The following is a 57,671-nucleotide window of genomic DNA, read 5'->3' as shown; positions in this document are numbered from 1 at the left end:
AACTGGATTCCATCAATATCGGGGGAGGCTTTCCTATCAAACACAGCCTGGCCTTTGAATATGACTACCAGTTCATGATCAATGAGATCATCAGCAATATCAAATCGGCCTGTAAAAAGGCGAAAGTACCGGTGCCCAACATTTACACCGAGTTTGGTAGTTTTACGGTAGGAGAAAGCATGGCGCATATTTACAGTGTGATCGGGGAAAAGGTACAGAACGACCGGGAGACCTGGTATATGATCGACTCTTCATTTATTACAACCCTGCCGGATACCTGGGGAATTGGTGAGCGTTTCCTGATGCTGCCTATTAATAAATGGAACAACGAATACCAGCGGGTGGTACTGGGTGGCATTACCTGCGACGGGCACGATTATTACGATTCAGAAGAGCATATCAATGAAGTGTTCCTCCCCAAGATCAAAAATGATAATGGCGTAGGCGGATTGGGAGTACCGGCCATTGAAGCCACACCCAGAAACGCGGAAAGCGATGCGGAACCGCTGTATGTTGGTTTCTTTCATACAGGGGCCTACCAGGATCAGATCAGCGGGTACGGCGGTATTAAACACTGCCTCATCCCATCGCCCAAGCATATCATCCTGGAATATGATAAGAACGGGAAGCTGATCGAATGGGTATATGCAAAAGAACAAAGCTCTCAGAGTATGCTGAAGATATTGGGGTATTTGAGGTAAGGAAACTCCCGTGGCCGGTGCACCTGTACGGATGCTGAATGTTTTCCTCCGGAAAAGCCGGCGGTACGGCCCCGGCGATCCAAAGGGCGGAACATCCTTGTTGCAAAAAATACCCGCTGTACGCTTTTTATGAAAAATATTTTTAAGGTATATGGGTTGTTGTTTTTGGGGACAGTAGCCGCCTGCAGCCGGAATATGGCCCCGTTGGTAAGCTCCATGCATACAGAGGGGCTCCATCATAAATGGAAAATTACGGCGCTGAAGGGCTATGATCAGCCGCTTTCCCAGGCGGGGCTGGATCTGAGGAATGTATCCCATTCATTTGCAATAGCCGGTTGCGACACATTAAATTTTACACCGCGGTTTGGCGACGATAACCGTATAGCACTGGATGACCTGGTTTCTTATCCCGTTGCTGCTGGTTCTCCCTGCCCGAACGATGCGCTGAACGCGGTCTTAAAAGACAATCTTGCAGCGGCCAGCCATTTTGAACTGGATGGCGAACAGCTGGAGCTCCGTAGCAGGGAGGGAGACCGTCTTTTGAAGGCCGTTATCGATCCCGGAGATGAAAAGGGCAGTATCCGGCGCCGGTGGCGGATCACCAAAATGATCAATGTTGCATCCGACAGCTTTGCGATGCAACACCCGTTTATAGATTTTACCAACCTTTCTGCATCCGGGGCCTTTGTGGGCTGTAACCGGCTGGGGTTTGCAACAAAGGTTGTGCCTCCGTTTTCTATTTCCATTTCCCATATATCCGGTACCTATAAATATTGTAGGGATGCCGCCGGTTTTGAGTCGATCCTTACCAAAGCGCTGCCATTGGCGGCAAAATACCAGGTGATCGGTAACCGGTTAAAATTGCTCGATAAGGAAAACCTGCTGTTGCTGGAGGCGGTGGCAGATACCAGCCCGGCAACAGATCTGCAGGGGAGCGGCTGGAACCCGTTGCGCCGGGAATGGATGCTGAAAAAGCTGGATGGGATAGATGGAGAACTGGTGATACAGTCCAGGGCTTCGATCAACCTGGCCGATCATAAGCAAACCGGCGGCATGGCCGGGTGCAACAGGATCATGTTTACCGCTCAAACCGGGGAAGGATCTTCGATCCGCTTTTCCGCGATTGCCGCCACCAAAAAATTCTGTGCCGAATTTATGAAGGTGGAAGCGCGTTACCTGACCCTGTTGCCGCAGATCCGTTCTTATGAGCTCAGCGGGCATTTTATAAAATTTAAAGATGCCGCCGGTAAAGTCCTTGCTGAAGGCGTGGCATCGGATTGGGATTGACCGGTTGGGAAAGCGGGGCGGTAACGCCTTACATGCTGCTGCTTTACAGTGCTGTTGCGTTTGGTCTTTTTGTTTCGTTGTTTATTAGAGGGGCGTTTTGAAAATGGTACCAGGGAAAAGGCCCGGCTCATTTTTACAGAACGAACGCCAGAAATAAACATATTTATGAAAAAACAATTGCGAATAGGGACAATTTCCCTTTTATTATTTATTTCAGCAATGCTGGCATCCTGTAAAAAAAAGGATACGTCCCGGGAACAGGGGGCCATTGCCGGGGATTGGATCCTGTATACGGAGCATGGCGCAAAGATAGGTACGCTGTCTTTTCGTTCAAATGATTCTGTATATTTTAACGAGGGGTGCTGCCCGCAGAGCGGCATTTACGCAACGGTGGCACGCGACCGGTACCAGATTCTGTTTGCTCCCCGGCCGTGCATGGCGATATGCCTCAACTGGTTTGCGACTGATGCCGCTGTTACGGTAAAGCTAAACGGAGACGAATTCCGGTTGTTCCAGGAACAACCGGACCTGCTGTTAAAAGGGCGCAGATCGTCCGATTGAGAAGACCCGCAAGCTTTTTAAAACCTTACAGGTCTTTGAGCTATTATTGCTGCGCAAAATAAGAAGCCGGCAATGGAACGCCGTAGAAGTTGAAAAAATCAGAACGGCCGGCCCGTTCGATCACATCAATTGATTTTGCCGTCAGGGGCACTTTTTCAAAATATATTTTGAAGGCGATCTTTTCGCCGGGCCTGGTAAAATTATGCCGGTAGGGGGCTAAAGGGATCCCTTCCGATTTTACATACTGGAAATGCTTCATATCGTCGTTCGCCTGGAGATAGATCTCCTTGTTCAGCAGCGCCCAGTCATTTTCGTGTGCCGCTGTATATTCAAAGCTGACAATGGTATATTTGGCATCGTTATCGATCCCGGTGATTCTGCAACCGGTGTTTTCATCCGGTCTTATCACAGTTTCGTCTACAACGCTTACATGCTGTATGGTAACAGCCCGCGGCGCATTTTTCCAGTTGACATCAACAGTCCCCTGTGCTATATTCCCGGGCACCAAGTCATCCACTATTACGGTGTCCGCTACTATCCGCGTGTGATTTCCGGCTTTGGTTTTATCCGTTGAAGTTGTGGTTGCCCGGGGAGCCCCGACTTCTTTATCGGTGATGGTAACGGCTGTTGCTTTTTTAGTTGTTTTTAGGGGTAGCGGGGTTTGCTGGGCGGCAACAAACTGTATTCCGAACAGGGCGATGAGGCCGGCGCCGATGGGCAGGATAAAGGCGTAAGATAGTTGTTTCATTTTATTGGATTTTGGTGTAAATAGCATTTTTATACGTTCTTTTACGGGGCTTTCGGCAAACTGATGCGCCAGCGCCATTTTGGGGGCGCCAATTGCCCGGTTTAAGATCAGGCGTGCATACGATTCTTTTCCGAAGTGCTGGGAGGTGATGGCATCCGCTTCATATTCGTGGGCCTGTGTCAGTGCTTTATCGTACAGGTAAATGACCGGGTTCATCCACATTATGGCCTTTGCCAGGATCATCAGCATCTTATCTGCAGAGTGAAATTGCTTTGCATGTACTTCCTCATGTTTTAAAAACAACTCCAGTTCTGCATTGCTTAAAGTGCTTTCATCCACAAAAACATAATTAAAAAAGGAACAGTTGGTAAACCCCGTTCTTTTGGATATCAACCGGAGCCCGTTTCCGGTACGAACCGGGTGTTTTACATATTTTAATATCCGGAGTAATCGCCAGACCGACAATAAAAGCAGGGTAAGCACAATGGCCATATATAAATACCCGGCAGCGGCCTGCCAGTCAAACTGCTTTACCTGTTCCGGAACCTGCGGGACAGGAGGCATCGTTTTTTTTAGAATAACAGGTTCCCCGGGAACCACTGTTGCCACAGGCGCAAAAGGAACCGCTTTTTTTATGGAGATATGGACCATTGGGATGACGCAACTCAGCAAGAGGGAGGCCAGCAAATAGATCCGGTTGATCCTGAAGAATGTCAGTTGTCTCAGGATCAGCAGATAAAATCCAAAGAAGAGGGCCGTACAGGCGCTCACTTTCAGCAGATAGGCAAACCACTCCATTGTTATGCGTTTTTTTTGATAAGTGCTTTGAGTTCTTCGATGTCTTTTTCGCTCAGTTTTTCCTCCCTGACCATAAAGGATAAAAGGCTGGCAGGTGAGTTGTCAAAATAGCCGGAGAATAATTTGCTGAACGTAGTTTTCGTATAGGCCTCCTTACTGATGGCCGGAAAATACTCGTAGGTCTTTCCGTAGGATTTATACTTGACATAGCCCTTTTTCTCCAGCAGCCGTACGATCGATGAAATGGTATTGTAGGGCGGCCTGGGCTCTTCATCCAGCTCATTGATAATGTCTTTTACAAAAGCCTTTTTGAGCTTCCACAAAATCTGCATAATGCGTTCTTCTGTTTTTGTCAGTTCTTCCATATCTCAAATGTATAACGTATTTTTCAGTTATACAACTGTAAAATACGTTAAAGTGGTTAACCATTTGTTAAATAACCGGTGATATGGGTTTGATAGCCATTGGGATACTTAGTGATGTTGCGTTTATACGGTTGCGGGCATTTATATAAGAGGAATAATTTATTTTTAAAAACTTAAATATTGGTTGCTATGAGACGATTGTTTTTTTCTGTAATGTTGGCTTTGGGTCTTTTAATGACCGGATGTTCAAAAAAGGTAGCGGAAAAAAAAGAAGACCGGAGCGGTACGCTTGCGGATTTACAGGGCAACTGGGCCATCAGTTACCTGAAAGACGTTCCGGTTATCCGGTTCGATGGTACCAAAACGGCCTATTCAATCATCAACTTTGATGCCGCTTCCGGTATTGCTTTTGCCGGGTGCAACAGGATCAGCTTTGGTGTTAGCGTACCGGGAGAGCAGGGGATGCTGGCTGTTGACCAGCTGATTGTTACGAATTTGGCATGTGGCCCTTATGCAGCAACGGAAACAGCGATCCTGAGCAGTCTTGAAAATGCGCATCATTTTTCTGTAAAGGACCGGCAGCTGGCTTTATTTGATAAAAAAGGCACCGTCTTGTTGATGGCCGGTAAGATTGCTGCATCTGACTGATCGGCCGTTCTTATGTTACCTTTATTGGAAATAACTGGCAGTCTGTATTCTATGGCCGGAGCACCGGTAACTGCCGGCATTTTTCTGCATTGGGAAAAATTTCCCGTTTTTTTATAGATTTATCCTACCTTTGCGCCCTGAAATTTGCTTTTTCGGGCAGGTTTTGGTGTGCCTGACCAGGGCGGGGACGCTGATTCCGATGGCGATCGGGAGCGAAGCAGGAACTGTTTCATCAGGGTCTGAAGCTGGTTAACAAAAATATAATAATTAAACACTTATGGCAGATTTAAAATTTCAAAGGAACTTTGGTATTGCCGCTCACATCGACGCTGGTAAAACCACTACAACGGAACGTATTTTACGTTACACCGGTATGATTCACAGGACTGGTGAAGTACATGAAGGTGGTGCTACTACCGACTGGATGGAGCAGGAAAAAGAACGGGGTATTACCATTACTTCTGCCGCCGTTAGCTGCCAGTGGAACTTCCCCACGGCTAACGGAAAAGTAACGCCGGACACTAAAAAATATTCGTTTAACATCATTGATACTCCGGGACACGTGGACTTTACTGTAGAAGTAGAGCGCTCTATGCGTGTACTGGATGGTCTGATCGCCTTATTTTCTGCAGTGGACGGGGTAGAACCTCAGTCTGAGACAGTATGGCGCCAGGCAAACCGTTACCGGGTACCCCGTATCGGTTTCGTAAATAAAATGGACCGTTCCGGCGCCGATTTCCTGAATGTGGTAAAACAGGTTAAGGAAATGCTGGGTGCAAAGGCCGTGCCGCTGCAGCTGCCTATTGGTGCTGAAGACAATTTTAAAGGGGTGGTGGACCTGATTAAGAATATTGGTATTATCTGGGATGATGCTACAGAAGGAATGACCTATACAGAGGTGCCCGTTCCGGATGATATGAGGGCTGAAGTGGATGAGTGGAGAGCGCACCTGATCGAAGCGGTAGCAGAATATGATGACCAGCTGATGGAGAAATTCTTTGATGATCCGAATACGATTTCTGAGGATGAGATCCACGAGGCGATCCGTAAGGCTGCGATTGATCTGAGCATTATTCCGATGATGTGCGGTTCTTCCTTTAAGAACAAAGGCGTACAAACTGCGCTGGATGCGGTTTGCCGTTACCTGCCTTCCCCGGTGGATGTGGAAGCCATCGAAGGCCATGACCCCGATGATCCTGAAAAAGTACTGACCCGGAAGCCGGATGCGAAAGAACCGTTTGCGGCACTGGCCTTTAAGATCATGACCGACCCGTTTGTGGGCCGCCTGGCGTTCTTCCGGTGTTACAGCGGTCACCTGGATGCAGGTTCTTATGTGCTGAATGTAAGAAGCGGCAAGAAAGAGCGGATCAGCCGGATCATGAAAATGTTTGCCAACAAGCAAAACCCGGTTGATTTTATTGAAGCAGGTGATATTGGTGCTGCGGTTGGTTTTAAAGAAATTAAAACCGGGGATACGCTTTGCGATGAGAACCACCCGATCGTTCTGGAAAACATGTTTATTCCTGAGCCGGTGATCTCCGTGGCGGTAGAACCCAAAACACAGGCCGATGTTGATAAAATGGGAATGGCTATCGCAAAACTGGTAGAAGAAGATCCTACATTGCGTGTAAAGACCGATGAAGATACTGGCCAAACCATCTTAAGCGGTATGGGTGAATTGCACCTGGAGATCATCATCGACCGTATGAAGCGTGAGTTTAAAGTGGAAGTAAACCAGGGCGCACCCCAGGTTGCCTATAAAGAAGCGTTTAATGCAACTATTGAACACAGGGAAACCCTGAAAAAACAAACCGGTGGTCGTGGTAAATTTGCCGATATCCAGTTTAGCCTGGGTCCGGTGGATGAAGACTGGAAGAAAGAGAACCCCGATAAGAACTACCAGTTTGTAAATGATATCTTCGGAGGTTCTATCCCCAGGGAATTTGTACCGGCCATTCAGAAGGGTTTTGAAACCTCGATGACCAATGGTGTACTGGCAAACTACCCGGTTGATAATATGAAGATCCGTGTATTTGACGGAAGCTTCCACGCGGTGGATTCGGATTCTATGTCGTTTGAGCTTTGTGCCAAGCAGGGATTCCGTGAAGCAGCCCGTAAAGCAAAACCCGTTCTGCTGGAGCCTATCATGAAGGTAGAGGTAACCACTCCTGAGCAATACATGGGTGATGTTACCGGTGACCTGAACCGTCGTAGGGGTATGATGGAAGGTATGGATACCCGTGCCGGTGCACAGGTGATCAAAGCACAGGTTCCGCTGAGCGAAATGTTCGGATACGTAACACAGCTGCGTTCGTTGACTTCCGGCCGTGCTTCCAGCACCATGGAGTTCTCGCACTACACTCCGGCGCCTACCAATATTGCTGAAGAGGTGATCGCAAAAGTAAAAGGAAAAGTAACTGCATAATAACAGTTACCCGATCGGATAGGAAGACCCTGGCTACGGCCGGGGTTTTTTTTAGGGTATTGGAAATCTCTTGTTTTTAAGGTATATTTATAGTAAAACGCTGTATGGTAAAAGAATATTCCAACGGGGAAATCACGGTTGTCTGGAAACCGGATCTGTGTATTCATTCCGGCATCTGTGTAAAGATGCTGCCACAGGTATACAAACCAAAGGAATTGCCCTGGTTAACGCCGGGGAATGCCGGCACAGAGGAACTAAAGGTTCAGATCGCTCATTGTCCCTCCGGGGCTTTGTCGTGGAAGCCGGTGGTAACAGCATGATTTTTCAGGTATAAAAGACCCTATGGATATTATACAGCAGGACGACGGGAAAAAAGGCAGCTTTAAGGCAATGAGCGAAGGTGTGGTTGCTGGAGCAATGACTTACGTATGGGCCGGGGATGCAAAATTGATCATTGACCATACAGAAGTGGATCCCCAATTTTCCGGCAGGGGTGTGGGAAAACAACTGCTGATGCAGCTGGTTGCTTTTGCGAGGGCCGGGCATATAAAAGTGCTGCCCTTATGCCCCTTTGCCAGGTCCGTATTTGAAAAGATAAAAGAGATCCGGGACGTTTTATCTTAGTATGCCATGAATTTTATTATTCATACCGGCCAGGTAAAAGAACCGCTGACGTGTTTTGATAGAAGAAATGGGCGAGGTGTTGAAGGATAGGAGGGGTGCCGGAGTTTTGTGAGGCATATTCGTAAAAAAACAAATCAATTTCCTTTACATTTGTTCAAAGGCTATTGAGCATTTTCAAAAATCTGTAGCAATAATTTATTATATGGGTAAACCGGGTAGTCGCGTAAGGAATGTAAATATTGTAAGAAAGTTGGTGCATTTTACAGTAGGATTATTTACGTACCCGGGCATTGCTATTATGAATAAGTTGCGGATCTATGGAACCGAGCATCTCAAAGATTTGCCGTCTCACAATGTATTGTTCGTAAGCAATCACCAGACCTATTTTGTGGATGTGATCACCTTTTTTCATATCCTGTCTGCCCACAAATGGGGTAAAAAGAACCGGTTAGGAATCCCTTATTATTTTCTGAACCCTTATACAAGGGTGAACTATGTTGCTGCGGAGCAGACGATGAAGAGCAGCTGGCTGAGCCGTCTGTTCCTGCTTGCAGGAGGGCTTACCGTAAAACGTACCTGGAACGAGAACAGCAATGAAAAACGAACCGGCCTTGATCCCTCGGATACCAGAAAGATCCAGCGGGCCCTTGACCGGAACTGGGTGATCACTTTCCCGCAGGGAACCACTACGCCCTATGCCCCTGCCCGGAAGGGAACGGCCCTGATCATCAAACACCATAAGCCTATCGTGATACCCGTAGTCATTAACGGGTTTTCCCGTGCATTTAATAAGACCGGCATTACCCTGAAAAGAAAAGGGATCCTGCTTACGGTAACCTTTAAGCCACCGATGAACATCGACTATGATGCATCTGCCCAGGAAATTACCAACCAGCTGATGGATGCTATTGAACAAAGCAAGCAGTATATGCCGGAAGTGCTGCAGCATTAGGGATAATTTGAGCATTTGAAAATGTGGAGATGTGAAAAAGCACCAGGCATGAAGCCGGATCTGACAAGTGTCAATAGTCAATCAATGCCGTTTCCTTAACAGGCATTTCAGGTTTTAATGTTTAACGTTCCAGGTTAGATTTCATGTTACTCAATGTTTCTAAGGTCCGTCATAGCGTGGATTTTGTGTTTTCATAAGTAAGGCTTCTACAGCGGAAGCTACATCCGAAAAGCTTAAGGGAATGACATTGAATAGTCAATAGGACGTAAAGGGTGTTGATAACTACCCCGAAGTTTCGGGGGCTAAAAGCTGAGGACTGATAACTGTCCTTTCCTGTAGGTAGCCTTGTTTGAGTTGGATGATTTTTCCTCTCTGATGTCCTATTCAGCCACGTTCAACAATGTTACACGGATCTAACGTGAAACCTTAAACCTGAAACTAAAGTGCGTTACCGGGCCCGGTTCAGCAGCTGCCTTCTGCGCATACTGATCAGCGTGCCCAATACCGTAATGATCACACCGCCCCAGAATAAATTGATGTAGGGAAACTTATAGGCTTTCAGCGTTACGTACTCCATTACGCTGGAAGATTCTTTTACCCCGATCTGCGCTGTGCCGTTGCGAACATCGTTGAGCTGCAGCACCAGGCTCTGCGCCATTACTGTATCCTGCGACTGGAAGAGCAGTTGTCCTTTGCCTTTGATCATCAGGAGATCCGACTGATAGGAGGGGCCGTTAATGGATTGCACCCTTAGCGAAGCGGTGTATCCGGTATCGGTTTTGTCGAAATTCTGAAGCGGTAGATTATCTTTCCCTACCAGCTTTTCCAGTATAATAAAGCCGCGGCTATAATAGATCGTATCGCCCACTTTCTTGGAACTCACGGCAAACTGGGCGGTATCCTTGTTTTTTGTAGGATCCGGCAATGCAGAAACGTATGCAAATACATCATGATCCCAGTAATGTCTTGCAGAGGGATTGGCCATCAGGCCCTCGTTCCCTTTATAATTGATAAAAGCATTGGGGTAAAGGGTAAAGCTGTCCGAAGGAGACCGGAAATGGATCTTGAAATAGGTAAGGGCCTTTTTGGGATGCGCCGAATCGCCTTCATAAGTCACTTTATAAGGCCCCATGGTCATGGGAACGCCTTTGACGAGCGTAAGGTTTTCGCCGGAAATCTCTTTACTTCCTTTGCCGAAATCGATGGAGATGCCACTGGTATTGTGCGACAGCACTTCTTTTTTTCCGGATGATAACAGGATCCCTACCAGGACCAGCCCAAAACCAAAATGCGCAATTGAACCTCCGCCATTCTTCATGTTGCCTTTAAGGCTCGTGAACAGGTACAGGAGGTTGGCTACCACGGCATATACACCGGCTACCAGTGCCACCCAGATGTTGATCAGGAATCCCAGCCCCTCTTTGTCGTAATTGATCTTTATTACAACAAGGATAAAAGTGGCTACCAGCGCGCTTATGAATGTGGGTAATGCAATTCTTTTTAAGAAGAGGTTACCGGGAGTGCTTTTATACCGGAAGTATTGTGCAATAGCGGTTAGCACGCCAATGATGATCGCTACCAGCACCTGGATCTGGTTATAGGCAAATTCACTGTTTTCACCCGGCGCAGTATTAAGCTTATAGAGTTTGTTGAATACCGGGAGTGAGGTTTGAAAAATAATGATGAGTGAAGAGAGGAACAGCACCAGGGCTCCGATGAACATCCAGAACTCTCGTGAACTGGCACTTTCTTCTTTTTTTACCGCCGGTACCTGTTTATTCATCAACAGGATGAAGGTAACGATCCCTGCAAGGATCACATAGAGCGGGAAACCCGGGATCACTTCGGCAAGGAAATAGGTGCCAATGGAAAGCGCCGCCGCCGCCATTGCAATGGCAGCACGCTGACGTTTGGTAGTGGCGGCCACAAATGGCATCAGCCATACAAAGATCAGCAGGAAAAGAAAAAGCTGACCGTTCATTCCTATGTCGGCGAATGCATGTACGGAAGACTCTCCCAAAACCCCGCTTTTTGTCAGGAATGTAGCATAGAGCACAAAGAGGAATTCCAAACCAAAAAACAGGAAAGTGGCTCTTAGCGAAAACCCGGTATGCTTAAAGACAAGCAGCGTGTGAACACCGGCTACCAGCATGAGCCAGGGCACCAGGGACGCATTTTCCACGGGATCCCATGCCCAGTAGCCCGCAAAGTTCAACGATTCGTAAGCCCACTTGGCGCCCATCATAATCCCCAGCCCGAAAATGGCTACGGAAAACAGTGCCCAGGGGAGGGCTTTGTGAACCCATTCCTTTGTTTTGCCGGTCCACAGTCCCGCCATGGCATAAGCGAAGGGGAAAAGGGTGGAGGCATAGCCCAGGAACAGGACGGGCGGGTGTATGGTCATCCAGTAGTTCTGCAGCAGCGGGTTCAGGTCATTGCCGTCTTTAATCAGCGTCATATAGTCGGGGCGCACCGGGTTTGCTACATCAAATCCAACGTGCATCACGGGCGCATTATCCAGTACACCGGACTCTCTTAACAGTATGAACGGGTTTGATCCGATCTTTACATCAAAAATATAAACTCCAAGGATCATGGTTGCCAGGAAGAACTGGGCGAAGCTTACGATCATCATCACCGGGGCTTCCCATTCCTTATCTTTTTTGATCACTACGAGTCCCAGCACGCAATGCCAGATGGTCCACAGCAGGGTACTGCCCTCCTGGCCTTCCCAAAAGGCGCTCAGGATGTACTTTAACTCAAGGGACCGGCTGCTGTGCTGCCAGGCATATTTGTATTCGAACAGGTGATGATAAAGGATATGCAGCAGCGCGGCAAAGATAAAAAAGACGGCTGCTGTTTCTATAATGAACGCACCACGGGCCAGCCTGAGCCAGGGTTTGCGGTCTTCCGGGAGCAATACGCTCGTAGCTTTAAAATAGGCAAAACTGGCCGCCAGCGAAGCAACAAGGGAAACAATCACAAAAAAATGTCCTACTTGCCCGGGTAGCAGGTCTTCTCCGATATAATTCATTCGTTTCTATTGTTTGCCCGTTGTAACGGATGGCGGGGTATTATTATATGTTGTTTTACGATCTTCCTGGGGGACGTGTCTGGATGGGTCTTCGTCTTTGTATTTGCTGGGACATTTTGTCTGGATGCTCTGGCATTCAAATACATCACCGGTATATTTCCCTTTCATTACCAGGCGCTCACTTAATTCAAAGTTTTCCGGCTTGGGATTATGGTACACAACGTTGATCTTCTGACCCAGGCTGTCAATAGCGGTAAAAGCCAGGTAATTGGGATTTTTAATGGCATCGTATTCAAGAGGCTCATCCTTATCCCATTTTGCCATTAAATGGACAAATTTGCCCGGTTTGGCTTTTGCAGTAGCAACAGTATCATAAGTGGTAGTGGTTTTTAAAAAACTGACCAGAACAGCAATGGCGGCCGCCACAAGTATCAGTAAAACGATATGAACTTTTTTCATTATCGGGATTTTAAAAATTTTGGCAAAGGTACATCAAATACGCCTCATATTTTACAGTAACATTACAATTGGGGAATTGTTGCAGTAACGTTAAAAAATTATTGCCTGCCGGCCGCTGAGGCGCTGAACACGCACCATTGACAGCAATAGCAATGGGCGGCAATGTTGCTTAGCAGCATGCTTTTGCGCGGCCGGCGAAGCCCTTGCCTGCTATGCAATTGGACCATAAGATACGCAATGACGGCAGGGATGGAAACGAATGGCTCTGTGCATTTTGCGGCAAAAAATCGGCGATAAAAGCGTTTGGTGCCGGCACTTCTGCGGCTATCCGGCAGATCAGCCGCAAAATGGTTATAAAATGACTAATTTTGTAAAATGGAAAATAGTGTAGCAGAGGCACCGGTAATTCTTACCCAGGGTGCGGTAAAAGAAGTAAAGCGGCTCATGAATGCTCCTGGTTTTGAAGCAGGGCAGTACCTCCGGCTGGGGGTAAAGGGCGGCGGCTGCTCCGGCTTAAGTTATATGCTGGGCTTTGATCAGAAAGAAGCCAATGATAAATTTTTTGAAGTAGAAGGGATTCCCTGTATCATTAATAAAGCCCACGAAATATACCTGGCAGGAATGGAGGTTGACTGGTCAGATGGATTGAATAACCGTGGATTTACATTTTCGAATCCCAATGCTTCCAGCACCTGCGGTTGCGGAACCAGCTTTGCAGTTTAAATGAATGGAATGTCCCAGGTACATTATGAAGCCTGCCCTGTTTGCGGCAGCACGCAGACCCGGCCGGTATTTCTGGTAAAGGATTATACCGTAAGTGGTGAAGTCTTTCCTATTGAAGAGTGTATTTCCTGTTCGCTGCGGTATACACAGAACGTTCCGGATCAGGAGGCTATTGGCCCTTATTATAAATCGGAGGACTATATTTCCCATTCCAATACGAGTAAAGGGTTGGTTAGCCGGATGTATCAAAGAGTACGTACCCGAACCATGCAGCAAAAGGCTGCCATTGTGGAGCGGTACTCCCGGAAACGGGCCGGAAAGCTCCTGGATGTTGGCTGTGGAACCGGCACTTTCCTGAGCACCATGAAAAGCCGGGGTTGGGAGGTTGCCGGGCTGGAGCCCGACGCAGATGCCCGTGCAATGGCAAAAACACTCTACAACCTGGTTGTGGCCCCTTCTCATGAAATTTACCAGCTTGAGGGAGAACAATTTGACGCCATCACACTCTGGCATGTGCTGGAGCATGTACACGAATTGCATGGGTACATGGAGCAATTGAAAAGAATGCTGAAGCCGGGTGGTGTATTGCTGATTGCTGTGCCCAATTACACAAGCCGGGATGCGGATATTTACGAACAGTACTGGGCTGCATATGATGTGCCCAGGCATCTGTATCATTTTTCACCGGATGCGATGAAAGTGCTGACCACACAACATGGGCTCCGGGTCATAAAGCTGCTGCCCATGTGGTTCGACAGCTTTTATGTAAGTCTTTTGAGCAGCCGGTATAAATATGGTAAGACCCATTATTTCGGTGCCGGGCTTCATGGGTTGTCCTCCAATATCAATGCAGCGGGTAATACGAAGGAATGCAGCTCGGTGATCTATGTGATCCGGAAAGAGCAGGCGATCTGAGCATTTGAAGATTTGAAAATGTGGATTCGGCACCAGGTATAATACGGTAGTGCCGTTGCTCCATAGCGTCATTGCGGCCAATGAAATCGTTTTTTGCCATAGAGGCTCAGGGAAGCACGAAGGTCCTGGTTCAAAGCAGGCTATCCTCCCGGCCTTCCCGTTCACCCGGATATAGGGAAAGGTACCCTCATTGCATCAGCCGCCGTGCCGTTGCGCGAAACAACAACGCTAATTCCCGAATTGCACTTCGTATAGCTCGGGCCAGTTTTTACCGGTGATATAGATCTTTTTGGTATCCTGATCATAGGCGATCCCGTTGGGCACATTCTCGGCATTCCTGGGATCTCTTTTTTTGAGACGGTCCCAGATCCCGCTTACATCAACCTGCCCTGCAATAATACCGCTGGCCGGGTCTATCTTAAATATTACCGGGTAATTCCAGCGGTTTGCATAAACAAAACCGTCAATATACTCCAGTTCATTTAATGAATCCATAAAGTTGCCGTCCATGGTTACCGATTGGGTGCGCAGCAGCCTGAAGTCAGACGGGTCATAAAAATAAAGGTTGCTGGTGCCGTCGCTTATGATCAGCTCTTTGCCATCGGTAGTAATACCCCAGCCCTCGGTATTGATGGGAAATTCCTTTACCTTCTTCATGTCGGGCAGGGTATAAACAAAAACAACCTTCTCTTTCCAGGTGAGCTGGTAAACCGTATCATGTAATATGGTAATGCCCTCTCCGAAGTATTTTTTATCAAGTGTGATGTGCTGCTCTGCCTTTCCTGTTTGCAGGTTCATTCTCATAAGCTCCGATGGCCGGCCTTCCGGTGCGTAGTCGGAGCCCCCGGTGCCTTCATATAACTGCCCTTTATAAATAACCAGCCCCTGTGTAAACGAGCCGGTATCGTGCGGGTAGGTATTGATAACAGACAGGCTGATATTCTTCACCGTACTTGCCGCCGGTGATTCGGGCGGCGCTGAAGGTGTCTTATCGTTTCCGTTGCAGGCTGCGAGTAATGCAATCAGGACAAATGCGGGAGCGGTATATAGGATCTTTTTAATCATAGCGGATCATTTATCGCCAAAGGCGGATGCAAAAATAAAGAAGAATACAGAAGAACCGGCCTGCTTTAACAATATGCTTTACCCGGGTCATTCATGGCAATGAATTGTGAATGAATGGATGTTATTTGCTGCATATTCAGAATAATATTCTGTTTTTTGTTTTGTTTTCAGAATATAATTAAATTTGAGGATGCAAAGGACAGAAATAAACCTGGATGAAACGGATCTGGCCATTTTACGGCTGCTGCAGGAGGATGCCCGTATGACCAACGTGGCGCTGGCGGCAAAACTGAAAATGGCGCCTTCTGCTATGCTGGAGCGTGTGCGGAAGCTGGAGGAAAAAGGAGTGATCCGGGGATACAGCGCCGTCGTAAACCCGCTGGCGATCGATAAGGATCTGCTGGTCTTTATTTTTATTAAAACAAAAGACAGCTTTGCGGACGACAAGTCGGCGCGGGCACTGGCCGCCATCCCCCAGGTAATGGAGGTGCACCATATAGCCGGAGACGATTGTTACCTGATAAAGGCACGGCTTTCCGGCCCAACAGAACTGATGGAGCTGAAGCGGTCGCGTTTCAGCAAGATCTCCAATATTATTTCGATGCGTACCACCATAGTATTGGAAACCGTAAAAGAATCTTCTCACATTTCAATCGATTGATTTTATGACTCAGGAAAAAGCACCTTCCGTTTTACTGGTGGTGCTGGCATTTGCAGCCGTATATATTATTTGGGGTTCTACTTATTTTTTTATTGAGCGTGCCGTAAAATTTATTCCCCCCATGTTGCTGGGAGGGCTTCGTTTTGTAACGGCCGGTATCATCATGCTGGTATGGGTAACGCTGAGGGGGGAACGGGTGTGGAACCGGTCTGCCATCCTGCATTCCGTTGCCAGCGGTATCCTGATGCTCTTTGTCGGAAATGGAGCCGTAATATGGGCGGAGCAATACCTGCACAGCTCTTTTGTGGCCATTTTCCTCGCATCGGCCCCCATCTGGTTCCTGGTTTTTGATAAGCCCAACTGGGCCGATAATTTTACCAACCGGTATACGCTGCTGGGAGTATCGGTTGGATTGCTGGGGGTTATTGCACTGTTTTATGAAAAAATAACCGGGGACCAGGGCAAACAGGGACTGGTGCCGTTACTGGCTATCTTCATCGGTAATATCGGTTGGGTGCTGGGATCGTTGTACTCAAAATACAAAGTAAAGGACGTATCACCTTCGGTAAACTCTGCCTGGCAGATCCTTTCAGCCGGCCTGGTGTTTTTTATCATCGGCTTTGGAGATGGCAGTATAGCCAGTGTAAACTGGTCCGCCATCCCGGCAGAAGGATGGGGATCGCTCATTTACCTGATCGTTTTCGGGTCGATCATCGGTTACAGCGCTTATGTGTTCCTGCTCAGTGTCAGAAGCGCTGCACAGGTAAGCAGCTATGCCTATGTAAACCCGCTGGTGGCCGTACTTTTAGGAGTGCTGATCAATGGCGATCATCTGACCTCATTGCAACTGGCCGGGCTTGTGATCATACTCGGCAGCGTATTCTTCATCAATCTTGCCAGGAAGGAGCAGGCAAAAAAACAGGCCCGGCTTAAGGCCGGGGAAGAGGAGACCGTTGATGAAATGGAACGCCGGAGTGCCTGAGCAGCCGTCACTTTCTTTTGCAAAAATTCTTTATAGAAATTGTTGCCGCAAATTTTCTGATGGCAAATTATGATTATCTTCAAGCCTGTAAAAATTATTGGACTATGGATAATGTGATTCAGCAGAAGATCGATCAGTGGTTGCAGGGCAACTATGATCAGGATACAAAAAAAAGCATCGAAACACTTCAGCGGGAAGATCCCAGGGAACTGGAGGATGCATTTTATCAGAACCTGGAGTTTGGAACCGGTGGCCTCAGGGGCATTATGGGGGTGGGCACCAACCGGATGAATAAGTATACTGTAGGAATGGCTACACAGGGCTACGCCAACTATCTGCTGCAATCCTGGCCGGGTGAAGAAGTGCGGGTAGCCATCGCGCATGACAGCCGTAATAACAGCCGCTTTTTTGCGGAAACAACAGCCCATGTTTTTGCGGCCAATGGCATTAAGGTATTCCTGTTTGAATCACTGCGGCCCACGCCGGAGCTTTCATTTGCGATCCGGACCCTCAGGTGTCAGGGGGGCGTTGTTTGTACCGCATCGCACAATCCAAAAGAGTACAACGGCTATAAAGCCTACTGGAACGATGGGGGGCAGCTGGTACCGCCCCATGATAAGAACGTTATTAAGGAAGTGGAAAAGATCGCCTCGGTTGATGATGTGAAATGGAGCGGCGGCGATGCCAATATTAAGCTGATCGGGAAGGACCTGGATGAGCAGTATATCGAAATGGTAAAAGGACTGAGTGTGTTTCCCGACGTGATCGAAAAACAAAGCGACCTTAAGATCGTATACACACCCATACATGGCACCGGCATCACCCTGGTTCCGCAGGTATTGGAGCGCTTTGGTTTTAAGAATGTACATATAGTAGAAGAGCAGCAAACACCGGATGGTAATTTCCCAACAGTGGCCTATCCAAACCCGGAGGAAAAGGAAACCATGAGTATCGGGCTGGCAAAAGCCAAAGAGCTGGATGCTGATATCCTGCTGGGTACCGATCCTGATGCTGACCGGGTTGGCATCGGTGTTAAAAATAATCATGGCGACTGGGTATTGATGAATGGCAACCAGACGGCGGTACTGGCCTTTAACTACCTGCTGGAAGCCCGCGGGGAAAAAGGGATTGCACAGTCCAATGATATGATCATTACGACGATCGTTACTACCGGTATGGTTGACGACCTGGCTGCCGGTTACGGTGTGCATTGCTACCGGGTATTGACCGGCTTTAAGTGGATCGCCGAAATGATCCGGGAAAAAGAAGGCAGGGAACATTATATTACCGGGGGCGAGGAGAGCTTTGGTTTAATGATCGGCGATAAGGTGCGCGATAAAGATGCGGTGAGCGCCGTGGCCCTGCTTTGCGAAATGGCTGCCTATGAAAAGAACAATGGCAAAACCTTATTTGATAAATTAATGGAGCTCTATATCCGGTTTGGCTTTTATAAAGAGAAGCTGATTTCTATTACAAAAAAAGGAATGGATGGCCAGCAGCAGATCGCTGCCATGATGCAGGGCTACCGGAACAACCTGCCTCAAAGCATCAATGGTATCAAAGTGACCCGTGTGCTGGATTATCAAAGCAGTAAATCAACAGATCCGCATACCGGTGATGTTACGGATATCCTGCTGCCCAAATCCAATGTATTGCAGTTTGCCCTGGAAGATGGCAGTCTTGTGTCTGCCCGGCCCAGCGGCACGGAACCCAAGATCAAATTCTATTTTAGTGTAAAGGAAAAGCTGGAGCAGGCAGACCAGTTTGATGCGGTAGACAGGCAACTGGATGCAAAGATCGACGGCATTATTGCAGATATGAAATTGAATTAGAGCCGTTATAAAAATAGAGCACGGTCTTCTGTATGGCGAATGCATGTACAGGAGACCGTGTTGTTTTTGCAGATGCGTTTATGCGGTTGTTTTATCCCTGGTTGCTTCCTCGCTCCAGCTTCCGATGCTCGGCCAGCCCCAATGGTCTTCATCCGCATAAGCAAAATCGTGTTGATGCTTCTCCGGGATGGCACCTTTTACAAGAGCACCGGGAGGAATGGAAGGGTAGATCTCCTCAAAAGTGAACATCGAGGTAAGACTGATCCGCCGGTATACATGTGAGCGCGTGATGTCCTGCATATGACTGAGGCCGGCGGCCCCCATCATTTCAACAAAGGTCTTCACGGTATATTTATGATAGTTGGCTACACGCAGTTTTTTATCTTCCACAACAAGTCCTCTTGTCAGCTTGGGATCCTGGGTGGCTACACCGGTGGGGCAGCGGTTGGTATTGCACTGAAGGGCCTGGATACATCCTACTGCCAGCATCATAGCCCGGGCACAGTTACAGGCATCGGCGCCCAGCGCAGCGGCCCTGGCCATATGAAAACCGGTCATGATCTTACCGGAGGCGATGATCTTTATATGCTGCCGGATGTTCAATCCCCGCAGTATATCGTCTACAAAAGCGAGTCCGTCCAGCAGGGGGGCGCCCACATAATTGGAGAATTCCTGGGGCGCAGCACCAGTGCCGCCTTCCCCGCCGTCAACAGTGATAAAGTCAGGATAAGTGTCCTGGCTGATCATGGCCTTACAAATAGCAATGAACTCGCTTTTATGACCAATGCATAACTTGAATCCCACCGGCTTGCCCCCGGAGAGCTCCCGCAGTTGTTTAATGAAGTATATCAGTTCCTTTGGGCTGCTAAAAGCTGTATGATAGGGGGGCGATTCCACGGTTGTGCCGGGTTGTATATGCCGGATCCGGGCAATTTCCGGGGTGTTTTTAGCTGCCGGCAAAATACCGCCATGGCCCGGTTTGGCCCCCTGCGAGATCTTGATCTCGATCATCTTTACATTGGGGATCCGGGCCTTTTCGGAAAAAAGCGAAGGCGAAAAGTTACCCTGCTCATCGCGGCAGCCAAAATAGCCGGTACCGATCTGCCAGATGATATCGCCGCCCTGTTTTAAATGAAAATCGCTCAATCCCCCTTCACCGGTGTTGTGGGCAAAGTTCCCGATTTTGGCACCACCGTTCATGGCTTCAACGGCATTGGCACTTAAAGAGCCATAGCTCATGGCAGAGATATTCAGGATACTGCCGCTATAGGGCTGGCTGCAATCCTTGTTGCCGAAAATGACACGCGGATTATGATCAAGGGTTTTGAAGCTTTTGGGCGCAATGGAATGGCAGATCCACTCATAGCCGGGCGCATATACATCCAGCTGTGTGCCAAACGGCATAGTGTCATTGTCCAGCTTGGCGCGCTGGTATACGGTCGACCGGTCGATACGGTTGATAGGGCGCCCGTCAATATCGGATTCGATAAAGTATTGATAGATCTTGGGACGCAGTTCCTCCATTACATAACGGAGCCTTCCAAAAATGGGATAGATCCTCCGGATGGTATGCCTGGTCTGCAGCATATCATAATATCCCATGCAGGAAAGCAGGAAGAGTGCTCCAAATACCACATACCAGTTCTTGCTGATATACCAGGCAAGAAGAAAAGAAACGACTAATGCAATGATTGAAATGACCAGGAATGTTCGCCTCATAAAAAACGGGTTATAAATTCAGCAGCGAATGTAATAAGAAACGAACAATTATTAGTTTTTGGTTAAAATCCCCTTTCCCGGCAGGTGCTGTTTTATTACGGAGCGGTTGCTGAACGCCGGGGACAGGCTGAAAGCTGGTAACTCTTAACCAAACAAGCCTTCGTCTGCAAAACTATAGTATCCTTCATCGCCTACGATAATATGGTCCATTACCCGGATGTCGAGGAATTTTGCGGCTTCGCGGATCTTTTGGGTAAGGAATTCATCGGCTTTACTGGGGGAAAGATTGCCGGAAGGATGATTATGTGCCAGGATGATACCCACCGCATTTTTTTCAAGCGCCTTTTTCAGGATCACGCGCGGGTCTGCAACGGTTCCGGTAATGCCCCCTTCGCTAACCACCTCAAAGTGGATCGCTACATTGCTCTGGTTGAGGAAAATAACTGCAAAAACCTCGCGCAGGAGGTCCTTTAGCCGGGTTCTGAGGTATTCCCCGATCTGTTTGCTGGTGTTCAGCAGTGGCCGCTGCAGCAATACCCCGGCATGCCTCCGGCGGCCCAGTTCCAGCGCTGCGCTGATGGCCACCGCCTTGGCTTCTCCAATGCCCTTTATTTTTGTAAAATCGGCAATGGTATGTTTCCCCAGCTCGTTCAGGTTGTCGTTCCCAAGCTTAAGTACTTCTTTTGCGATATGCAGTGCGGACCTGTTAGGTGTGCCGTTGTGGATGAGTATGGCCAGTAACTCGGAGTTGCTGAGGCTATGCGCTCCCCGTGCGATCAGTTTTTCCCGGGGCTGATCATCCTTTGCCCAGTTCCTGATGGTGCTTGTGTTTTCCATATCCTAAATTACAAATTCTTTTCCGGTCAAAAAATTTTTTTAATGATCAAATTTTGCTTGGAATTTTGCCCCGGTTATTAATATCTTCGCCGCTCATTTAATAACAAATGGAGTCCCCACTTTCAGATATGCATTCAGCCAAAATTTTTGCCGGTACGGCATCCCGTCAGTTAGCAGAAGAAATATGCCAGCGGTATGGCTGCCAGTTAGGGCAGATTCATACACAGCGTTTCAGCGACGGAGAGATCTATGTAAACTTTTTAGAAAGCGTTCGTGGCGATTATGTATTCCTGGTACAAAGTACCTACGCGCCTTCGGATAACCTGATGGAATTGCTTTTAATGATCGACGCCGCCAAGCGGGCATCGGCATATAAGGTGATCGTCGTAATGCCTTATTACGGGTATGCACGTCAGGACCGGAAGGACCGTCCCCGGGTGGCCATTGGCAGCAAATTGGTAGCCAATATGTTAACGGCTGCCGGGGCCGACCGTATCGTTACGATGGACCTGCATGCGCCCCAGATCCAGGGATATTTTGACATCCCGGTGGACCACCTGGACAGTCATGCGGTTTTTATACCTTATGTTGAGCAATTACAGCTGGAAAACCTTACCTTTGCAGCCCCCGACGTAGGAGCAACCAACCGGATACGGGAAATTGCTACCTATTTTAATGCAGAAATGGTGATTTGTGATAAGCACCGGAAACGGGCAAATGAGATCGCCAGTATGCGGGTAATAGGGGAGGTGGAAGGCCGGAATGTGGTGATTATTGATGATATCTGTGATACCGGCGGCACATTGGCAAAGAGTGCGGGGCTGTTGATGGAGAAAGGGGCAAAGAGTGTAAGAGCAATGATCACGCATCCTATATTAAGCGGCAAGGCGTACGAAAATATTGAAAACAGCGCGCTGCAGGAGCTGGTAGTGTGCAATACCATCCCGCTTCACAAGCCGAGCCCCAAGATCCGGGTGATTTCCGTGGCCGACTTATTTGCCATTGCAATTAAGCATGCGTTCGAGAACAAGAGTATTACAAGCCTTTTTGTGCACTCAAATTTAAGGACATCCAATCCGTAGTAAATTAAAACAATATCATAAATGAAGACAATTACAATCGAAGGACAACTGAGGACCGAGTTTGGCAAAAGAGCCACCCGCCAGGTTCGCTCTCAGGGCGCTGTGCCTGCTGTAATTTACGGGGGTGCTAAAGAAGTGAATTTCAGCGCACCGGCAGCAGCATTCAAAGGACTGGTTTATACGCCTAACTTTCAGCTGGCTGAAGTACAGCTGGAGGGCGCTACTTACAAATGCATTTTAAAAGACCTGCAGTTTGACAAAGTGACCGATGCCCTGATCCATGTGGATCTTCTGGAACTGATCGACGACAAGAAGGTGATTGCCACCATCCCGTTGAAATTTACCGGAAGCGCAAAAGGAGTTAAAGACGGTGGTCGTTTTGTATCCAAGATCAAATCACTGAAAGTAAAAACACTTCCTAAAGACCTGAAAGAGGTGATCGAAGTGCCGATTGACAACCTGGAACTGAATGGCAACATTCGCGTGGAAGATGTAAAGGCCGAAAACATGGAGATTATGAACTCTCCGCGTATTCCCATCGCTTCTATCGTAATGACAAGACAGTTGAAGCAGGAAGAGGCGGCAGCTAAGAAATAAATTTTTTTACAAAGTATAAAAAAGCCTGCATCAAATTGATGTAGGTTTTTTTATTTTCGATATTTTTGATAAACGGGATGAAATATTTATTAGCGGGTTTAGGAAACATTGGAAATGAATATGCACATACCCGGCATAATATTGGTTTTGATGTAATCGCCGCATTTGTTCACAAACATGGCGGAGAATTTAGAAGCGACCGACTGGCTTATGTGGCAGAAATAAAAATAAAAGGCCGTACCGGTATTTGTATTTGCCCAACCACCTATATGAATTTAAGCGGGAAGGCACTTAAGTTCTGGCTGGATAAAGAAAAGATCCCTTTGGAACGTTCCTTAACTGTTTTAGATGATTTAGCGCTGCCCTTAACGAAGATGCGTATAAAGCCGGCAGGAAGCGATGGAGGACATAATGGACTCAGAAGCATACAGGCACTGTTAAATACGACCGCCTATCCGAAATTCAGGTTTGGAATAGGTAGCGATTTTCCAAAAGGAATGCAGGCCGATTTCGTGCTGGGAAAATGGAGCAAGGAGGAAGAGCCCCTGGTAAAGCTGAAGATCGAAAAAGCGGTAACAGCCATTGAAATATTCCTATTTCAGGGTATTGAGGCTGCGATGAACGAAATAAATAACAAAGAGTTTACGTTGTAAAGAGAGTTTTAAATCCTACTGTATTATGAAAATTATTTGTATCGGGCGAAACTATGCAGCACATGCCAGGGAGTTGGGCAATGAAATTCCGGAAGAACCGGTGGTATTTCTCAAGCCTAAAAGTGCATTATTAAGACCTCATTTACCCTTTTATTACCCGGAGTTCACCAATGAACTGCATTATGAATGTGAGCTGGTGATCAGGGTGTCCAAAAACGGGCGGTACATTAACAGGCGGTACGCCAACCAGTACTACGACGCTATTACGCTGGGAATCGATTTTACGGCACGTGACCTCCAGAACGAATTGAAAAAAAAGGGATTGCCCTGGGAAAAAGCAAAGGCCTGGGATAATTCGGCCGTGATTGGCAAATGGCGGCCCGTCAGCGATTTTGAAAACATAAAAAACATCAATTTCGGATTATACAAGAATGAAGAACTGGTTCAGCATGGCAACTCTTCCAAAATGATCCACAATTTTGAGTCGATCCTTTCACATGTTTCCAAATATTTTACATTGAATATCGGGGATATCATTTTTACAGGAACGCCGGAGGGGGTCGGGGAAATTGTGACGGGCGATGTACTGGAGGGGATCCTGGAGGATGAAAGTGTGTTCCAGCTGACCATCGAATAAAAAATTTCCATTTTTAGTCCAGGTGTAAGAATAGAATGCTATTTTTGCAACAAGGATTCAAAAATTGAAAACGCATAGCAGGATAAACTATTTTATGGGGTGGATAATGCTGGTAGTTTTTACTATCGGCGTTACGCCCAGGATCTACCTGCACGATGCTTTTACGCACCACAAGGATCAGCTTTTTAGTGGCGTCGGTACCCATCAGAAGAGCATCGGTACTTTTGAGTACAGTTGCGGGTTTATAAACATCGAAACTACGGTTCCGTTTTTGGAAGCGGACCCGTTTCCTGAACCGGTTGCCCCGGCACCGGTCAATGAGTTCCTCATCAGGGAAACTGCCGGTCCTTTTTTTCGTACATCGGCGCCTGTCACTTTGAGGGGGCCGCCCAGCATTTAATAATAAAGAAGCTGCCTTTAAACACCGGGATAATGGTTTTATAAACCATGCTTTTTCTATTTATTAAATGTAATGGATGCAAAAGAAAATATGGGGACTGATCGTCCTGCAATGGATTGTTTTTTTGATGGGGAATGCTACCCCCTTAACTGGAAAAGAAGAAATACCCGGGGGCTCCCTCCGGGGACTGGTTGTGGATGTTTCAACGGGACTGCCGTTGCCCGAGGCCACCATCTCGTTGCCCGACCTGAAAATAGATGTTGTTGCCGGCCGGGATGGTGCCTACGCTGTTCGGTCTTTGCCCAATGGCCGGTTTGTGATTACGGTATCTTATGTGGGGTACCGGTCTTTTGTAGGCGCTGTGGTTATTAACGGGGCTACCATACAGGATTTCAGGCTCGCCGTTGCCGTAGTTGAGAACGAGGCAGTAGTGGTTACCGGGGTATCCTCCTCTACCCAGCTAAAACACGCGCCTACACATATCTCTGTCTTATCACAAAAGGAGCTGCAGCAATCTTCCGGAACCGGTTTGCTGGATGCGGTGGCCAAAGTGCCTGGCGTATCCATTATTACCACGGGGCCTGCTATTGCCAAACCCTCTATCCGCGGGCTCGGCTATAACCGGGTAGTTACTTTAAATGATGGGGTACGTCAGGAGGGGCAGCAGTGGGGCGATGAACATGGAGTGGAGCTGGATGAATACAGCGCACAAAAGATCGAAGTGTTACGGGGACCGGCGTCGCTGATGTATGGAAGCGATGCCATTGGAGGAGTATTGAATATTCTGACAAATATCCCCGTACCGGAGAATACCATCAGGGGCCGTCTTTCCGGGAGCCTTAACAGTAATAACAATATGCAGGGAGGGTATGCCAACATTGCCGGGAATGTGCACGGGTTTAACTGGAATGCCTACGGAAGTCTTAAAAGTGCCGGTGACTATAAAAACCGTTATGACGGGGATGTGCTGAACAGCCGCTTTAATGAAAAGAATTTTGGCGGTTACCTGGGGCTGAACCGGTCCTGGGGATATTCGCATTTGATCCTGTCAAGCTTTGATCAGCACGTTGGTATGGTTGAAGGAGAGCGGGATGCGGAAGGCCGGCTGGTCCTGGAGGGATATGAACCGGGTGATCAACTGCTGACAGGAAAAACTCCCCTGATACCCAATCAGCGGGTACAACATTTTAAAGCGGCTTTAGACAATGGTGTTTCCCTGGATAACGGAGGCCGGATCACCTTCCTGGCGGGATTTCAGCGAAACCAGCGCAGGGAGTTCGGGGATGTTGAAGCACCTTCGGTCCCGGAAGCCTATTTTGACCTGAAGACGATTAATTATAGCGCGGCGTATCATTTACCACAGATCAACGGCTGGAAAACTTCCCTGGGCCTGAACGGGATGAGCCAGCAAAACAGGAACGGGGCCGAAGAAGCGCTGATCCCGGACTATCGCTTATCGGACATGGGTATATATGGGTATGCTTCCAAAACATTTAGCAACACTACCCTGAGCGGGGGACTGCGGTTTGATAACCGCAGCATCAGTGGTAAGCAGACCTTTGAGGAGGGTACAGAAAAATTTCAGCCGTTTACAAAGAAGCTGTCCAGTTTTTCGGGCAGCGTTGGGCTGGCGCATGATTTTAACGCCAACATCACACTGAAAGCAAATGCCAGCAAGGGGTTCCGGGCTCCCAACATGGCAGAACTGGCAGCCAATGGTGTTCATGAAGGTACTTTCCGTTATGAGATCGGCAATGCGGATCTTAAGAGCGAAGATGCCTATGCATTTGATCTTGGGCTGGATGTGAATACGCAGCATGTTTCGCTGAATGTATCGCCGTATATCAATCATATCAATAATTATATCTATTATCAGAAACTGCTGACGGGCTCCGGAAACGATTCCCTGATCGGGGACGTGGCGGCATACCGGTTTACCCAGCAAAGTGCAAACCTGCTGGGGGTGGAGGCAACCCTGGATATTCACCCGCACCCGCTGGACTGGCTGCATTTTGAAAATGCCTTCAGCTGGACAAAAGGAACGTTTACAAAAGCAGTAGACGGCTCAGACAACCTTCCTTTGATTGCTCCGCTGCGCCTGTTAACGGTGCTGAGGGCTGAGTTCCCAACGCAGCTGAAGGCCTTCAGGAATTTTTATGCAAAGGTCGAAATGGATAATGTTGCGGCACAGCAGCATTTCTTTTCGGGGTATAATACAGAAACGGCAACATCCGGCTACACCCTGTTCAATGCCGGGCTGGGCAGCGATATTTACCTGGGCGGTGTGAAACGGGCGGCTGTGATCTTAGCCGTTAGTAACATCGGGGATGTAGCCTACCAGCAGCACCTGAGCCGGCTGAAGTATGCACCGGAGAATCCCGTAACCGGGCGTGCCGGTGTGTTTAACATGGGGCGGAATTTTACAGCAAAACTGATCCTGCCTTTTAGCTGGAACGTTAAATAGCAGATCTGTAGTTATATTTGTTGCCGGAAATACTTAACCCGCAATTAATAATGAAGAAACAGCTTTTACTTTTAACCATTTTTGCTGTTACGGTTATAACGGCAAACGCCCAGGATCTCAAAACTTTTCGGGCCTATGATCCGGCTGCCGATGCGCAGGAAGGGATCCGGAGCGCTGTGTCCCGGGCAAAAAAAGAAAACAAGCATGTACTGGTGCAGATAGGAGGGAACTGGTGTATCTGGTGCGCGCGGTTCGATCAGTTTACAAAAACGGATACCGTTGCCGATTCTCTTTTGAAAAGATCCTATATCGTATATCATCTTAATTACAGCAAGGAGAACAAAAACCTGCCCGTACTGGCATCCTATAGCTTTCCCCAGCGTTTTGGCTTCCCGGTATTCCTGGTCCTGGATAAAAACGGGAAACTGCTGCATACCCAAAACTCGGGATACCTGGAGGAAGGCAAGGGGTATAGTAAAGAAAAGGTATCTGATTTTTTGATGAACTGGACACCCGGGGCGCTGGATCCCGGGAAGTATAAAGAATAAATCCCGGTTATAAATTCCGTTTCATGCAGCCCGATACATTTTTTAAGATCTTAAAACATCCTGTAAAATTCAGGATGTTTTTATTGTCCAGGCTACCACTTGCGCTGGCTGCCGGATTGCGGGTCTGTGCAGCAGATCCAAAGGCGTGTACGGTATCCGTACCTTACCGGTGGATGACCAGGAACCCGTTCCGGTCTACTTATTTTGCCGCTCTGGCAATGGCGGCAGAGCTGAGCACCGGTGTGCTGGCTATGGCAGCTACCCTGGAGCACCCGGTTAAGATAGCCCTGCTGGTGGTAAAGCTGGAGTCGGAGTATTTTAAGAAAGCAACAGGGAACACTGTATTTACCTGTACGGACGGAGAAGCGCTTCGCAATACTGTTCAGCGGGCTGTTGATGAAGACCTGCCGCAGCAGTTCACGGCAACTTCCCGTGGCGTTAATGAACAGGGTGTGCCGGTAGCTGTGTTCCGCATTACCTGGTCGTTCAGGGCAAAGAGCTGAAGGGGCCCCGTGTTTTATACCTGATGAAACCGTGGCGGTTTGAGAGAAGCCAATTTATTTTTCACCGGTAGCCCGCGTTCTCGGACCATACGTTTCACTTCTTGCAGATCCAGGGCTTGGGATGAATTGTTGAAAGGTCGTTTAAAGTGAACGATAGCAGGCGACGGACCGCTGATCCCTAAAAGCCCAAAAATGAATTAAAATGATGCACATTATCAATTCTTTCTTTATCTTGTTTAGGTAATACAGATCTTATCCAAAAAATAAAGTAAAACGATATGAAGATTGCCTTTCATGGTGCCGCACAAACCGTAACCGGCTCAAAACACCTGATCACCCTGAAGAACGGGAAAAAAATATTACTGGATTGCGGTATGTACCAGGGCATGGGCGACCGTACTGATTCCCTGAACCGGGATTTTGGGTTCATCAGCAGTGAGGTAGATGTTATGATCCTTTCCCATGCGCATATCGATCATTCAGGGCTGATCCCGAAGCTGGTGAAGGAAGGGTTTGGTGGAAAGATATTCTGCTCTCCTGCAACAAAGGATCTTACCAATATATTACTGATGGATAGCGCAGAGATACAGGAAAGTGATATGCGCTTTTTGGAGAAAAAAAGGCAGGGGGCTCCGTCGGAACTATTGCGCCCCCTGTACACGGTTGAGGATGCAAAAAGAGCGATGGGGTTGTTTGAAGCAAGGGAATATAACCTTTGGTTTGATGTGCTGGATGGAGTAAGGGTCATGTTCACCGATGCCGGTCATATTATTGGAAGCCAGTGTGTGCATCTGCAGATCAAAGAAGATAATAAAGAAACACGGATCACTTTCAGCGGAGACCTGGGCCGGTACCGGGATGTGATCCTCCGGTCGCCGGAAGTATTTCCACAGGCAGATTATATCATTATGGAGTCTACCTACGGTAACAGTCTGCATGAGGATATTAAAGATACACCGCAGATGCTGCTGGAGTGGATCAACAAGGTTTGCGTGGAGCGGAAAGGAAAGCTCATTTTTCCTGCGTTCAGCGTGGGCCGCACGCAGGAGCTCCTTTACGCGCTCAACCAGCTTGAAGCGCAAAACCTGCTTCCGAAGATCCCGTTCTATGTAGACAGCCCGCTGAGTATTGAAGCAACGGATGTTGTGAAACGGTTCCCTCTTTACTTTAACCGGCAGATTCAAAACGTGTTAAAGAATGATGACGATCCCTTTAGCTTCCCGGGTCTTGGGTATGTCAAATCGGTGGATGAATCCAAATCCCTGAACTTTAAAAATGGCCCCATGGTCATTATTTCTGCCAGTGGTATGGCAGATGCCGGAAGGGTGAAGCATCATATCAGTAATAATATTGAGAACTCACGCAATGCCATTGTAATGACCGGGTACTGTGAGCCGCATTCGCTGGGAGGCAGGCTGCTGGCGGGCGTAAAGGAAGTGGGCATCTTTGGTGTGGAACACCAGGTGAATGCCGAAATTGGTCAGATCCGGAGCATGAGCGCCCATGGCGATTATGAAGATATGAGCCAGTGGCTGGCCTGCCAGGATCCCAATGCTGTTAAGCAGTTATTTCTTGTACATGGGGAGCCGGATGTGCAGGTAGCGTTTAAGCAGCGCCTGGTAAAAAAAGGATTTGTAGATGTGCTGATCCCTGAACGGCATTTTGAGATAGGGCTTGGGTAATTAATTTGAAAATATGCTGATGAAACTGCTGGGCGGCGCCCAGCGTTTTAAGCATGGCAAAGAAGCCAAATTGGCGACATCGCTTAGAGAGAGGAGACTATCTATTTAAAGCATACTTCAGGTTATCAAACAGCCGTTCAATTAACCTGCGGTCACGGGTAATAATTTCGGCTGTCCCTTTTGCTTCATGTCTGAAAGCAATAGGTTTGCCATAGTTGGTCCTAAGCCCGTTGGGAAACGTTACGGTTACCAGGTAGATTTCTACATCGCCCTGCGCCGTTCGTTCCGTTTGTGTGGTCAAAGAAATGGTATTCACTTTTCCGGTGATAGAACCATATTCGTTATAAGGGAAGTCGTCTAACTTGATGATCACTTCCTGTCCTACGGTTACTTTCCCGGCACCAACAGCCGGTAGCAGTACCTGCCCATAAGGAGTCTCCGCTTCAGGAACGATGGTGAATACCGGCTCCTGTGCTTGTACAAACTGATCATCTGTCCAAAATTTCAAAAATTGTACTCTTCCTTTAAAGGGTGCTTTAAACAGGTATTTTTGTTCCCAAAGGGCAATATTATCCATTAAATCATTAAAAGAAGCTAATAATGTAATTTCTACCTCCTTGCGCTTTTCACTCTTCTGAACGTCAATTTCTGTAATCTTGCTGATCGTTTGTTGGGCTTGTTTTGCGGCTTCTATCTGTCCGCTGTGGGCAATGGAAAGCTGGCCCCGGCTATTCAGGTAGTCCATTTTCGATTTATCAAGGGAAGCCTCAGAGCTCGCACGCAATTCAAATAATTGTGAATCTCTTTTAAGGAATTTCTCTGCATATTGCAGATTGTCCCTATTAATCCCGATTCTTTCGATACTGTTTTTTTCCTCATTTACCTGGTGCTGATAGAGGTTTTGAAGACTGGCGATTTGCTTGTCGTATAACCGGTCATTTTTAAAATTGGCCATTTGATGCATGCTACTCAAAAAAGTATAATACTTAGAAGTCAGTTCCCCCAAGGCAACCTGAGATGGCAATTTAGATAAGATGTTGGTATTCCCTTTATTGTTTGGGTTATATGTGTCCAGGATTTCTTTTATCATCCTCAGCGTATCATACGAAGTCGCATTTTTTATATAAGCAACAACCTCTTCACTTTGCACCGGGGTTTGGGAGTTCCGGATATTCAATTTTATTTTTCCGGAAGCATTGGCCACTAATTTTACAGGGGCGATTGACGTATTTACCGTTACCTGCCCTTTTACGATATCCGGGTAGCGGATGATAAAACCAAAAAGTACCAGGAGCAGGAAAATAAAGATCACGATCAAACTGATACGCAAGCCAAATTTTGCAGGCATACGTTCAATAATGTCTCTTACTTCTTCGGTGCGTTCTGTACCAAGGTATTTTTCGGCCGTATCATCTTTCGTATTATTCTCTAATGGTTCCATTCTCTGTTTGGTTTTTTATGCTTTCGGGCAATGGTGGAGTTCCGCTTTCCTTTCCATTGATTGCTGCCACGGGAGCTTCTGTCATTACGGTACTGCTCAGATCTAATTGTGATTGAACCAGCTGGTAATATCTTCCTTTTTTCTGCATCAGGCTATCGTGGTTTCCGACTTCCACGATGTGCCCATCCTGCATCACAACAATCTGATCCGCCTTACGGATGGTGCTTAGGCGATGAGCGACAACCACTACTGTTTTATTTTTAAAAACATTGTCCAGGGCCGCCACAATCTTCTGCTCATTGAGGGTGTCAAGGGAATTGGTGGCTTCATCAAAAAACAGGTAATCCGGGTCCTTATATAAAGCCCGGGCAATCAGTATCCGCTGTTTTTGCCCACCGCTTAGTCCGCGCCCCTGTTCTCCCATTTTTGTTTGATATCCCAGGGGAAGCCGTTCAATTTCGGCAGCTATATTAGCGGTATCTAACGCCTTTTTTAATTTTTTATAGTCCACCTTTTCATCATCCAGTACAATATTATTCAGAATGGTGTCATTAAATATTTTTCCATCCTGCATTACCGCGCCGCACTTGTCTCTCCACTGCTTCAGGCTAATATTATTGATGTTCATATTACCGATCAGGATTTCGCCAAAAGAGGGTTTGTACAGGCGTAATACCAGTTTGAGCAGGGTCGATTTTCCACTGCCGCTATCCCCTACAACGGCGGTCACCTTTCCCTCCGGGATGATGAGGTATATATTTTTTAAAACGGCCGGCGCCGTTGGTGTATATTGAAAAGAAAGATTTCTGATGATCAGCGTTTTGCTTTCCGGCAGGTCGATGGGATTGGTACCCACATCTTCATGCTCATCCTTTAGCTGGTGTATTTCATTGAGCCGCAAAAAGCTGATTTTTGCAAACTGGTAGGAGAGCAGGAATTGGATCAGCTGTACCACCGGTCCGTTCAGCATACCAATCATGAACTGGGTGGAGATCATTACGCCAAAAGTCATTTCTCCCTTTATAACGGCTACGGCGCAATAAAACGTAATGGACAGGTTTTTAATGTTGTCGATAAACTGGGCGCCCAGGTTTTGGATATTATTGATGTTGAGGGAACGTACATTTACTTTATACAGCCTTGCCTGTATACCTTCCCATTTCCAGCGCTTGGGTTTTTCGTAGTTATTGATCTTTATATCCTGGATGCTTCCAATAGTCTCTACCCAATAGCTCTGGTTTTTGGATACCAGCTCAAAATATTCCCAGTCCAGTTTTTTGCGCAGCCGCATAAAACCCAATACCCAAGCCACATACAGCGTACTTCCCCCTAAAAAAATATAAAAGATGGTTGTATTGTAAAATAAAAGAATAGCGCCAAACACCAAAAAAGTGAGCGTGGAAAAGATCATGTTGATGGAGTTGTTCATAATAAATGAACGGATGCGTTCATGGTCCTGTGCCCGCTGCAGGATGTCGCCCGTCATCTTATTTTCAAAAAAGGTAATGGGCAGCAGCATCAGCTTTATCAGGTAATCCGAGATGAGCGCAATATTCACCCGGGCGGTTACATGCAGCAGGATCCAGTCTCTTGCCATATTGCTCAATAGGATACTCACATAAATAGCAATATTGGCGACAAGTACAATAGTGATAAAATCCACATCATGGGTTTGGATGCCTACATCGATGACGGCCTTGGAAATAAAGGGTAAAAGTCCCTGTAAGGCGGTTACCACCAGCATTACCACAAACAGGTTGATAAAGCTCTTTTTGTAGGGCCGGAAATAACCGAGGAAATTTTCAAAAGTTTTTTTACGTTCAATACGCTCTTCTCCCTGGCGCTGGTAAAAATCGGCCTGTGGCTCAATGGCCATCAGTATTCCTTTGTCTTTCTCCGCTTTTTTGATCCATTTGGCGACGAATTCTTCTTTTCGGTAGCGGATATAACCTTTGGCAGGGTCAGCTACATAAATGCTGCCGGTACGTGGGTTTGTCTTATAAACAACTATAAAATGGCTATTATTCCAATGCACAATCACCGGTAGCGGTATTTTTATAATTAGCTCATCCATCGCACACTTTAGCGACAGGCTGCGCAGCCCAATGCTTTCTGCGGCATGACTTAAATCCAGAAATGAAACGCCTTCCTTTGTGATGCCGCATTTGTCCCGCAGGTGCTGCAGGCTGTAGTATTTTCCATAATATTTGGCAATCATTTTTAAGCAGGCCGGGCCGCAGTCCATCATATCAAGCTGGCGATCGCATGGGAAGCTATAGGATTTCATTTTTATGGAAGTAGCTTTGATTGTGAAGCAAATATTGGGTAAATTGTATAGGAAGAATTATGGGTGTATTTGTTTAACGAAAATTTAACTATTTTATTTTGATGTCTTTATTTTTTTTTTTACGAAATTCGTGAGATACAAAACTTAAAAACTTATTTATGAGAAATGACCTTATCTTAAAGCATCCTCCAGCAAAAAACAGGCAAAAGAGAAAACTAAAACTGGCATTTGAAGAATTGGAAAGGGAGATGGCTGCTATTGGCAGACATGAACAATTAATGTATAAAGGAGGAGGTTCTGGCTCTTCAGGTTTTGATTCTTCTGGCTTCACAATAGAGGGATTTGTGTATTATATGCAGCAGAATGGATTTGTGGTTACCCAGGATAGTAACGGCAATTATTATTCTGAAGGCTACCTGGTGATGGATCCGGTAGTGGTGTATGCCAGCTATGGAGGCAGTGGTTGGAACGGAAGTTCGGGCTCTGGCTATTATTACTACGGGGATAGTGGCTACAATTCGGGAACAGGAGGAGATGGTGGTGGCTGGAGTTATTTCGGCGCTGTATATACGTCGTATTTTCAGACTTATGGGCCAACACCAACTAATAATTGGGCACAAGTTCAATATAGTATGAATTTCGATTTACCGGCGAACACTGCCGTTTCAAGCGACCCAAGTGACTTGCCAAGTGGTTTTCACCTGACAAACGGAACAATTTATAAAGATGGTGGTGATGGGGCATCTATTTATGGAATAACTCAACAGCTTTCCGATGGTTCCATAAGAATTTTCATTGCGCCAAGTGTTGCAACCAGTGCAGATTCGGTGTGGGCAATGGGTATTATAGTACATGAGTCAGTTCACGCATGGAATTTCTACGAATATGGTGATGTGTATACTGATAAAAATCAACTTTGGCAAGACTCTGAATATAGAGCCTATGAAGCTGAGGCGCAGTATTATGAGCAGCATAACAGATTAGGACTTGCGGCGGAGGCATTAAATGCTAGGGACGAGGCAGTAGATAATGGTGCAAATTCCAATTCAAATTTGGAAGATGATCCCCATTGGAAACCTTAGTGATTGAGTTTTATAGTCTGCTAAGCATTTTTGATAAGGAATCAACCAGATTTTTAGATTTTGGGATGATTTTAAAAGGTTAAACATCATGCATTATTTTTATTTAGCACCGTTTCTTTTTTTTCTTACTACAGCATCTGTTGCACAAAATAATTCTGTAGTTGGACAAATAAATCTTATTAATATACATGGATTGAGAGCACCGGATTCGATTGTTACTTTGGGTGTTACATTAAAAAATACCTCCAGTCGTGATATATATATCCCATATACCTCACATACGATGCTTTCAAAGCAAAAAGGGATGTTAATCCTCTATAAGGATGGTAAATATTACGATCGCTTAAATGACTATATTTTTTCAGGAAAAAGTTTGAGTTTTGTTCCCCCAAGTAAGGATACGAATGTTGTTATACAATCGCTTCATGGTTATCCGACTGTCGAGCGTTATAATTCAAAAAATTTAAGCCGGTTTTTGAACTATATTTTTGATTCTATTAGTTTAATAAATTATGATAAAAATGCAAAAGCATCAATAGCGTCTCATTACATTTATTCAAACCCGGATTTTTCAGAACCAGTACCAAAATCCCGCTTGACAGCATACATAAATAATGAATGCCTTTTTTTACAGGCAGGGGAGACTCATTCAAATTATTTCGTTGTGTTTTTAAATACAAATAAATTAAAACCAGGAGATTATGAGATTAGATATGAGCCATATCTACATGTGCCTTCAAAGAACTCGAAAGACGGGCTGGCGGCATTTAGCAATTTAGAAATGATCCTTCAATATAAACAGTATATTCCTCAAAGAATAGACTGTGCTCCATTTTTTTTAAAGATTGTTAAAAGCAAACCTGAAATTAATGGATCTCCAAAGTTAGCAATCGAATCTGCTTTTATTGATGAATAATAACCTTTTCGGAGTGAGAAGGTCTGTTCTAAATGTGGAATGCTTTGCAGAAAACCACTCTGGCATGGCTTAAATCCAGAAAGGAAACGCCTTCCTTTGTGATGCCGTATTTGTCCCGCAGGTGCTGCAGACTGTAGTATTTTCCATAATATTTGGCAATCATTTTTAAGCAGGCCGGGCCGCAGTCCATCATATCAAGCTGGCGATCGCATGGGAAGCTATGGGATTTCATTTTTATGGAAGTAGCTTTGATTGTGAAGCAAATATTGGGTAAATTGTATAGGAAGAATTATGGGTGTATTTGTTTAACGAAAATTTAACTATTTTATTTTGATATCTTTATTTTTTTTTTTACGAAATTCGTGAGATACAAAACTTAAAAACTTATTTATGAGAAATAACCTTATCTTAAAGCATCCTTCAGCAAAAAACAGGCAAAAGAGAAAACTAAAACTGGCATTTGAAGAATTGGAAAGGGAGATGGCTGCTATTGGCAGACATGAACAATTAATGTATAAAGGAGGAGGTTCTGGCTCTTCAGGTTTTGATTCTTCTGGCTTCACAATAGAGGGATTTGTGGATTATATGCGGCAGAATGGATTTGTGGTTACCCAGGATAGTAACGGCAATTATTATTCTGAAGGCTACCTGGTGATGGATCCGGTAATGGTGTATGCCAGCTATGGAGGCAGTGGTTGGAACGGAAGTTCGGGCTCTGGCTATTATTACTACGGGGATAGTGGCTACAATTCAGGAACAGGAGGAGATGGTGGTGGCGGAGGCTATTTTAGCGCTTTATATACTTCGTATTTTCAAACCTATGGGCCACAGCCAGTGCCAACTCCTGAAGCTGGTCGTGGGCCCTGGACTAGGGATAGTGATGGTAATATTGTTGCAATTCCAAGTGATACTTATATTATTTATGAAAAGTACGATATCAGTTTATATATGCAGCAAGTTACATTGACTACAACAGGTGGAGATGTGATAGCCTATAAGGTTTTGAGCGCCTCTGATCTAAATGGGAACGTGTTGCCGCTTGACGAAAAATATATGGCCAACTGCTATGGATCGGCTTTTGCTGATGGAGACTATTGGTTTATTGACAATGAGGCTACACAATTTGACGAGTTTACGGGGTTTACGACTATGCTCTCGTCTTATTACGAGAGTACGACAAACTTAACGGAGGCATCCTTGGCGATAGTATATGTGGGTAGCCAGTTTTCTCATGCGGGGCAATATAACCCGACAACTGGCGCATTCCACGGAAAAGGGGGGGGTAAGAGAAACAAGGGATTGGGCCAATGAGTATGAGTTTCGAAGAGGTTATGAGACCGACCCTGAGAAACAAGGTGATTATGAACAAGGAACAATTGTATATTATAAGAGACGATAGAAGGGGGGGGTAATGTTTTCAAACTATTATAATATTCTTGCTTATGAATGGTAACCCGTCCGTAAAAAAAACGACTTTGATTGTTGCACTATTTGCATTATTTAATCTAAACGGAGTATACGCACAGAGTATAAGTAGTTCAGCCGTAAATAGTTTAAGCGAATACCGTTTGATAACTGTTCCGGATACAGCTAACAATGCGTTTTTCAGAACTCACCCTATGATAGAAAAGCTGGTCGTAAGCTTTTCGGATGAAAGACCATACGGGATATTTGTACTATTTAAAGATGATAAAGCGAGGCGACTTAGAGAATACTATAAATCGGATCATGAAGTGGATTCCGTTATTTTTAAAAAATTATATAGCAGTTTTAAGTGTCCCCAACAGGTCGTAAGACGAAGGAACGATGATGATCTCTGCAACCAATGTGTAATAGCCACTGCAACGGTATATATGGATTCTGTACGTTGTAGCTTTGCTCCTTCTTCAACTGTGGAGGAGGATAGAAGCAGCCGGCAACGAAGAGTATTAGCAACTGTTCCGGAATACGCAGGGGATATGAGTAAAGTTGCAGAAAAAATTCGCCCATATGCCAATCAGGTATTAAAGCCAGCTGATTCAATTATTGTATTTCGTGGCATTGTTATGCAAGATGGCGTATTAAGGAATCTGGAGCTGATTGTGGGCCGGAAGTCCGTTTATTCAGATAAAGTTCAAAAAGTATTTGAACAACAGGTTCATGGTTGGTCTCCTGCGAAGCTTATAGAAAGTAATGCTACCTATGAATCTTACATTAAAATTTATATTCGCATAAACAATGATGGAACGGTTTCAATTTTAACATCTCCGCGTACAATGGTCAATATAACAGGCAGGTAAACTATAGCTGGTATAAATCCTTGAATATTGCAACGAGGCCCCCAAAAAAATTGGTGAGTGTGAAATTAAAAGACACGCATAGGAGAAATGGACTGACTTTACCCCTCCCCGTTGCACACTTATAAAAACGATATGAATGAAATTTAAACTTGCTCTCTGCATTCAAACACTGCTGCTACTGATTACTGTTGCAGTCTTTTCGCAGGAAAAGTCAAAAGTAGACCTTGCTGCAGAAATGGCGGTTATATTCAACCCGGATAAAGCGGATACCGGTCGCTTAATTGCTATTGGCATATCTTTTAAAAATGAAACTGGCAGCAATATCTACATACCACAAGCATCGGAAAGGCTGCTTTCAAAAAATAGAAAAACGTTATCCCTTTACAGAAATGGAGTGCTTTTTAAAGAAATAGATGGAGCCTACTATTCAGGGCGATCTTTCGCTCAAATTGAACGTCCCCCTCTGCCTAAGAATGTTGTAGTGCAATCATTTGATCCGATAAGTTTAGAGAGAATGTCCGGAATTGCCAAAGGGAAGTTCCTTAAATTTATTATTGATTCAATAGCCATGAAGAATAAAAATGCCAACAATACCATTGTCCAAAGGTATCTGAATGAAAAGGCAAAGTTATCCAATACGGATACGATTGGGCTGAGGGCATTCTTACTTCATGAATGTTTGTTTCTGAACGCAAATGATTGCTATAAAAATTACTTTGTCGTTCTTCTTGATATTCAAAAATTATTGCCGGGACGGTATGAGATCCGGTATGCACCGCAGCTGACCGTTTTGTCAGAAAAGAATACAGCTATAAAAAAAATCTTGAATTACGATAGTGCGATACCTTCTCAGGTGGTATGTAACTCAATTTATTTTGATATTTTGTAAGGACTTGAACCCTATGGCAGGAGGTGACATCTTTAACAATGGCTGGCAGGAGCAATGATCAGAAAGGAACGTATCGGCAAATCGATTTTCAGGTATGGCAAAATTTATATTGATAGCAATGATCCTGTTGAAGACAATAGCTTGTTTGAGCCAGTCGAAACCGGATCCGGATAATCGGAAAACCGATATAGGCGGTCTTTACCAGATGATTGAACATTTAAGGGATCAGAATAATATGCTGAACTATCAGCTTCGGCTCGCTACGGAGTTGGGCGAAGAGAATGTTGTACATAAAAGCAAGGATTCGAGTGTTACACTTTTTTTTGATAACAAGGGTCATCTGATCAAAAAACAAAAGCTTCTGTACCGTAATAACACTACGGTTGAATCGAGTTTGTTTTTCTTTAATAAAAATGGGAAACCGGAATATATTGAAAACTGGCATAGAACATATTATTTGATGGATAATAATAGGAAGCCTGACACTGTATTTGTTTTCAGCAGGCAGGGCCGTTCCAGGAGTGAATACGATACTATGGGTCGGATAACCAAACACGTAGTTTATTTGCCGACCCCCTTGATAAAAAAATTATCCTTTAAATATGATTCAGCCGGGAAAAAAAGCCAGTTTAATGATGATTCTGGACGGGGATTTTGGGATTGACCGGCCATACGATAAATCGGATGTAAAAACAGGAGGGGAGTTGATAATGAACCGGGATCACTTTTATTAAAATGCGTAATTACTAGTGGTTTGTGAGGACACAAACCACGGCCCACGCCACGGTCAGTGTCCTCACTGACCGAGAAAAGAAATAATTTTGATGCCGGCTTATTATGAATCAGCTTGTGTTGTTGGAAAAGCGGCCGGGGCGTAGTGAAAACAGGTTTTACTCCTGATTTTTAATGATTAAAATAGTCGGTGCGCAATGAGATTTACATTTCTTTTAATTGCTTTGTTTGTTTGTTTGGCACCCTATGGGCAGGTATCAACGAAAACACTGCACAATGTTGGCACAGATAGTGTAGTGGTCAGCAATAAAATTTTTAACTATTTAAAACAGCTTCAGCAAACTGTAAAGCTACAGGGGTACGAGTTATTGGTTTTGCAGCATCTTGGGCGCATTGATAGCGCAAGGTATAACAATGATTCGTTGGTGGTTTCATTCATTGGTAAAAATGGGTTGAAACTCAAAACGATTAAGCAAACTTTCCTAACGCGGAACAAGATAAGCAACTTTGAGGATTCGGTTGTATCCTATTACAATGAAAATGGAAGGCTGGTGTATATGGAATGGTGGAATAAGGTTTATGACAAAGCCCGGAAAGAGATAATTGAGCGGCAAAAGATAACGTATAGCCGGTATGAATATGATTCAAAAAACAGGCTTGTCAGGCGGTTGAAATTGATGCCAGAATACCGGGTTTGGGAATCCACTTTCTCCTATGAAGAGAACAAGAATGTCAAAGAAGATGGTAAATGGATTGACCCGGCTTCATTTTGGGCACCTGTAGAAGAAGCTTTAAAATGATAGCCGGATTTATTCTTTTTTAGAGGGAAGTTGGACCAAGGAACTATTGAGTTTGGATTGCTCTCTTTGAGTTTTATTGACGATCCCGCATTAATTTTATTTGTATATGCCAAACGCATAAAAAGTCCGCCAGGATCAATGAAACAACCTTTTTTTTAAATATTTAAATTTAAAAATACGCATATGAGAAAGAAACTAATTTTAAAACAATTTGTTGATGGGGGTAGCCATAAAAGAAAACTAAAACTTGCATTTGAAGAGTTGGAGAGGGGCCTTGAAGGAATTACAAAAGAAAACTTGGCTTCTTATAAGGGGGGTAGCAGCGGAGACACCGGAATAAGTAGTGAATACTGGATTTGGGGAGCTGATAGTGGATGGACTTGGATGGGTTGTGGTGAACCGGATTATAATGCACCGCATTATGGGAGCGACTTGGAAGAAATAATTGTTTCATCCTCGGGGACGGTTATTAGTAGGACCGTTGCTCCTGGTTACATTTCGACTACAACTGCTATGAGTTATAATCAAGGATACGAACTGGCTGGTTCATTAGGTACTTTGAGTGATATACTAATGGCTGTCTATGGTTTTCAAGCTGGTGTAATGAGCTCAGGAACAGCAATACCGTCAGCATTATTAGCATATGCGAACTCGCAACATAATGGGAATATACAGGACGCCATCCATTACCTTCGGGAAGGCAATATTATTGTAGAAAGGGCAGAGATATTCTCCTCTTCCGGTTTTGATTCAGCCACATATACTTTTACATCAGCTGACGGTTTACACTTGGGGACAATTACTCTTTGATAATAGGTTTTCCGAATTGCCCGGAGTCAGTATGCATAGATGGTGAAATATTTATATTTTATTTAAGGTAACCAGTTTTTATGTTTAGATTTTTTTATGTACTTCTATTTGTTGTTCTATTCGTTTTTGAAATCTACTTTATAGTTAAGAAGCCGCAAATAATTGGAACGAGGGGTGTTTTAATAATGGTAATCATACTGACAAACAGTTTGATATTGTATGTTTATAGGAAGGGTATTAAATATGCAATTTTTCTTCTATGCTTGTTATTGCTAATTTGTTGTACTGCTTTATATATATTCTATTAAAAAGATTAAAACACTTACTTTGTACCATTTCAATGCATGTTTTTAAGAAAAGTTTCTTCGGTCCTCTTCAGTGCTCAATATACTTTTCTTATTCTGAGGCTTGAAACAATGCTCTTAACGTTTATTGATCTTAAAAAACGTTAAACCTGCGCATCCTGACGATAAAACGCAAACTATAGTTGGAGGTTAAGGTGAGATTTAGCTATGAAAGTTTTTTATTGAGGGATATTAATGTTCTGCTAAAACCAGGATTAGACAAAGATGAATATGGAATACCTCTATAATAAGATATGATATACCTGTACCTGATTGACTACCACAGTCATTTTAAAACAAATGGGCTGGCAACTTATGTAAGCCAATTGCAGCTGCAACTATTTAAAGAAAAAAGGATCTGCTTACATTTTGTTTGGGTAAATAGTAATGTGAAAGATGGATTTCTGAAAAAGCAAATTAAAAATAACCTTCACTATTTTATACCCGGGCCTATAGATATTCCCGTTGACAAAGAAAGATTTGATAAAAAGGCTGCTGAATATTTGGCTGGCGAAACAGCTAATAAGCAGAATATTATCTTCCATTTTAACTGGATCAACCAGGCACCCTTTGCCCGGTTATTGAAGCAGCAGATCCCCGGCTGCAAAACGGTTTTGACAAAACACTGCATTCCCTGGCGTGATTTTATTATTAAAGACTACGCTACTTTTGTTTATCTTGATAAAAAATTGAAAGGCCCGGCATCTGTTGAAACTATTCACCCGGCACTGATACGGGAGAAGGTTAGTTATGACTCGGTAGATCATGTTATCTGTGTAACTGATTTTGCAAAGATGGCTTTGCAAAAAATGTTACAGGTACAGGAATCAAAAATTTCAGTTATCTACAATGGACTTGAAAGTATCAGAACCTCTGATAAGAAAGAAAGGCTCAGGAAAAAGTATGGCTTCGGCCAGAAGGAGAAGATCCTGTTTTTTGCAGGGAAACTCCATCAGAGCAAGGGGGTTAACGATTTGGTGGCAGCATTTGGTTTGCTACAGGAAAGTACGAAGAATGAAGACGTTGTAGGGGCTCGGCTCGTAATAGCAGGTACCGGCAATTATGATGAGGTTCTAAAAAACAGTAACACAGTTTTTTCAAAGATAACGATTACGGGCTTTTTGGATAAAAAAAGACTTTATGAGTTCTATCAGATGGCGGATATTGGGATAGTGCCTTCTTATGTAGAGCAATGCAGTTATACCGCTATTGAAATGATGTATTTTGGCTTGCCTCTTATCGTGTCTGATGTTGATGGATTAAGAGAAATAGTGCCGGATGATTGCGGACTTAAAGTTCCGCTGATATTAGGCAGACGCAATCCGTATATTAATCAAAAGCGGTTGGTCGACAGCATACAATTTTATTTCGAAAATCCTGAAACAGCTGCCCGATATGCAGCCAATGCCCGCCACCAGGCCCAAAAAAACTTTACGGCAAAACGTATGGCGGCAGCAACAGTTGCCGTTTATGAACAATTGATTGATCAACGTGAGTCGGCTGCGGGTATAATTGTTTCTGAATGGGATCCTTTGGTAACAGTTTTGCTATATTGTTACAACGCCGAAACCCATTTACGGGAATGCATAAACAGCATCTTAGGACAAGCCTATTCGAAGTTTGAATTGCTAATAGTAGATGGCGGATCAACAGATAAATCGGGCTCTATAATTAAAAGCTATAAAGACGAGAGGATTGTCTTCCTCAAAAACGATACGAACGAGGGGCTTGTAAAAACGCTGAACAAAGGTATAAAAGCAGCCAAAGGAAAATACATCGCAAGAATAGGTGCCGGCGATGTCATGCACCCCGAGCGGCTGCAAAAACAGGTGCGTTTTTTGGAAAACAAAAAACATAGTCGTATAGCAGTAACGGGTAGCCATCATTATGTGATAGATCCTTCCGGAAAAATGATTGGACTAACGCAATACCCGGTTGCGGATAAAGAAATAAAAGCGATCATGTCATTTCAAAACCCGTTTTCATCTTCTTCTGTTATGATCCGTTCCCATGTGTTGAAAAAGTACCGCTATACCAGTAAGTACCCGGATGTGGAGGATCATAGCTTATGGTTTAAGATAGCCGCCCAATTCGGGTTTGCCAGTATTCCGGATTTTTTAACATATCGCCGAATGAGTGATGCCCATGCCTTTTCAGAGCACGCAAACATGAAAAACAAGCATATAGCGGCCTTGCTTTCAGACGAACTGGAAAGGCTGGGCGTGGAGTATACTTCCTCTGAATTAGCTATACATATGGCGATTAGTTTTGGTTACGGAAAACGATATTTTAATACGCCGGAGAAAGAATGGGCATTACAGCAATGGTTGGATAAATTGTTTTACCGATTAAAGGGGCAATACGATTTTTCAGAAAACCTTACTGCACAAATGAAGCAATATGTTTTAGAAAATTTTTGTGGGGGGCCTAAATGAAATTATAGTTTATAGTATTATATGTCTTTTTTTTCAATCGTCATACCTGCGCATAACAATGCAGACAGCATCATTGAAACGATTCATTCGGTTAAAGATCAGTCTTTTAAAGAATGGCAATGTATTATAGTGGATGATTATTCTACTGATTATACAGCTGTAAGCGTGCAAAACTGCGTATGTGGCGATAATCGATTTTTATTTATAAAAAATGATTCGGGGAAGGGGGCTAATGTGTGCCGGAATTTAGGCATGAATAAAAGTAATGGAAAGTACCTCGTTTTTTTAGATGCGGATGATATATTATTGCCCTTTTGTTTGCAAAACAGGGCTGACGTTTTGTCGGGTAAGAAGGTTGATCTGTTGATATCCCCAACCGTTCATTTTGATACAAGCTTGGATAGAGCAATTGGCACATTCAAATGCGCCCAAAACTTTTCTTTGGATGAAATGATTGCGGCATTTATTGAACACCGAATACTCTGGACAACCACCGGAGCTACCTGGAAAAGAGATTTTTTATTGCGGATTGGAGGCTGGAACGAGAATTATCCCCGTTTGCAGGATGTGGAATTAAATATCAGGGCATTATTGCAAATCCCACGGATTTCGTTTTTGGAATGCCCCGATTCACATTTACGAAGAAGTGCTTTCACAAAACAGAAACAGGAAGCTGCGTTTGCGGGATTTAATTTATTATTAAGAGATTATTATTTTAAAATAGTAGGTGGTATCAATGAGGAATTGCTGGAGCAGCGTTATCAAAGAGCATTTGCTTCATTGACAAAAATTATTTTAACCTACTGGTGCCGGCTAAAAATTAATTTAACCGATAAATGGGGTCTGTTTTTTCTTGAAACAGCAAAAGAAATAATGGAAGAACCTGATTTTGTAAGGACAGAACGTCTTTTAAGATCAATTAACAAAGTCGGAACCGGCATTTAACGCTGCTGCACGGCCTCTTTTAATTTTTGCAATACCCCCGTTTGCAGCATTTTCTCCGCCACGTAGATCATATTGCAAAAAGCAGTGGCTTTTGAAATACCGTGCCCGATGATCACTGGTTTTTCGACTCCCAGTACCGGTGTGCCGCCATAGATCTCAAAATTGAACCGGTTTAGATAAGCATTTTCCAGCCCTTCTTTTTGAGTGATATCATAAATGGATTCGGCCAGCTTTAAGATAATATTGCCGGTAAACCCGTCGCAGACCATTACGTCCGCTTTGTCATTAAAGGTATCGCGTCCTTCGATGTTGCCGATAAAATGAATGGCTTTGTTAGCCTTCAGCAGGGGATAGGCGCCCTGGGTAAGCAGGTTGCCCTTGCCTTCTTCTTCTCCCACGTTTACGAGCCCTACTTTGGGATCCGGGATCTCCAGGATATGCCGGGCATAAACGGCGCCCAGGGTGGCAAACTGGTTCAGCTGTTCCGGCTTGCAGTCCGCATTCAACCCTACGTCCAGGATCAGGCCGGTGCGGCCGCCCTGTTTGGGAATAATGGATGAAATGACCGGGCGCAGGATCCCTTCGATCGTTTTCAGGTTAAAAAGCGCACCCACCAGCATCGCACCCGTATTGCCGGCGCTGATGAATGCATCGGTTTTGTCCTTAGCCAGGTAATGAAACCCCGTAGCAATAGAGGAGTGGGGCTTTTCCTTTAAAGCCTTCGTCGGATGCTCGTGCATATCGATGACCTGTGTGGTAGGTACAACCTGTATGCGGTCCGTAGAGATCGCTTCTTCGGTGATGATCCTGTTAAGCTCCTGCACATCTCCAAACAGGGTTAGCCGTATCGTATGATTGTCCTTATTCTCTGAAAGATATTTTTTAATCCCCCGCAATGCTTCAAGTGGGGCAAAGTCTCCCCCCATTGTATCAATTCCAATATTCATCTTATACGGATTAAAATTAAAAATTCCAAATACATTACCAACCAAAGGTCGTCAATGAATTTGGAATGAACAAGTTAAGTAAACGGGACTTAACGTTTTTTTTAAGCTTTTGAAGGCGCTTTTTCTGCAACAACCTTTCCTTTGTAAATCAGTTTTCCTTCGCTTACGTGCGCACGGTGACGTACATGCGTTTCGCCTGTAGTTGCATCGGTTGTTAAAGTAGCCGAAGTTGCTTTATAGTGAGTTCTGCGTTTTGCGCTTCTTTGCTGGCTGTGCCTGCGTTTAGGATTTGGCATAACTAATGAAATTAAATAGTTCTAAATTATCTTTTTCTTCTTTTTTACAAAAACTCAATTGTCCAGGTTCCTGAATTTTTCCAGATCCTTCCAGAGGGGGTTGCTCTCCTGTTTGGATTTGGCTTCAGCCTCCAGTTTGTTCAGCATTTTCAACGCTTCGGGGTTGCATTGCGGACCTTCCGCATTCTCAAACCCGCAGGTCTTATGCATCGGTATACTCAGGTTTATGAATTCATAAATCCAGTTCTCCGCATTCAGGTGACTTTCTCCCCGGCTGATGTAGTAAACATCCGGATCGTCTTCCTGGTCATTCATTAACTCCGGCTCTTCCACCATTTTTACGGTAATGATAAACTCATCCCATAAATCCAGGGAGATCGTGTTGTTGCAGCGGTCGCAAACCACATCCAGTTTGCCCCCCACTTCGAACTTCAGCATCATAAAACTGCTCTTTTTATCAAGCGACAATTTTATATGGGCTTTACAATTGGCAAAGTCCTGCTGTTGAAATGCTTCAAAGAACCGATCTGTTATTTCATAATTGAACTCATGAACTCCCGGTTTTAAACCCACAAAAGCAATATCATACTCTCTTCTGTAAGCCATGGCTCAACTCCTCCCTTTAATTTGGGATGCAAAGGTACGTAATTTATTTGAAACAGCCTAATTGGCGTCTGAATAGTTTAAAAGTTGAAAAGTTAACAAGGGCCTGCCCGTTAACCCATCAACCTGCCGGCGTCTCTCTAAGGGAATATCCCTAATTCAGCATAAGTAGTAGCTACTTTATTGATTGCCACCACGTAAGCTGCCGTTCGCATGTCCGGGATATCCGGGTTATTGCGCCATTCCTCCATAATTTCCCGGGTAGCGCCGATCATGGTCTCCTCCAGGCCACTGTATACAAGATCCACCTCATCGGCACCATGCATGATCATTTTCCGGTTTTTTTCTGCTACTTTCTTCCCGGAGAGGTGCTCCAGCTCCTCCAGTATGGTGGTATTTACATTTTCTGTGAACCGTTTCTCCAGGCGGCCATACCGCACATGGCTCAGGTTCTTCAGCCACTCAAAATAGGAAACGGTTACTCCCCCGGCATTCAGGTACATATCCGGGATCACCAGTACCTGCTTTTGTAAAAAGATCTCATCTGCTTCGGGGGTCAGCGGGCCATTGGCTGCTTCACCAATGATCTTTGCTTTTATACGGGGAGCGTTGTTCTTATCAATGACGTTCTCAAGCGCCGCGGGGATAAGGATGTCGCAGGCGAGCTCCAGCGTTTCCAGCGAATTGCTGTGGTTGACGGCTCCGCTGAAATTAAGAATGGAGCCCGTACGCCGCCTGTGCTGGAAGACTTCTTCCACATCCAGCCCCTGTTCGTTGCTGATGCCGCCTTCATACTCGGCGATGCCTACGATAAGTGCACCGGCCTCGTGAAAAAATTTAGCGGTATGATAACCTACATTTCCAAGTCCCTGTATAATGACCTTTTTCCCGGCAACACCGGTGGATAATCCCAGTTTTTCCATTTCCTCCTGCATGTTGCAAACTTCACGGATACCGAAAAATACGCCCAGCCCTGTAGCCTCCCTGCGCCCGCGTACGCCGCCCTGGCTTACAGGTTTGCCGGTTACGCAGCCGGCCGCATCAATTTCCTGCGGGTTCATGGCGCTGTAAGTATCCACGATCCAGGCCATCTCCCGTTCGCCGGTTCCGTAGTCGGGAGCGGGTACGTCTGTAGCGGGACCGATAAAGTTCTTTTTGATCAGTTCCGATGTGTAGCGCCGGGTTATTTTTTCAAGTTCGTAGGGGGTATAGCTCTTGGGGTCGATCTTGATGCCGCCTTTGCCTCCGCCAAAGGGAACGTTAACAATGGCGCACTTGTAGGTCATTAACGCAGCCAGGGCCATTACCTCATCCTGGGTCACCTGCATTGAAAAGCGGATACCTCCTTTGCAGGGGGTCTTATGATGGGAGTGCTGTACGCGGTAGGCTTCAATGACCTCGATGGCCCCGTTCTCCCTTTTTATGGGGAAACGCATCCGGTAAACCGAATTGCAGGCACTGATCTGTTCCAGTAACCCTTTATCCCATTTGGTAAATTGGGCGGCCCGGTGAAAGCTTTTTTCTACCGCTTCAAAAAAATTGTATTGAACTTCAGACATAGTTGTATATTTTCAAATTAGCAATGTTGCGCAATAGTTCCCAGGGAGCTTGTCTGAACTAATCCCTGGATTCTTTCTCGAGCTTTTTCAGCCTTCTTTCTACCCGGAACATATAAAGGAATATGCCCAGCAGGATCACCAGCAATACGGCGATGACCACATAAATTCTTCCGTTGCTTCTCATGATAGAGTCGGGGGCGGATTGTGCTGTGGCCAGGCCGGGGAGGGCCAGCAGGGTTATAAAAGCGAGAAAATGGTTGACAGATTTTTTCATTTTTTCAAAAGCGATTTTTCTTTCAGTAAATTGATCCTGATCTTCAGCGTTGCGATCCATACACCCAGCAGCGCCCACCCGATAAAAGCGGGATATTCCACCATCCGCATTTCGGAGCTTACATCTTTAAAGTTCAGCGCAGGATTTCCTTCCTGTCCCGGATGCAGGCTGGGCAGCAGCCTCGGCACAATAAAAATGGTGGGGAAGAGCATCGCAAATGCAAAAATGTTGTAGACCGCGCTCACCCTCGCCCTCTTGTCCAGGTCACTCATAGAATCTCTCAGGATCAGGTAGGCAAAATAGATCAGCAGGGCTACTGCGGTACCGATCAGTTTGGGCTCCCGGGCTACCGCGCTGAACGATTGAAAGGCCGGGTTGTTGGGATCGGCCCAGGTATAGCTGGCCCAGATCGACCCGGTAGCATAGCCCAGCAGTCCGAAGAAAAGGCCCACCGTTGCGTAGTTTTTAGCGGCGATATCGTACTTCAGGTTCATGGTGCGCAGGTACCTAACGGAATGCACTACAGAGCAAATAAAAAGCACCATCATAGCCATCCACATACCTACATGGTAAAACAGGTTGCGACTGGTTTCACCCAGGATGGGTAAGTTGGGAACTTTAACAAGCAGTCCGGCTACAAGCGCGTATATCAAGAGAAGTACACAAAGGATTTTCCACCACGATTTATACATATTCAGGTATTCTTATCTGTACACTTTAGAGTAAAACACAAAAGTAAGCGGAAAGTTGTTTACTCAACCAAATTTGAAAATTGAGTAATAAAAATAGAATTCCTGTAGAAATTCGGTAACAGTTTTGCCGGCCCCCGGTATTTCCATCAACAAAAGATCCCGCAGGCTTATTTTATACCGGAATCCCGGAGCAACCTGATGTCATATCAGGCATACACTGACTGTTAAGATCTGCCACGGAAGCGCGGAAAAACAGTTCTTCCCTGCTGTGGCGAAAAAGCATCATGGACAGGGCACTAGTCCTTCCATAGAAAAGGAAAGAGGATCACTGCAAGAATCGCTACCAGTACATCCAGGGAAACCAGCAGGGCTATATCGTTCCATAAAATAGAAAGGACCGGATTAAAGGCTGCGGAAGTGATCTTCATCAGCAACATCAGTTGCGGCACGATGATGGGGAACCCGAGTATGGCCATGATTGCCGCGTTTTGCTGTGCCTTGGCAGCAATAGCTGCCAGGAAGGTAAATACCATGCTCAGGCTCCATCCCCCTAATAATACCAGGCCTATGAATGGAGCTGTTTTCTGAACCGGGTTGCCCAGCAGGGCCCAAAACAGCAACAGGCTTACGAAGGACATCAGCAGCATCAATGCGGAATTGAACAGCAGCTTGGCCAGTACAAAGTGAACAGGGGAGGCAATGGTATAAAAATAGAGCATGCGTGCCCGGCTTTCCTGTAAAAAGCTTTTGGCCACCGCGTTGATACAGATGAATAGCTGGATCACCCAAAAGAGCCCGTTCCAGATAGCGCCCTCGGGTTCATCAATCACCAGGAAAAGCACAAAAACGGTAGCTGCAATATATAATAAAATACCATATAAGCTGTATTGCTGCCTGATTTCAAGAAGTATATCTTTTTTTACTAAATGTATAATAGGATGTTGTGGCAATGGCCCTCCGTGTTTAAACTTTATCAAAATAGCACTTGCGGCAACGGGGCTCATAGGCATCCGTGGCGCCCAGCATGATCTGCTCGTTGTCCGGGATCTTACGATAGGAATAGTTGGCAATATTGCCGCATCTCACACAAATGGCATGCAGCTTGGTAATGTAATCGGCTTTTGCCAGCATAAAGGGCATTTGCCCAAAAGGCTTGCCGGTGAAGTCCATATCCAGCCCGGCCACAATAACACGGATCCCCTGGTAGGCCAGCCGGTCGCATACATCCGGCAGTTCGGGATCAAAGAACTGGGCTTCATCGATGCCGATGACATCGGCATCCTGTCCTAATAAAAGGATCTTTTGGGAGTTGTCTACAGGAGTAGATAGGATGGCATTGGTATCGTGGGATACAATATGTTCCTCATCATAGCGGGTATCCAGCACCGGCTTAAAGATCTCCACTTTAAGGTTCGCAAATTTTACACGCTTTAACCTCCGGATCAGCTCTTCTGTTTTACCGCTAAACATGGAGCCACAGATCACCTCTATCCACCCGCGACGGCCCCCTGTAAGATTCGGTTCTATAAACATCTTCTGTTTTTATTGTAATGGAAACAATTTTTGGAGTGTTATTTGTATATTGCTATCATTACATTGTGTCCATAATTGTTCAAAAGTAGGATAATGCAGCGAATAGAAGCACTGATCGAAAAATTAAGAACCCAATTTAATAACAAGGCAGATCTATCTCAGTTACTGATCACAACGCAAATGATCCAGCGGGAGATCAGCGGTGAGATGAGGGAAACCGCTGTGTTAGGCAGCAGCAGTGTTGCTGTTGTGATGCCGAATATGCCTTCCGTGAACAAAGGAATCATCATTAAGGATAAGCAGGGAAACGAAAGGGAATATTTCCAGTTGGATATCTCCGGTGAGGATGAAGCGGATGAAGAAGAGCTGCGGCTGCTGGAGTTGCAGCATGAAGCGGGAATGTACACTGCCGCGCCCGAACCTTCTTCAGCTAAAAGTAGCGGTAAAGGCGATAAGCGGATGAAAATACAGGAATTTGATCCTTTAATTGAAGTTCCAACACTGTTTCAGCAGGTCCGCAATGGGGACCTGCTTGTGGCGGCAGATAATAACATCGCAATAACCGTGGAACCGGAACACGGAGCTGCGGCTGTTCCTGTAAGCCGGATCAGCGATCTTACGGTTGATGTTTCCGATACGGACAGGGAGCGGTTTGTGAAAAACCTGTTCCGGGGCGATGCGGTTATGTACAACCGCAGCATCAAAACGATCAATAATTTTGATACCCTGGAAGAAGCTGAATACTGGGTAAAACGGGAGCTTAAAACAAAACTGGGATGGGCCAACAACCGCGATGTGGAATACTTCGACCGGCTGATCTATCGCAGGTTTTCGCAGATATAACTCAGTATAATGTGGGTAGCACCGGTGTTCTCGCTTACAAACTGCCCTGCTTTTACCCCTGATTCCTGCCGGAAATCCCTGTTTGCCTCCAGTTTATTTAGTATCTTAATTAATTGGTAATTAGTATTGTAACTAAAGGCACCTCCATTTTTAATGAGGGTTCTGGCTTCTGCAAATTTTTGATAATTCGGACCAAATAGAACGGATTTCCCAAAAACGGCAGCCTCAAGGGTATTGTGGATGCCGGATTTATTAAAACCGCCGCCGATATAGGCGATATCTGCATAATAATAGAGGCGGGATAGCATCCCGATATTGTCGATGATCAATACATTGCTTCTGAGTCCGGGTGCTTCCTTTAGCCGGGAAAAAAGCAACGCAGCAGGAAAAAGGCTTTTTATTTCCTTTATATGATCTCCATTAACTTCATGAGGAGCAATTATTAATGTGATTTTGCTATTGTTTGATTTTAGATAAGTGGCCAGCTTTTTTTCATCATCCGGCCAGGTGCTTCCGGCTACCAGTACCAGGGGGTGTTGATGAACGAATGCAGCAATGGCCGGTATCGGCTCAAACCCGGAAGCGATCTCAGCAACGCGGTCGAACCTTGTATCCCCGGCTACCGTGATCTTTGTGGCCGGTATGATGGGGCTAAGCCGGTCTTTACTCTCAGGGTCCTGTACAAAAATATGCGTAAAACAGCGGAGCATACCCCGGTGAAAGCCTCCATAGGACTTAAAGAAAATGGCGTTTTCCCGGAACAATGCGGATATCAGCAGCACCGGCTTTCCCCTGTCTTTAAGTGCATGCAACAGGTGATACCAGTATTCATATTTCACAAAGATGGTGAGTGCGGGTTTTACCAGGTTCACAAAATCCCGGGCATTGCGGCGGGTGTCGAGCGGAAGATAAAAAACCCAATCGGCATGCGCATAATTTTTCCGGATCTCGTAGCCAGAGGGGGAAAAGAAGGTGAGCAATATCTTATGACCGGGGTATTGTTTTTTCAATGATTCCAGGATGGTACGGCCCTGTTCAAATTCTCCCAGCGAGGCGCAGTGTATCCATATAACAGGCGCCGCATTATCTCTGAGAGCATGCCGCAGCCGGGCCGTTAAGTCTTTTCTTCCGGCCACCCATAACCGGGCTTTTTTATTAAACAGGGAGGCCATAACAATAAAAGCCCGGTAGCTATGCAGGAAAAGGGAATATATAAAAGTTGACACTTGTTCTTTTTTGCAAATTTAATGCGCTGCAAAGTAGTTTTTATTTAATTACATTTGCAACCCAATTAAAGCGATTTATATGAGACCTTTATATATGGTAGATACGCATTCTCAGTATCACAGGATAAAACACCAGGTAGACAAAGCTGTATTGGATGTAATGGAAAGCACAGCTTTTATCAATGGCAGGCCTGTAAAGGAGTTTTCGGATCACCTGGCAGCCTACCTGGGCGTAAAACACGTGATCCCCTGTGCAAACGGAACAGATGCCCTGCAAATAGCCCTCATGGCACTGGGATTGCAACCGGGCGATGAGGTGATCACACCCTCATTTACCTATATAGCAACAACGGAAGTGATCGCCTTATTAAAACTGACCCCGGTTTTTGTAGAAGTGGACCCCAGGACTTTTTGTATAGATCCGGCTGCAATTGAGAAGGCGATCACCCCCAAAACAAAAGCGATCGTTCCCGTTCATTTATATGGTCAATCGGCCAATATGGAGGCCATTTTAAAGGTTGCGGAAGAGCACCGTCTTTACGTGGTGGAGGACAATGCGCAGGCGATCGGCTGTAACTTTCATTTTTCGGATGGGACATCAAAGAAAACCGGAACCATCGGGCATATCGGGTGTACCTCCTTTTATCCCAGTAAAAACCTGGGGGCTTTTGGAGATGGGGGCGCTATGTGTACCAATGATGACGCATTAGCGGAAAAATTGAAAATGATCGCCAATCACGGGCAAAAAGAGCGGTACTATCATGAGATGGTCGGCTGTAACAGCCGGCTTGATAGTATACAGGCAGCCATCCTGGATGTAAAGCTTAACCACCTGGACGCCTATTGCACCGCGCGGCAGGAAGCGGCCGCTTACTATGACCGGGCATTTGCGAACACGGCCTCCGTCATTACACCTCATAAGGCAGACTATTCGGATCACGTTTATCATCAATACACCATCGCGCTGGAAGGGGTAAACCGGGATGCGTTTAAAGCCCGGCTCGATAAAACGGGGGTGCCTTCCATGATCTATTACCCGGTGCCGGCACACAAGCAGAAAATGTTTGAACAATTTGGAGTAGGCCAGCTGGAGTTACCACTGACTTCCTGGTTAACGGAAAGAGTGATCTCCCTGCCCATTCATACCGAAATGGATGAAGAGCAGCTGCAATTTATAACGGACACGGTGCTGTCCATTCTTTAATATTCAAAAGAACAGGTGAGCATATGTACGAAGCACTATTGAGCAAAAAGGAAAAACTGGCCGTAATCGGGCTGGGATATGTGGGATTGCCGATCGCTCTTGAGTTCGCAAAGAAGCTTTCCGTTATTGGGTTCGACATCAACGGGCAGCGGATCGGGTTGATGCAAAAGGGTATCGATCCCAGTAATGAGCTGGAACCGGAGGCTTTTGAAGGTTGCGACATCACTTTTACCAGTTCGATCGATGTACTGCGGGAGGCCCGTTTCTTTATTGTAGCTGTGCCCACACCGGTGGATGCATCCAATATCCCGGATCTGACACCGGTGCTGAAAGCATCCGCAACCATTGGAAAGGTCATCAAGAAAGGGGATTATGTCGTTTTTGAATCTACCGTATATCCCGGGTGTACAGAAGAAGACTGTTTACCGGTGATTGAAGAAATATCCGGTTTAAAGTATAAAGAGGATTTCAAGCTGGGGTATTCGCCGGAGCGGATCAACCCGGGTGATAAGGAACATACGCTCAGCTCTATTGTTAAGGTAGTGGCGGGCTGTGATGCAGAAGCCCTGGAGGTAATTGCCGCGGTGTACCGCCTTGTGGTAACGGCGGGGGTACATAAGGCTTCTTCCATAAAAGTAGCAGAAGCCGCCAAAGTTATTGAAAATACGCAGCGGGACCTGAACATTGCCCTGATGAACGAGTTGTCTATCATCTTCAACATGATGGATATTAATACCTACGAAGTGCTTGAAGCTGCCGGCACCAAATGGAATTTTCTGAAGTTCCAGCCGGGGTTGGTAGGGGGGCATTGTATAGGAGTAGATCCTTATTATCTTACCCACAAGGCAAACCAGCTGGGGTACAACGCAGAAGTGATCCTGGCCGGCCGGAGCATCAACGACCGCATGGCCAAGCATGTGGCAGAAAAGGTGGTGAAACATATCCTGAAGAACGGCACCAATATCGCCGAGGCCGTGGTGCTGATCAAGGGCGTTACCTTTAAGGAAAATGTGAGTGATATCCGGAACAGTAAGATCGCCAACGTGGTTGCGGCGCTCAGGGAATATTCGGTAAACGTTCATGTAGAGGATCCCCTGGCCGATTCAGATGCCTTAATGCATGAGTACGGTTTTTCGCTTACCGGCGCCCCGGCCTCTAATTACGATGCTGTTATAGTAGCGGTGCCCCACCGTCAATACGCTCAGCTGGATGATGCTTATTTTTGCAGCATCACAAAAGAGAACGCAATTGTTGCAGATATAAAAGGGACGTACCGGAATAAAATCAATAACCGGAGTTATTTTAGTTTATAATGCCATTTACCAATACCAATATCGAAGGACTGCTGTTATATGAACCCCGCGTATTTGAGGATACACGGGGGTGTTTTTTTGAAGCGTATAATCAGGCTGCTTTTGCGGAAGCGGGGATCAGCTATCATTTTATACAGGACAACCAGTCTCATTCTTCCTACGGCGTTATCCGGGGGTTGCATTACCAGCTGAACCCCCATGCGCAATGCAAGCTGGTACGGGTACTTGAGGGTTCCATCCTGGATGTGGCCGTGGATGTCCGGAAACAATCACCCACCTATGGCCGGGTATTCACCGTGGAGCTTTCATCGGCAAACAAAAAGCAGCTGCTGGTCCCCCATGGATTTGCACACGGATTTTCGGTTTTGAGTGCCGGTGCAACCGTGCTTTATAAATGCGATGCATTTTATCACAGGGAAAGCGAGGGCGGCATTCTGTATAATGATCCGGACCTGGCCATCAACTGGCATATACCGGAAGCGGAACAGATCATTTCCGAAAAGGACCGGCTGCTTCCCGCATTCAAGGATGCTTTAAATAATTTTTGATATGGAGCAGCCCGTTAAAATCCTGGTTACAGGATCCAATGGACAGCTGGGATCGGAGCTCCGGCAATATGCCGGGCTTCCCGGAATGATTTTTGATTTTACGGAGCGCGCAACCCTGCAGCTTACCAACGAAGCGGATGTGCGGGAATACATGGAGCAGGTTCGTCCGCAGTATGTGATCAATGGTGCGGCTTATACGGCCGTGGATAAAGCGGAGGAGACCGGAGCGCAGGAGGAAGCTGAAGCTGTAAATGCGCGGGCGGTTGGTTACCTGGCAAAAGCCTGTACCGCGGTTGGAGCAAAACTGGTCCATATTTCTACTGACTATGTTTTTGATGGAACCGCCTCGCAATCCTACAAACCTTCAGATCATCCCAACCCGGTAAGTGTGTACGGCGCTACCAAATTAAAAGGAGAGGAGCTGGCGGAGCGCTATACAGATGCCGTCATTCTCCGGACAGCCTGGGTCTATTCCTCCTTTGGAAAAAATTTTGTAAAAACAATGATCCGGCTGATGGCGGAAAAGCCGGTGATCAATGTAGTGGCCGATCAGTATGGATCACCCACGTATGCCGCTGACCTGGCCGCGGCTATTATAAGCATAATTCAGTCGGGAAAATGGGTCCGGGGCATTTATCATTATACCAATGAAGGGGAGACCAGCTGGTACGAATTTGCCGGGGCGATCCGGGAACTGATCCACAGTACCTGCATGATAAATCCCATTCCAACTGCAGACTATCCAACGCCCGCCAGGCGTCCCGCTTATTCGGTTCTTGATAAAACCGGTATAAAAGAAACCTACGGCATCATCATTCCTGCCTGGAGGGAGAGCCTGGAAAAATGCATCAGCAAGCTGCAGCCATAGTGGTGGGGAAGCGGTTTGCAACATTCCGGAAGGGAGGGTGTTATTGATTATAGTAGGTATCTTATACGTATAAACATTTGTTAGTGCGGTATAAAAATTTATTTTTGCCGGTAATTGTAAATACTTGTTCATGAAGCGGATCTTAACCATTTTTCCTTTGTTGCTGGCTGCATTTGTTGTCGCGTCGCAGGATTCAACCCAAATCAAATTGACCTATAACCAGGAAAGGATTAGTGAAACGGAGATCCGTCTTGTGATTACGGCCCATGTTAAGGCAGCGGGCATTGAGTTGTTTGGCCTGCAGACGCCGCAGAACAAGGATGTTTTTTCTGCGGTGGTATTTGACACGGCTGCCCGGCAATACCTGAAAGATAGCCTTACAGAAAAAGGGAGCCTGGTGCAGCACACGGACGCGGTACTGAATGTGCCGGTATCCTTTGTAAAAGACTCGGTGCAATGGGCGCAATCGGTAACACTGAAAAAAGGTGATAGCGCTGTAGTGAAGGGCGCTACAACTTATATGTATAAGGCGGGAGACAGTTTTGCCTCCTTTGAAGAACCTTTTAAGTTTTATGTAAAGAATGAAGAGGTAAAAGCGGCGGCCGGTGAAACGACCGGCCCCGGCACGAATAAATCCCTGCTTTGGATTTTTCTTACCGCCTTTGCCGGCGGATTGTTAGCGCTGTTAACCCCCTGTGTGTATTCAATGATCCCCATTACCGTCAGCTTTTTTACGAAGCGCAGCAAGACAAAGACGGAGGGGATCCGCAATGCCCTTGTTTATTCATTGTCGATCATTGTCATTTTTACGCTCCTGGGCTTTTTCATTACGGTTATCTTCGGCCCCGATGCATTAAATAAATTAGCGACCAACTGGATCGCCAACCTGGTCTTTTTCCTGGT

57 protein-coding genes (2 of these 57 running past the window's edge) are annotated in these 57,671 nt (G+C 45.7%); 38 read left to right on the top strand and 19 right to left on the bottom strand.

From position 1 onward, the window contains the following. From BLS44_RS16525 to BLS44_RS16515, 3 genes are all read left to right on the top strand, one after another. A protein-coding gene (locus tag BLS44_RS16525; protein WP_090391329.1) for a type III PLP-dependent enzyme domain-containing protein crosses the window boundary here: on the top strand, positions 1–701 show its 3' end. It extends 772 nt beyond the left edge of the window; the window shows 701 of its 1,473 coding nt (coding positions 773–1,473); its start codon lies beyond the left edge, outside the window; its stop codon occupies positions 699–701. 129 nt (positions 702–830) lie between these two features. Beyond that, positions 831–1,988 (top strand): META domain-containing protein, encoded by a 1,158-nt coding sequence (locus tag BLS44_RS16520; protein WP_090391328.1) that lies wholly within the window; start codon positions 831–833, stop codon positions 1,986–1,988. A gap of 165 nt (positions 1,989–2,153) precedes the next feature. Next, complete coding sequence (locus tag BLS44_RS16515) at positions 2,154–2,549, top strand: hypothetical protein (RefSeq protein ID WP_143019815.1); 396 nt, start codon at positions 2,154–2,156, stop codon at positions 2,547–2,549. 43 nt (positions 2,550–2,592) lie between these two features. Here the strand turns inward: BLS44_RS16515 and BLS44_RS16510 are convergent, their stop codons facing one another. Then, a complete protein-coding gene (locus tag BLS44_RS16510) occupies positions 2,593–4,095 on the bottom strand; it encodes a M56 family metallopeptidase (protein ID WP_090391326.1) in 1,503 nt (500 codons plus the stop codon). Between the two features lie 2 nt (positions 4,096–4,097). After that, complete coding sequence (locus BLS44_RS16505) at positions 4,098–4,460, bottom strand: BlaI/MecI/CopY family transcriptional regulator (RefSeq protein WP_090391325.1); 363 nt, start codon at positions 4,458–4,460, stop codon at positions 4,098–4,100. Positions 4,461–4,649: 189 nt separating this feature from the next. On the opposite strand from BLS44_RS16505, the gene BLS44_RS16500 reads away from it, so the two are divergent. The 5 genes from BLS44_RS16500 to BLS44_RS16480 all read left to right on the top strand — a co-directional run bounded on the left by BLS44_RS16500 (position 4,650) and on the right by BLS44_RS16480 (position 9,109). Further along, on the top strand, positions 4,650–5,108 hold the full coding sequence (locus tag BLS44_RS16500) for an META domain-containing protein (RefSeq protein WP_090391324.1): 459 nt from the start codon (positions 4,650–4,652) through the stop codon (positions 5,106–5,108). Between the two features lie 277 nt (positions 5,109–5,385). Further along, positions 5,386–7,533: an elongation factor G gene (gene fusA / locus BLS44_RS16495; RefSeq protein ID WP_090391323.1), complete on the top strand. Its 2,148-nt coding sequence runs from the start codon at positions 5,386–5,388 to the stop codon at positions 7,531–7,533. A 104-nt stretch (positions 7,534–7,637) separates the two neighbouring features. Continuing rightward, complete coding sequence (locus tag BLS44_RS16490; RefSeq protein WP_090391322.1) at positions 7,638–7,853, top strand: (4Fe-4S)-binding protein; 216 nt, start codon at positions 7,638–7,640, stop codon at positions 7,851–7,853. Positions 7,854–7,875: 22 nt separating this feature from the next. Next, positions 7,876–8,157 (top strand): GNAT family N-acetyltransferase, encoded by a 282-nt coding sequence (locus BLS44_RS16485; RefSeq protein WP_090391321.1) that lies wholly within the window; start codon positions 7,876–7,878, stop codon positions 8,155–8,157. A gap of 202 nt (positions 8,158–8,359) precedes the next feature. After that, a complete protein-coding gene (locus BLS44_RS16480; protein WP_090391320.1) occupies positions 8,360–9,109 on the top strand; it encodes a lysophospholipid acyltransferase family protein in 750 nt (249 codons plus the stop codon). 448 nt (positions 9,110–9,557) lie between these two features. Here BLS44_RS16480 and ccsA (BLS44_RS16475) read toward each other — a convergent pair whose 3' ends face one another. Beyond that, positions 9,558–12,143 (bottom strand): cytochrome c biogenesis protein CcsA, encoded by a 2,586-nt coding sequence (gene ccsA, locus BLS44_RS16475; RefSeq protein WP_090391319.1) that lies wholly within the window; start codon positions 12,141–12,143, stop codon positions 9,558–9,560. Between the two features lie 6 nt (positions 12,144–12,149). Continuing rightward, positions 12,150–12,602, bottom strand: coding sequence for a cytochrome c maturation protein CcmE domain-containing protein (locus BLS44_RS16470; RefSeq protein ID WP_090391318.1), 453 nt, complete (start codon positions 12,600–12,602; stop codon positions 12,150–12,152). A gap of 375 nt (positions 12,603–12,977) precedes the next feature. Between BLS44_RS16470 and BLS44_RS16465 the strand changes: the two genes are divergently transcribed. Next, a complete protein-coding gene (locus BLS44_RS16465) occupies positions 12,978–13,325 on the top strand; it encodes a HesB/IscA family protein (protein ID WP_090391317.1) in 348 nt (115 codons plus the stop codon). Positions 13,326–13,334: 9 nt separating this feature from the next. Continuing rightward, a complete protein-coding gene (locus BLS44_RS16460) occupies positions 13,335–14,240 on the top strand; it encodes a class I SAM-dependent methyltransferase (protein ID WP_090391370.1) in 906 nt (301 codons plus the stop codon). A 228-nt stretch (positions 14,241–14,468) separates the two neighbouring features. On the opposite strand, the gene BLS44_RS16455 is transcribed toward BLS44_RS16460, so the two are convergent. Further along, the gene (locus BLS44_RS16455) at positions 14,469–15,305 is read right to left on the bottom strand and encodes a glutaminyl-peptide cyclotransferase (RefSeq protein ID WP_090391316.1); all 837 of its coding nucleotides are present in this window, start codon (positions 15,303–15,305) and stop codon (positions 14,469–14,471) included. A gap of 190 nt (positions 15,306–15,495) precedes the next feature. Here BLS44_RS16455 and BLS44_RS16450 point away from each other — a divergent pair, with 190 nt between their 5' ends. The 3 genes from BLS44_RS16450 (at position 15,496) to BLS44_RS16440 (ending at position 18,780) form a co-directional block, all read left to right on the top strand. Next, positions 15,496–15,966 (top strand): Lrp/AsnC family transcriptional regulator, encoded by a 471-nt coding sequence (locus BLS44_RS16450; protein WP_090391315.1) that lies wholly within the window; start codon positions 15,496–15,498, stop codon positions 15,964–15,966. A 4-nt stretch (positions 15,967–15,970) separates the two neighbouring features. Beyond that, positions 15,971–16,948, top strand: a complete 978-nt coding sequence (locus BLS44_RS16445) for an EamA family transporter (protein WP_090391314.1) — start codon at positions 15,971–15,973, stop codon at positions 16,946–16,948. A gap of 104 nt (positions 16,949–17,052) precedes the next feature. Further along, positions 17,053–18,780 carry a phospho-sugar mutase gene (locus BLS44_RS16440; RefSeq protein ID WP_090391369.1) on the top strand — a complete coding sequence of 576 codons (1,728 nt, stop codon included), beginning with the start codon at positions 17,053–17,055 and terminating at the stop codon, positions 18,778–18,780. A 78-nt stretch (positions 18,781–18,858) separates the two neighbouring features. Here BLS44_RS16440 and BLS44_RS16435 read toward each other — a convergent pair whose 3' ends face one another. Further along, the gene (locus BLS44_RS16435) at positions 18,859–20,499 is read right to left on the bottom strand and encodes an FMN-binding glutamate synthase family protein (RefSeq protein WP_090391313.1); all 1,641 of its coding nucleotides are present in this window, start codon (positions 20,497–20,499) and stop codon (positions 18,859–18,861) included. A gap of 144 nt (positions 20,500–20,643) precedes the next feature. Further along, positions 20,644–21,336 carry a RadC family protein gene (gene radC, locus BLS44_RS16430; protein WP_090391312.1) on the bottom strand — a complete coding sequence of 231 codons (693 nt, stop codon included), beginning with the start codon at positions 21,334–21,336 and terminating at the stop codon, positions 20,644–20,646. A 128-nt stretch (positions 21,337–21,464) separates the two neighbouring features. On the opposite strand from radC, the gene BLS44_RS16425 reads away from it, so the two are divergent. The 9 genes from BLS44_RS16425 to BLS44_RS16385 all read left to right on the top strand — a co-directional run bounded on the left by BLS44_RS16425 (position 21,465) and on the right by BLS44_RS16385 (position 29,902). Beyond that, positions 21,465–22,418 carry a ribose-phosphate diphosphokinase gene (locus BLS44_RS16425; protein ID WP_090391311.1) on the top strand — a complete coding sequence of 318 codons (954 nt, stop codon included), beginning with the start codon at positions 21,465–21,467 and terminating at the stop codon, positions 22,416–22,418. Positions 22,419–22,439: 21 nt separating this feature from the next. Beyond that, positions 22,440–23,015 carry a 50S ribosomal protein L25 gene (locus BLS44_RS16420; RefSeq protein ID WP_090391310.1) on the top strand — a complete coding sequence of 192 codons (576 nt, stop codon included), beginning with the start codon at positions 22,440–22,442 and terminating at the stop codon, positions 23,013–23,015. Positions 23,016–23,092: 77 nt separating this feature from the next. Continuing rightward, a complete protein-coding gene (gene pth, locus BLS44_RS16415; RefSeq protein WP_090391309.1) occupies positions 23,093–23,668 on the top strand; it encodes an aminoacyl-tRNA hydrolase in 576 nt (191 codons plus the stop codon). Between the two features lie 25 nt (positions 23,669–23,693). After that, positions 23,694–24,305, top strand: a complete 612-nt coding sequence (locus BLS44_RS16410) for a fumarylacetoacetate hydrolase family protein (RefSeq protein ID WP_090391308.1) — start codon at positions 23,694–23,696, stop codon at positions 24,303–24,305. Positions 24,306–24,399: 94 nt separating this feature from the next. Next, entirely contained in the window at positions 24,400–24,705 is a 306-nt protein-coding gene (locus BLS44_RS16405) for a hypothetical protein (protein ID WP_143019814.1), read from the top strand. Between the two features lie 76 nt (positions 24,706–24,781). After that, positions 24,782–27,169, top strand: a complete 2,388-nt coding sequence (locus tag BLS44_RS16400; RefSeq protein WP_090391306.1) for a TonB-dependent receptor — start codon at positions 24,782–24,784, stop codon at positions 27,167–27,169. Positions 27,170–27,219: 50 nt separating this feature from the next. Then, positions 27,220–27,717: a thioredoxin family protein gene (locus BLS44_RS16395; RefSeq protein WP_090391305.1), complete on the top strand. Its 498-nt coding sequence runs from the start codon at positions 27,220–27,222 to the stop codon at positions 27,715–27,717. A gap of 23 nt (positions 27,718–27,740) precedes the next feature. Continuing rightward, positions 27,741–28,220, top strand: a complete 480-nt coding sequence (locus BLS44_RS16390; RefSeq protein WP_090391304.1) for a DUF4442 domain-containing protein — start codon at positions 27,741–27,743, stop codon at positions 28,218–28,220. A 278-nt stretch (positions 28,221–28,498) separates the two neighbouring features. After that, positions 28,499–29,902, top strand: coding sequence for an MBL fold metallo-hydrolase RNA specificity domain-containing protein (locus tag BLS44_RS16385; protein ID WP_090391303.1), 1,404 nt, complete (start codon positions 28,499–28,501; stop codon positions 29,900–29,902). Positions 29,903–29,999: 97 nt separating this feature from the next. Here the strand turns inward: BLS44_RS16385 and BLS44_RS16380 are convergent, their stop codons facing one another. Beyond that, complete coding sequence (locus BLS44_RS16380; protein ID WP_090391302.1) at positions 30,000–31,343, bottom strand: beta-barrel domain-containing protein; 1,344 nt, start codon at positions 31,341–31,343, stop codon at positions 30,000–30,002. Continuing rightward, positions 31,324–33,630, bottom strand: coding sequence for a peptidase domain-containing ABC transporter (locus BLS44_RS16375; RefSeq protein WP_090391301.1), 2,307 nt, complete (start codon positions 33,628–33,630; stop codon positions 31,324–31,326). The genes BLS44_RS16380 and BLS44_RS16375 overlap by 20 nt, the downstream gene beginning before the upstream one ends. Positions 33,631–33,788: 158 nt before the next feature. Here BLS44_RS16375 and BLS44_RS16370 point away from each other — a divergent pair, with 158 nt between their 5' ends. Both BLS44_RS16370 and BLS44_RS16365 read left to right on the top strand, forming a co-directional pair. Then, positions 33,789–34,712, top strand: a complete 924-nt coding sequence (locus BLS44_RS16370; protein WP_090391300.1) for a hypothetical protein — start codon at positions 33,789–33,791, stop codon at positions 34,710–34,712. A gap of 88 nt (positions 34,713–34,800) precedes the next feature. Further along, positions 34,801–35,628: a hypothetical protein gene (locus tag BLS44_RS16365; RefSeq protein ID WP_090391299.1), complete on the top strand. Its 828-nt coding sequence runs from the start codon at positions 34,801–34,803 to the stop codon at positions 35,626–35,628. A 28-nt stretch (positions 35,629–35,656) separates the two neighbouring features. Here BLS44_RS16365 and BLS44_RS16360 read toward each other — a convergent pair whose 3' ends face one another. After that, positions 35,657–35,860: a cysteine peptidase family C39 domain-containing protein gene (locus BLS44_RS16360; protein WP_090391298.1), complete on the bottom strand. Its 204-nt coding sequence runs from the start codon at positions 35,858–35,860 to the stop codon at positions 35,657–35,659. A 158-nt stretch (positions 35,861–36,018) separates the two neighbouring features. On the opposite strand from BLS44_RS16360, the gene BLS44_RS16355 reads away from it, so the two are divergent. The 8 genes from BLS44_RS16355 to BLS44_RS16315 all read left to right on the top strand — a co-directional run bounded on the left by BLS44_RS16355 (position 36,019) and on the right by BLS44_RS16315 (position 44,862). Beyond that, positions 36,019–36,939: a hypothetical protein gene (locus BLS44_RS16355; protein WP_090391297.1), complete on the top strand. Its 921-nt coding sequence runs from the start codon at positions 36,019–36,021 to the stop codon at positions 36,937–36,939. 131 nt (positions 36,940–37,070) lie between these two features. Beyond that, positions 37,071–37,907 (top strand): hypothetical protein, encoded by an 837-nt coding sequence (locus BLS44_RS16350; RefSeq protein WP_090391296.1) that lies wholly within the window; start codon positions 37,071–37,073, stop codon positions 37,905–37,907. A gap of 136 nt (positions 37,908–38,043) precedes the next feature. Next, positions 38,044–38,796 carry a hypothetical protein gene (locus BLS44_RS16345; RefSeq protein ID WP_090391295.1) on the top strand — a complete coding sequence of 251 codons (753 nt, stop codon included), beginning with the start codon at positions 38,044–38,046 and terminating at the stop codon, positions 38,794–38,796. 94 nt (positions 38,797–38,890) lie between these two features. Further along, positions 38,891–39,460: a hypothetical protein gene (locus BLS44_RS16340; RefSeq protein ID WP_090391294.1), complete on the top strand. Its 570-nt coding sequence runs from the start codon at positions 38,891–38,893 to the stop codon at positions 39,458–39,460. Between the two features lie 265 nt (positions 39,461–39,725). Continuing rightward, positions 39,726–40,328 (top strand): hypothetical protein, encoded by a 603-nt coding sequence (locus BLS44_RS16335; protein ID WP_090391293.1) that lies wholly within the window; start codon positions 39,726–39,728, stop codon positions 40,326–40,328. A gap of 183 nt (positions 40,329–40,511) precedes the next feature. Then, positions 40,512–41,138, top strand: a complete 627-nt coding sequence (locus BLS44_RS16330) for a hypothetical protein (RefSeq protein WP_090391292.1) — start codon at positions 40,512–40,514, stop codon at positions 41,136–41,138. Between the two features lie 598 nt (positions 41,139–41,736). Continuing rightward, a complete protein-coding gene (locus BLS44_RS16320; protein WP_090391290.1) occupies positions 41,737–43,917 on the top strand; it encodes a glycosyltransferase in 2,181 nt (726 codons plus the stop codon). 21 nt (positions 43,918–43,938) lie between these two features. Continuing rightward, complete coding sequence (locus BLS44_RS16315) at positions 43,939–44,862, top strand: glycosyltransferase family 2 protein (RefSeq protein ID WP_090391289.1); 924 nt, start codon at positions 43,939–43,941, stop codon at positions 44,860–44,862. Here BLS44_RS16315 and plsX read toward each other — a convergent pair. The 8 genes from plsX to BLS44_RS16275 form a co-directional block, all read right to left on the bottom strand. Beyond that, entirely contained in the window at positions 44,859–45,809 is a 951-nt protein-coding gene (gene plsX, locus BLS44_RS16310; protein ID WP_090391288.1) for a phosphate acyltransferase PlsX, read from the bottom strand. The two genes, BLS44_RS16315 and plsX, sit on opposite strands and share 4 nt — an antisense overlap. Positions 45,810–45,910: 101 nt before the next feature. Continuing rightward, entirely contained in the window at positions 45,911–46,105 is a 195-nt protein-coding gene (rpmF, locus tag BLS44_RS16305; protein ID WP_090391287.1) for a 50S ribosomal protein L32, read from the bottom strand. 54 nt (positions 46,106–46,159) lie between these two features. After that, on the bottom strand, positions 46,160–46,711 hold the full coding sequence (locus BLS44_RS16300; RefSeq protein ID WP_090391286.1) for a YceD family protein: 552 nt from the start codon (positions 46,709–46,711) through the stop codon (positions 46,160–46,162). Between the two features lie 137 nt (positions 46,712–46,848). Continuing rightward, positions 46,849–48,267, bottom strand: coding sequence for a Glu/Leu/Phe/Val family dehydrogenase (locus BLS44_RS16295; RefSeq protein WP_090391285.1), 1,419 nt, complete (start codon positions 48,265–48,267; stop codon positions 46,849–46,851). A gap of 58 nt (positions 48,268–48,325) precedes the next feature. Beyond that, positions 48,326–48,541: a CcmD family protein gene (locus BLS44_RS16290; RefSeq protein ID WP_090391284.1), complete on the bottom strand. Its 216-nt coding sequence runs from the start codon at positions 48,539–48,541 to the stop codon at positions 48,326–48,328. Then, positions 48,538–49,233: a cytochrome c biogenesis protein CcsA gene (ccsA, locus tag BLS44_RS16285; protein WP_090391283.1), complete on the bottom strand. Its 696-nt coding sequence runs from the start codon at positions 49,231–49,233 to the stop codon at positions 48,538–48,540. Before ccsA (BLS44_RS16285) ends, BLS44_RS16290 begins: the two co-directional genes overlap by 4 nt. A 296-nt stretch (positions 49,234–49,529) precedes the next feature. Continuing rightward, the gene (locus tag BLS44_RS16280) at positions 49,530–50,183 is read right to left on the bottom strand and encodes a heme exporter protein CcmB (protein WP_245729237.1); all 654 of its coding nucleotides are present in this window, start codon (positions 50,181–50,183) and stop codon (positions 49,530–49,532) included. 13 nt (positions 50,184–50,196) lie between these two features. Next, on the bottom strand, positions 50,197–50,766 hold the full coding sequence (locus BLS44_RS16275; protein WP_090391281.1) for a thymidine kinase: 570 nt from the start codon (positions 50,764–50,766) through the stop codon (positions 50,197–50,199). 93 nt (positions 50,767–50,859) lie between these two features. Between BLS44_RS16275 and BLS44_RS16270 the strand changes: the two genes are divergently transcribed. Next, complete coding sequence (locus tag BLS44_RS16270) at positions 50,860–51,609, top strand: hypothetical protein (RefSeq protein WP_090391280.1); 750 nt, start codon at positions 50,860–50,862, stop codon at positions 51,607–51,609. Here the strand turns inward: BLS44_RS16270 and BLS44_RS16265 are convergent. Continuing rightward, positions 51,585–52,835 carry a 3-deoxy-D-manno-octulosonic acid transferase gene (locus BLS44_RS16265; RefSeq protein WP_090391279.1) on the bottom strand — a complete coding sequence of 417 codons (1,251 nt, stop codon included), beginning with the start codon at positions 52,833–52,835 and terminating at the stop codon, positions 51,585–51,587. The genes BLS44_RS16270 and BLS44_RS16265 overlap by 25 nt on opposite strands. A gap of 79 nt (positions 52,836–52,914) precedes the next feature. Between BLS44_RS16265 and BLS44_RS16260 the strand changes: the two genes are divergently transcribed. The 5 genes from BLS44_RS16260 to BLS44_RS16240 form a co-directional block, all read left to right on the top strand. Further along, positions 52,915–54,039 (top strand): DegT/DnrJ/EryC1/StrS family aminotransferase, encoded by a 1,125-nt coding sequence (locus BLS44_RS16260; RefSeq protein WP_090391278.1) that lies wholly within the window; start codon positions 52,915–52,917, stop codon positions 54,037–54,039. A gap of 23 nt (positions 54,040–54,062) precedes the next feature. After that, positions 54,063–55,352: a nucleotide sugar dehydrogenase gene (locus tag BLS44_RS16255; RefSeq protein ID WP_090391277.1), complete on the top strand. Its 1,290-nt coding sequence runs from the start codon at positions 54,063–54,065 to the stop codon at positions 55,350–55,352. Further along, on the top strand, positions 55,352–55,900 hold the full coding sequence (gene rfbC / locus BLS44_RS16250; protein ID WP_090391276.1) for a dTDP-4-dehydrorhamnose 3,5-epimerase: 549 nt from the start codon (positions 55,352–55,354) through the stop codon (positions 55,898–55,900). The genes BLS44_RS16255 and rfbC overlap by 1 nt, the downstream gene beginning before the upstream one ends. Position 55,901: 1 nt before the next feature. Continuing rightward, on the top strand, positions 55,902–56,768 hold the full coding sequence (gene rfbD / locus BLS44_RS16245) for a dTDP-4-dehydrorhamnose reductase (protein ID WP_090391275.1): 867 nt from the start codon (positions 55,902–55,904) through the stop codon (positions 56,766–56,768). A 130-nt stretch (positions 56,769–56,898) separates the two neighbouring features. Beyond that, a protein-coding gene (locus tag BLS44_RS16240; protein WP_090391274.1) for a protein-disulfide reductase DsbD family protein crosses the window boundary here: on the top strand, positions 56,899–57,671 show its 5' end (the start). Its footprint extends 1,264 nt past the window's final position; only the first 773 of its 2,037 coding nucleotides appear in the window; it begins with the start codon at positions 56,899–56,901; the stop codon falls past the right edge of the window.

It is taken from the genome of Niabella drilacis (genome assembly GCF_900101395.1).
GTDB lineage: Bacteria > Bacteroidota > Bacteroidia > Chitinophagales > Chitinophagaceae > Niabella > Niabella drilacis.
This window is presented reverse-complemented; position numbering and strand designations above follow the sequence as displayed.

Bases quoted from the DNA above. Each gene is read 5' to 3' on its own strand.
- BLS44_RS16320 (WP_090391290.1), top strand. From the start codon at position 41,737: ATGATATACCTGTACCTGATTGACTACCACAGTCATTTTAAAACAAAT.
- BLS44_RS16510 (WP_090391326.1), bottom strand. From the start codon at position 4,095: ATGGAGTGGTTTGCCTATCTGCTGAAAGTGAGCGCCTGTACGGCCCTC.
- BLS44_RS16515 (WP_143019815.1), top strand. From the start codon at position 2,154: ATGAAAAAACAATTGCGAATAGGGACAATTTCCCTTTTATTATTTATT.
- BLS44_RS16270 (WP_090391280.1), top strand. From the start codon at position 50,860: ATGCAGCGAATAGAAGCACTGATCGAAAAATTAAGAACCCAATTTAAT.
- BLS44_RS16360 (WP_090391298.1), bottom strand. From the start codon at position 35,860: ATGAAATCCCATAGCTTCCCATGCGATCGCCAGCTTGATATGATGGAC.
- BLS44_RS16440 (WP_090391369.1), top strand. From the start codon at position 17,053: ATGGATAATGTGATTCAGCAGAAGATCGATCAGTGGTTGCAGGGCAAC.
- BLS44_RS16470 (WP_090391318.1), bottom strand. From the start codon at position 12,602: ATGAAAAAAGTTCATATCGTTTTACTGATACTTGTGGCGGCCGCCATT.
- rfbD (WP_090391275.1), top strand. From the start codon at position 55,902: ATGGAGCAGCCCGTTAAAATCCTGGTTACAGGATCCAATGGACAGCTG.
- BLS44_RS16505 (WP_090391325.1), bottom strand. From the start codon at position 4,460: ATGGAAGAACTGACAAAAACAGAAGAACGCATTATGCAGATTTTGTGG.
- BLS44_RS16380 (WP_090391302.1), bottom strand. From the start codon at position 31,343: ATGGAACCATTAGAGAATAATACGAAAGATGATACGGCCGAAAAATAC.
- BLS44_RS16405 (WP_143019814.1), top strand. From the start codon at position 24,400: ATGGGGTGGATAATGCTGGTAGTTTTTACTATCGGCGTTACGCCCAGG.
- BLS44_RS16445 (WP_090391314.1), top strand. From the start codon at position 15,971: ATGACTCAGGAAAAAGCACCTTCCGTTTTACTGGTGGTGCTGGCATTT.
- BLS44_RS16450 (WP_090391315.1), top strand. From the start codon at position 15,496: ATGCAAAGGACAGAAATAAACCTGGATGAAACGGATCTGGCCATTTTA.
- BLS44_RS16255 (WP_090391277.1), top strand. From the start codon at position 54,063: ATGTACGAAGCACTATTGAGCAAAAAGGAAAAACTGGCCGTAATCGGG.
- BLS44_RS16455 (WP_090391316.1), bottom strand. From the start codon at position 15,305: ATGATTAAAAAGATCCTATATACCGCTCCCGCATTTGTCCTGATTGCA.
- BLS44_RS16365 (WP_090391299.1), top strand. From the start codon at position 34,801: ATGCATTATTTTTATTTAGCACCGTTTCTTTTTTTTCTTACTACAGCA.
- BLS44_RS16375 (WP_090391301.1), bottom strand. From the start codon at position 33,630: ATGAAATCCTATAGCTTCCCATGCGATCGCCAGCTTGATATGATGGAC.
- BLS44_RS16315 (WP_090391289.1), top strand. From the start codon at position 43,939: ATGTCTTTTTTTTCAATCGTCATACCTGCGCATAACAATGCAGACAGC.
- BLS44_RS16480 (WP_090391320.1), top strand. From the start codon at position 8,360: ATGGGTAAACCGGGTAGTCGCGTAAGGAATGTAAATATTGTAAGAAAG.
- BLS44_RS16420 (WP_090391310.1), top strand. From the start codon at position 22,440: ATGAAGACAATTACAATCGAAGGACAACTGAGGACCGAGTTTGGCAAA.
- BLS44_RS16500 (WP_090391324.1), top strand. From the start codon at position 4,650: ATGAGACGATTGTTTTTTTCTGTAATGTTGGCTTTGGGTCTTTTAATG.
- BLS44_RS16370 (WP_090391300.1), top strand. From the start codon at position 33,789: ATGAGAAATGACCTTATCTTAAAGCATCCTCCAGCAAAAAACAGGCAA.
- pth (WP_090391309.1), top strand. From the start codon at position 23,093: ATGAAATATTTATTAGCGGGTTTAGGAAACATTGGAAATGAATATGCA.
- BLS44_RS16410 (WP_090391308.1), top strand. From the start codon at position 23,694: ATGAAAATTATTTGTATCGGGCGAAACTATGCAGCACATGCCAGGGAG.
- BLS44_RS16395 (WP_090391305.1), top strand. From the start codon at position 27,220: ATGAAGAAACAGCTTTTACTTTTAACCATTTTTGCTGTTACGGTTATA.
- BLS44_RS16290 (WP_090391284.1), bottom strand. From the start codon at position 48,541: ATGAAAAAATCTGTCAACCATTTTCTCGCTTTTATAACCCTGCTGGCC.
- rfbC (WP_090391276.1), top strand. From the start codon at position 55,352: ATGCCATTTACCAATACCAATATCGAAGGACTGCTGTTATATGAACCC.
- ccsA (WP_090391319.1), bottom strand. From the start codon at position 12,143: ATGAATTATATCGGAGAAGACCTGCTACCCGGGCAAGTAGGACATTTT.
- ccsA (WP_090391283.1), bottom strand. From the start codon at position 49,233: ATGTATAAATCGTGGTGGAAAATCCTTTGTGTACTTCTCTTGATATAC.
- BLS44_RS16490 (WP_090391322.1), top strand. From the start codon at position 7,638: ATGGTAAAAGAATATTCCAACGGGGAAATCACGGTTGTCTGGAAACCG.
- BLS44_RS16275 (WP_090391281.1), bottom strand. From the start codon at position 50,766: ATGTTTATAGAACCGAATCTTACAGGGGGCCGTCGCGGGTGGATAGAG.
- BLS44_RS16330 (WP_090391292.1), top strand. From the start codon at position 40,512: ATGAGAAAGAAACTAATTTTAAAACAATTTGTTGATGGGGGTAGCCAT.
- radC (WP_090391312.1), bottom strand. From the start codon at position 21,336: ATGGAAAACACAAGCACCATCAGGAACTGGGCAAAGGATGATCAGCCC.
- plsX (WP_090391288.1), bottom strand. From the start codon at position 45,809: ATGAATATTGGAATTGATACAATGGGGGGAGACTTTGCCCCACTTGAA.
- BLS44_RS16295 (WP_090391285.1), bottom strand. From the start codon at position 48,267: ATGTCTGAAGTTCAATACAATTTTTTTGAAGCGGTAGAAAAAAGCTTT.
- BLS44_RS16485 (WP_090391321.1), top strand. From the start codon at position 7,876: ATGGATATTATACAGCAGGACGACGGGAAAAAAGGCAGCTTTAAGGCA.
- BLS44_RS16465 (WP_090391317.1), top strand. From the start codon at position 12,978: ATGGAAAATAGTGTAGCAGAGGCACCGGTAATTCTTACCCAGGGTGCG.
- BLS44_RS16425 (WP_090391311.1), top strand. From the start codon at position 21,465: ATGCATTCAGCCAAAATTTTTGCCGGTACGGCATCCCGTCAGTTAGCA.
- BLS44_RS16460 (WP_090391370.1), top strand. From the start codon at position 13,335: ATGTCCCAGGTACATTATGAAGCCTGCCCTGTTTGCGGCAGCACGCAG.
- BLS44_RS16435 (WP_090391313.1), bottom strand. From the start codon at position 20,499: ATGAGGCGAACATTCCTGGTCATTTCAATCATTGCATTAGTCGTTTCT.
- BLS44_RS16340 (WP_090391294.1), top strand. From the start codon at position 38,891: ATGGCAAAATTTATATTGATAGCAATGATCCTGTTGAAGACAATAGCT.
- BLS44_RS16390 (WP_090391304.1), top strand. From the start codon at position 27,741: ATGCAGCCCGATACATTTTTTAAGATCTTAAAACATCCTGTAAAATTC.
- rpmF (WP_090391287.1), bottom strand. From the start codon at position 46,105: ATGCCAAATCCTAAACGCAGGCACAGCCAGCAAAGAAGCGCAAAACGC.
- BLS44_RS16300 (WP_090391286.1), bottom strand. From the start codon at position 46,711: ATGGCTTACAGAAGAGAGTATGATATTGCTTTTGTGGGTTTAAAACCG.
- BLS44_RS16385 (WP_090391303.1), top strand. From the start codon at position 28,499: ATGAAGATTGCCTTTCATGGTGCCGCACAAACCGTAACCGGCTCAAAA.
- BLS44_RS16335 (WP_090391293.1), top strand. From the start codon at position 39,726: ATGAGATTTACATTTCTTTTAATTGCTTTGTTTGTTTGTTTGGCACCC.
- BLS44_RS16355 (WP_090391297.1), top strand. From the start codon at position 36,019: ATGAGAAATAACCTTATCTTAAAGCATCCTTCAGCAAAAAACAGGCAA.
- BLS44_RS16350 (WP_090391296.1), top strand. From the start codon at position 37,071: ATGAATGGTAACCCGTCCGTAAAAAAAACGACTTTGATTGTTGCACTA.
- BLS44_RS16520 (WP_090391328.1), top strand. From the start codon at position 831: ATGAAAAATATTTTTAAGGTATATGGGTTGTTGTTTTTGGGGACAGTA.
- BLS44_RS16345 (WP_090391295.1), top strand. From the start codon at position 38,044: ATGAAATTTAAACTTGCTCTCTGCATTCAAACACTGCTGCTACTGATT.
- BLS44_RS16400 (WP_090391306.1), top strand. From the start codon at position 24,782: ATGCAAAAGAAAATATGGGGACTGATCGTCCTGCAATGGATTGTTTTT.
- fusA (WP_090391323.1), top strand. From the start codon at position 5,386: ATGGCAGATTTAAAATTTCAAAGGAACTTTGGTATTGCCGCTCACATC.
- BLS44_RS16260 (WP_090391278.1), top strand. From the start codon at position 52,915: ATGAGACCTTTATATATGGTAGATACGCATTCTCAGTATCACAGGATA.